Annotated in this window: 60 protein-coding genes and 3 tRNA genes (2 of these 63 cut by a window edge); 18 read left to right on the forward strand and 45 right to left on the reverse strand. The window is 70.0% G+C overall.

The features are described 5' to 3' along the window. Positions 1-394, reverse strand: partial view of a hypothetical protein gene (locus tag CJZ86_RS05785; protein WP_233133866.1) — the 5' end (the start) only. 449 nt of this gene lie to the left of the window's left edge; the window shows 394 of its 843 coding nt (coding positions 1-394); its start codon is at positions 392-394; its stop codon lies beyond the left edge, outside the window. A 180-nt stretch (positions 395-574) separates the two neighbouring features. On the opposite strand from CJZ86_RS05785, the gene CJZ86_RS05790 reads away from it, so the two are divergent. After that, positions 575-1,516, forward strand: a complete 942-nt coding sequence (locus tag CJZ86_RS05790) for a fructosamine kinase family protein (RefSeq protein ID WP_094585007.1) — start codon at positions 575-577, stop codon at positions 1,514-1,516. 52 nt (positions 1,517-1,568) lie between these two features. On the opposite strand, the gene CJZ86_RS05795 is transcribed toward CJZ86_RS05790, so the two are convergent. Then, a complete protein-coding gene (locus CJZ86_RS05795) occupies positions 1,569-1,943 on the reverse strand; it encodes a CAAD domain-containing protein (RefSeq protein WP_094585008.1) in 375 nt (124 codons plus the stop codon). 43 nt (positions 1,944-1,986) lie between these two features. On the opposite strand from CJZ86_RS05795, the gene CJZ86_RS05800 reads away from it, so the two are divergent. The 3 genes from CJZ86_RS05800 to CJZ86_RS05810 all read left to right on the forward strand — a co-directional run bounded on the left by CJZ86_RS05800 (position 1,987) and on the right by CJZ86_RS05810 (position 4,439). Further along, positions 1,987-2,454: a M67 family metallopeptidase gene (locus CJZ86_RS05800; RefSeq protein ID WP_233133867.1), complete on the forward strand. Its 468-nt coding sequence runs from the start codon at positions 1,987-1,989 to the stop codon at positions 2,452-2,454. Between the two features lie 22 nt (positions 2,455-2,476). Then, positions 2,477-3,646: a molybdopterin-synthase adenylyltransferase MoeB gene (gene moeB, locus CJZ86_RS05805; protein ID WP_094585009.1), complete on the forward strand. Its 1,170-nt coding sequence runs from the start codon at positions 2,477-2,479 to the stop codon at positions 3,644-3,646. A gap of 121 nt (positions 3,647-3,767) precedes the next feature. Then, a complete protein-coding gene (locus CJZ86_RS05810; RefSeq protein WP_094585010.1) occupies positions 3,768-4,439 on the forward strand; it encodes an ion channel in 672 nt (223 codons plus the stop codon). Between the two features lie 39 nt (positions 4,440-4,478). Here CJZ86_RS05810 and CJZ86_RS05815 read toward each other — a convergent pair whose 3' ends face one another. Next, positions 4,479-5,642: a cob(I)yrinic acid a,c-diamide adenosyltransferase gene (locus tag CJZ86_RS05815; protein WP_094585011.1), complete on the reverse strand. Its 1,164-nt coding sequence runs from the start codon at positions 5,640-5,642 to the stop codon at positions 4,479-4,481. 51 nt (positions 5,643-5,693) lie between these two features. Between CJZ86_RS05815 and larE the strand changes: the two genes are divergently transcribed. Then, complete coding sequence (larE, locus tag CJZ86_RS05820; RefSeq protein WP_094585012.1) at positions 5,694-6,566, forward strand: ATP-dependent sacrificial sulfur transferase LarE; 873 nt, start codon at positions 5,694-5,696, stop codon at positions 6,564-6,566. 60 nt (positions 6,567-6,626) lie between these two features. Here larE and speD read toward each other — a convergent pair whose 3' ends face one another. After that, entirely contained in the window at positions 6,627-7,121 is a 495-nt protein-coding gene (speD, locus tag CJZ86_RS05825) for an adenosylmethionine decarboxylase (protein WP_094585013.1), read from the reverse strand. A gap of 88 nt (positions 7,122-7,209) precedes the next feature. Beyond that, the gene (gene recF / locus CJZ86_RS05830; RefSeq protein WP_198960088.1) at positions 7,210-8,301 is read right to left on the reverse strand and encodes a DNA replication/repair protein RecF; all 1,092 of its coding nucleotides are present in this window, start codon (positions 8,299-8,301) and stop codon (positions 7,210-7,212) included. Between the two features lie 91 nt (positions 8,302-8,392). Here recF and CJZ86_RS05835 point away from each other — a divergent pair. Further along, positions 8,393-8,466, forward strand: a tRNA-Arg gene (locus tag CJZ86_RS05835). Here CJZ86_RS05835 and CJZ86_RS05840 read toward each other — a convergent pair. From CJZ86_RS05840 to CJZ86_RS05875, 8 genes are all read right to left on the reverse strand, one after another. Next, a complete protein-coding gene (locus CJZ86_RS05840) occupies positions 8,467-8,946 on the reverse strand; it encodes a GNAT family acetyltransferase (RefSeq protein WP_094585015.1) in 480 nt (159 codons plus the stop codon). A gap of 16 nt (positions 8,947-8,962) precedes the next feature. After that, positions 8,963-11,965 (reverse strand): phosphoenolpyruvate carboxylase, encoded by a 3,003-nt coding sequence (gene ppc / locus CJZ86_RS05845; protein ID WP_094585079.1) that lies wholly within the window; start codon positions 11,963-11,965, stop codon positions 8,963-8,965. A 26-nt stretch (positions 11,966-11,991) separates the two neighbouring features. Further along, positions 11,992-13,155 (reverse strand): glutamate--cysteine ligase, encoded by a 1,164-nt coding sequence (gene gshA, locus CJZ86_RS05850; protein ID WP_094585016.1) that lies wholly within the window; start codon positions 13,153-13,155, stop codon positions 11,992-11,994. Beyond that, a complete protein-coding gene (locus tag CJZ86_RS05855) occupies positions 13,152-14,717 on the reverse strand; it encodes an anthranilate synthase component I family protein (RefSeq protein WP_094585017.1) in 1,566 nt (521 codons plus the stop codon). Before CJZ86_RS05855 ends, gshA begins: the two co-directional genes overlap by 4 nt. 68 nt (positions 14,718-14,785) lie before the next feature. Then, the gene (locus tag CJZ86_RS05860) at positions 14,786-15,217 is read right to left on the reverse strand and encodes a photosystem I reaction center subunit II PsaD (protein ID WP_094585018.1); all 432 of its coding nucleotides are present in this window, start codon (positions 15,215-15,217) and stop codon (positions 14,786-14,788) included. A 103-nt stretch (positions 15,218-15,320) separates the two neighbouring features. Continuing rightward, a complete protein-coding gene (locus CJZ86_RS05865) occupies positions 15,321-16,724 on the reverse strand; it encodes a sensor histidine kinase (protein WP_094585019.1) in 1,404 nt (467 codons plus the stop codon). Next, on the reverse strand, positions 16,715-17,983 hold the full coding sequence (gene rodA, locus CJZ86_RS05870) for a rod shape-determining protein RodA (RefSeq protein ID WP_094585020.1): 1,269 nt from the start codon (positions 17,981-17,983) through the stop codon (positions 16,715-16,717). The genes CJZ86_RS05865 and rodA overlap by 10 nt, the downstream gene beginning before the upstream one ends. Positions 17,984-17,987: 4 nt before the next feature. Further along, entirely contained in the window at positions 17,988-19,094 is a 1,107-nt protein-coding gene (locus CJZ86_RS05875) for an Mrp/NBP35 family ATP-binding protein (RefSeq protein ID WP_094585021.1), read from the reverse strand. A 193-nt stretch (positions 19,095-19,287) separates the two neighbouring features. On the opposite strand from CJZ86_RS05875, the gene hemF reads away from it, so the two are divergent. Continuing rightward, entirely contained in the window at positions 19,288-20,313 is a 1,026-nt protein-coding gene (hemF, locus tag CJZ86_RS05880; RefSeq protein ID WP_094585022.1) for an oxygen-dependent coproporphyrinogen oxidase, read from the forward strand. Here hemF and CJZ86_RS05885 read toward each other — a convergent pair. Further along, entirely contained in the window at positions 20,240-21,115 is an 876-nt protein-coding gene (locus CJZ86_RS05885) for a dehydrogenase (RefSeq protein WP_094585023.1), read from the reverse strand. The two genes, hemF and CJZ86_RS05885, sit on opposite strands and share 74 nt — an antisense overlap. Positions 21,116-21,119: 4 nt before the next feature. Beyond that, on the reverse strand, positions 21,120-21,671 hold the full coding sequence (locus tag CJZ86_RS05890) for a cofactor assembly of complex C subunit B (protein WP_094585024.1): 552 nt from the start codon (positions 21,669-21,671) through the stop codon (positions 21,120-21,122). A gap of 92 nt (positions 21,672-21,763) precedes the next feature. On the opposite strand from CJZ86_RS05890, the gene CJZ86_RS05895 reads away from it, so the two are divergent. Further along, the gene (locus CJZ86_RS05895; RefSeq protein WP_094585025.1) at positions 21,764-22,429 is read left to right on the forward strand and encodes a ribonuclease D; all 666 of its coding nucleotides are present in this window, start codon (positions 21,764-21,766) and stop codon (positions 22,427-22,429) included. 36 nt (positions 22,430-22,465) lie between these two features. On the opposite strand, the gene CJZ86_RS05900 is transcribed toward CJZ86_RS05895, so the two are convergent. Continuing rightward, positions 22,466-22,723: a DUF8658 family protein gene (locus CJZ86_RS05900; protein WP_094585026.1), complete on the reverse strand. Its 258-nt coding sequence runs from the start codon at positions 22,721-22,723 to the stop codon at positions 22,466-22,468. Positions 22,724-22,763: 40 nt separating this feature from the next. Next, on the reverse strand, positions 22,764-24,014 hold the full coding sequence (locus CJZ86_RS05905) for a lipid-A-disaccharide synthase-related protein (protein WP_094585027.1): 1,251 nt from the start codon (positions 24,012-24,014) through the stop codon (positions 22,764-22,766). Positions 24,015-24,058: 44 nt separating this feature from the next. On the opposite strand from CJZ86_RS05905, the gene CJZ86_RS05910 reads away from it, so the two are divergent. Then, a tRNA-Cys gene (locus CJZ86_RS05910) sits at positions 24,059-24,129 on the forward strand. Between the two features lie 141 nt (positions 24,130-24,270). After that, positions 24,271-24,420, forward strand: coding sequence for a hypothetical protein (locus tag CJZ86_RS16530; RefSeq protein ID WP_233133868.1), 150 nt, complete (start codon positions 24,271-24,273; stop codon positions 24,418-24,420). Positions 24,421-24,516: 96 nt separating this feature from the next. On the opposite strand, the gene CJZ86_RS05915 is transcribed toward CJZ86_RS16530, so the two are convergent. The 3 genes from CJZ86_RS05915 to CJZ86_RS05925 form a co-directional block, all read right to left on the reverse strand. Beyond that, a complete protein-coding gene (locus tag CJZ86_RS05915) occupies positions 24,517-25,155 on the reverse strand; it encodes a class I SAM-dependent methyltransferase (RefSeq protein ID WP_094585028.1) in 639 nt (212 codons plus the stop codon). Between the two features lie 266 nt (positions 25,156-25,421). Continuing rightward, on the reverse strand, positions 25,422-25,943 hold the full coding sequence (locus CJZ86_RS05920; RefSeq protein WP_094585029.1) for a hypothetical protein: 522 nt from the start codon (positions 25,941-25,943) through the stop codon (positions 25,422-25,424). Beyond that, positions 25,940-26,134: a DUF8639 family protein gene (locus CJZ86_RS05925; protein WP_094585030.1), complete on the reverse strand. Its 195-nt coding sequence runs from the start codon at positions 26,132-26,134 to the stop codon at positions 25,940-25,942. The genes CJZ86_RS05920 and CJZ86_RS05925 overlap by 4 nt, the downstream gene beginning before the upstream one ends. A gap of 63 nt (positions 26,135-26,197) precedes the next feature. On the opposite strand from CJZ86_RS05925, the gene CJZ86_RS05930 reads away from it, so the two are divergent. Continuing rightward, a complete protein-coding gene (locus CJZ86_RS05930) occupies positions 26,198-27,199 on the forward strand; it encodes an aldo/keto reductase (protein ID WP_094585080.1) in 1,002 nt (333 codons plus the stop codon). Between the two features lie 5 nt (positions 27,200-27,204). Here the strand turns inward: CJZ86_RS05930 and CJZ86_RS05935 are convergent, their stop codons facing one another. Both CJZ86_RS05935 and purM read right to left on the reverse strand, forming a co-directional pair. Further along, positions 27,205-27,867 (reverse strand): DUF8655 family protein, encoded by a 663-nt coding sequence (locus CJZ86_RS05935; protein ID WP_094585031.1) that lies wholly within the window; start codon positions 27,865-27,867, stop codon positions 27,205-27,207. Positions 27,868-27,963: 96 nt separating this feature from the next. Then, positions 27,964-28,998: a phosphoribosylformylglycinamidine cyclo-ligase gene (purM, locus tag CJZ86_RS05940; protein ID WP_094585032.1), complete on the reverse strand. Its 1,035-nt coding sequence runs from the start codon at positions 28,996-28,998 to the stop codon at positions 27,964-27,966. 434 nt (positions 28,999-29,432) lie between these two features. Here purM and CJZ86_RS05945 point away from each other — a divergent pair, with 434 nt between their 5' ends. Both CJZ86_RS05945 and CJZ86_RS05950 read left to right on the forward strand, forming a co-directional pair. Further along, on the forward strand, positions 29,433-29,927 hold the full coding sequence (locus CJZ86_RS05945) for a septal ring lytic transglycosylase RlpA family protein (RefSeq protein ID WP_094585033.1): 495 nt from the start codon (positions 29,433-29,435) through the stop codon (positions 29,925-29,927). Positions 29,928-29,985: 58 nt separating this feature from the next. Continuing rightward, a complete protein-coding gene (locus CJZ86_RS05950) occupies positions 29,986-31,581 on the forward strand; it encodes a bifunctional pantoate--beta-alanine ligase/(d)CMP kinase (protein ID WP_094585034.1) in 1,596 nt (531 codons plus the stop codon). Here the strand turns inward: CJZ86_RS05950 and CJZ86_RS05955 are convergent. The 10 genes from CJZ86_RS05955 to CJZ86_RS06000 form a co-directional block, all read right to left on the reverse strand. Continuing rightward, a complete protein-coding gene (locus CJZ86_RS05955) occupies positions 31,578-32,120 on the reverse strand; it encodes a low molecular weight protein-tyrosine-phosphatase (protein WP_094585035.1) in 543 nt (180 codons plus the stop codon). The two genes, CJZ86_RS05950 and CJZ86_RS05955, sit on opposite strands and share 4 nt — an antisense overlap. Next, a complete protein-coding gene (gene cpcF, locus CJZ86_RS05960; protein WP_094585036.1) occupies positions 32,117-32,779 on the reverse strand; it encodes a C-phycocyanin alpha-cysteine-84 phycocyanobilin lyase subunit CpcF in 663 nt (220 codons plus the stop codon). The genes CJZ86_RS05955 and cpcF overlap by 4 nt, the downstream gene beginning before the upstream one ends. Continuing rightward, positions 32,779-33,600 (reverse strand): HEAT repeat domain-containing protein, encoded by an 822-nt coding sequence (locus CJZ86_RS05965; RefSeq protein WP_094585037.1) that lies wholly within the window; start codon positions 33,598-33,600, stop codon positions 32,779-32,781. Before CJZ86_RS05965 ends, cpcF begins: the two co-directional genes overlap by 1 nt. Before the next feature lie 117 nt (positions 33,601-33,717). After that, on the reverse strand, positions 33,718-34,206 hold the full coding sequence (gene cpcA, locus CJZ86_RS05970) for a C-phycocyanin subunit alpha (RefSeq protein ID WP_015109240.1): 489 nt from the start codon (positions 34,204-34,206) through the stop codon (positions 33,718-33,720). Positions 34,207-34,266: 60 nt separating this feature from the next. Continuing rightward, positions 34,267-34,785, reverse strand: coding sequence for a C-phycocyanin subunit beta (cpcB, locus tag CJZ86_RS05975; protein WP_015109239.1), 519 nt, complete (start codon positions 34,783-34,785; stop codon positions 34,267-34,269). A gap of 352 nt (positions 34,786-35,137) precedes the next feature. Next, on the reverse strand, positions 35,138-35,989 hold the full coding sequence (locus tag CJZ86_RS05980) for a phycobilisome rod-core linker polypeptide (RefSeq protein ID WP_094585038.1): 852 nt from the start codon (positions 35,987-35,989) through the stop codon (positions 35,138-35,140). Between the two features lie 197 nt (positions 35,990-36,186). Then, positions 36,187-36,675 (reverse strand): C-phycocyanin subunit alpha, encoded by a 489-nt coding sequence (gene cpcA / locus CJZ86_RS05985; protein ID WP_015109240.1) that lies wholly within the window; start codon positions 36,673-36,675, stop codon positions 36,187-36,189. A gap of 60 nt (positions 36,676-36,735) precedes the next feature. Next, entirely contained in the window at positions 36,736-37,254 is a 519-nt protein-coding gene (gene cpcB, locus CJZ86_RS05990; RefSeq protein ID WP_015109239.1) for a C-phycocyanin subunit beta, read from the reverse strand. A gap of 451 nt (positions 37,255-37,705) precedes the next feature. Next, positions 37,706-37,963, reverse strand: a complete 258-nt coding sequence (locus CJZ86_RS05995) for a rod-capping linker protein CpcD domain-containing protein (protein WP_094585039.1) — start codon at positions 37,961-37,963, stop codon at positions 37,706-37,708. 43 nt (positions 37,964-38,006) lie between these two features. Beyond that, on the reverse strand, positions 38,007-38,852 hold the full coding sequence (locus CJZ86_RS06000; RefSeq protein WP_094585040.1) for a phycobilisome rod-core linker polypeptide: 846 nt from the start codon (positions 38,850-38,852) through the stop codon (positions 38,007-38,009). 291 nt (positions 38,853-39,143) lie between these two features. On the opposite strand from CJZ86_RS06000, the gene CJZ86_RS06005 reads away from it, so the two are divergent. Beyond that, positions 39,144-39,572: a hypothetical protein gene (locus tag CJZ86_RS06005; protein WP_143594052.1), complete on the forward strand. Its 429-nt coding sequence runs from the start codon at positions 39,144-39,146 to the stop codon at positions 39,570-39,572. A 16-nt stretch (positions 39,573-39,588) separates the two neighbouring features. Here the strand turns inward: CJZ86_RS06005 and CJZ86_RS06010 are convergent, their stop codons facing one another. The 12 genes from CJZ86_RS06010 to psbB all read right to left on the reverse strand — a co-directional run bounded on the left by CJZ86_RS06010 (position 39,589) and on the right by psbB (position 48,648). Continuing rightward, positions 39,589-40,182, reverse strand: coding sequence for a chromophore lyase CpcT/CpeT (locus CJZ86_RS06010; protein WP_094585042.1), 594 nt, complete (start codon positions 40,180-40,182; stop codon positions 39,589-39,591). 9 nt (positions 40,183-40,191) lie between these two features. Then, positions 40,192-40,425, reverse strand: a complete 234-nt coding sequence (locus tag CJZ86_RS06015) for a hypothetical protein (RefSeq protein WP_094585043.1) — start codon at positions 40,423-40,425, stop codon at positions 40,192-40,194. A 31-nt stretch (positions 40,426-40,456) separates the two neighbouring features. Then, positions 40,457-40,529 (reverse strand) — tRNA-Phe (locus CJZ86_RS06020). Positions 40,530-40,559: 30 nt separating this feature from the next. Beyond that, positions 40,560-41,036, reverse strand: a complete 477-nt coding sequence (locus CJZ86_RS06025; RefSeq protein WP_094585044.1) for a ComF family protein — start codon at positions 41,034-41,036, stop codon at positions 40,560-40,562. 249 nt (positions 41,037-41,285) lie between these two features. Beyond that, complete coding sequence (locus tag CJZ86_RS06030; RefSeq protein ID WP_094585045.1) at positions 41,286-41,558, reverse strand: DUF2470 domain-containing protein; 273 nt, start codon at positions 41,556-41,558, stop codon at positions 41,286-41,288. A gap of 146 nt (positions 41,559-41,704) precedes the next feature. Next, positions 41,705-43,054, reverse strand: coding sequence for an FGGY-family carbohydrate kinase (locus CJZ86_RS06035; protein WP_094585046.1), 1,350 nt, complete (start codon positions 43,052-43,054; stop codon positions 41,705-41,707). Continuing rightward, entirely contained in the window at positions 43,029-44,288 is a 1,260-nt protein-coding gene (gene metK, locus CJZ86_RS06040; protein ID WP_094585047.1) for a methionine adenosyltransferase, read from the reverse strand. The genes CJZ86_RS06035 and metK overlap by 26 nt, the downstream gene beginning before the upstream one ends. 29 nt (positions 44,289-44,317) lie before the next feature. Continuing rightward, on the reverse strand, positions 44,318-45,124 hold the full coding sequence (locus CJZ86_RS06045; protein WP_094585048.1) for an HAD family hydrolase: 807 nt from the start codon (positions 45,122-45,124) through the stop codon (positions 44,318-44,320). Positions 45,125-45,146: 22 nt separating this feature from the next. Beyond that, positions 45,147-46,223, reverse strand: a complete 1,077-nt coding sequence (locus tag CJZ86_RS06050; protein WP_094585049.1) for a 30S ribosomal protein S1 — start codon at positions 46,221-46,223, stop codon at positions 45,147-45,149. A gap of 127 nt (positions 46,224-46,350) precedes the next feature. Next, the gene (nrdR, locus tag CJZ86_RS06055) at positions 46,351-46,836 is read right to left on the reverse strand and encodes a transcriptional regulator NrdR (RefSeq protein WP_094585050.1); all 486 of its coding nucleotides are present in this window, start codon (positions 46,834-46,836) and stop codon (positions 46,351-46,353) included. A gap of 132 nt (positions 46,837-46,968) precedes the next feature. Further along, positions 46,969-47,064, reverse strand: coding sequence for a photosystem II reaction center protein T (locus CJZ86_RS06060; RefSeq protein WP_010314684.1), 96 nt, complete (start codon positions 47,062-47,064; stop codon positions 46,969-46,971). A gap of 24 nt (positions 47,065-47,088) precedes the next feature. Further along, positions 47,089-48,648, reverse strand: a complete 1,560-nt coding sequence (gene psbB / locus CJZ86_RS06065; RefSeq protein ID WP_094585051.1) for a photosystem II chlorophyll-binding protein CP47 — start codon at positions 48,646-48,648, stop codon at positions 47,089-47,091. Between the two features lie 192 nt (positions 48,649-48,840). Between psbB and CJZ86_RS06070 the strand changes: the two genes are divergently transcribed. Continuing rightward, positions 48,841-49,311: a 2Fe-2S iron-sulfur cluster-binding protein gene (locus CJZ86_RS06070; protein ID WP_094585052.1), complete on the forward strand. Its 471-nt coding sequence runs from the start codon at positions 48,841-48,843 to the stop codon at positions 49,309-49,311. Between the two features lie 27 nt (positions 49,312-49,338). Further along, positions 49,339-49,446 (forward strand): photosystem II reaction center protein PsbM, encoded by a 108-nt coding sequence (gene psbM, locus CJZ86_RS06075; protein ID WP_015109223.1) that lies wholly within the window; start codon positions 49,339-49,341, stop codon positions 49,444-49,446. A 7-nt stretch (positions 49,447-49,453) separates the two neighbouring features. Here psbM and CJZ86_RS06080 read toward each other — a convergent pair whose 3' ends face one another. Further along, complete coding sequence (locus tag CJZ86_RS06080) at positions 49,454-50,305, reverse strand: universal stress protein (protein ID WP_094585053.1); 852 nt, start codon at positions 50,303-50,305, stop codon at positions 49,454-49,456. A gap of 71 nt (positions 50,306-50,376) precedes the next feature. Here CJZ86_RS06080 and CJZ86_RS06085 point away from each other — a divergent pair, with 71 nt between their 5' ends. Further along, entirely contained in the window at positions 50,377-50,841 is a 465-nt protein-coding gene (locus CJZ86_RS06085; protein WP_094585081.1) for an acyl-CoA thioesterase, read from the forward strand. 36 nt (positions 50,842-50,877) lie between these two features. Next, positions 50,878-51,028, forward strand: partial view of a DNA-processing protein DprA gene (locus tag CJZ86_RS06090; RefSeq protein WP_094585054.1) — the beginning only. The gene runs 1,016 nt beyond the window's last position; 151 of the gene's 1,167 nt are visible here — the first part of the coding sequence; the start codon lies at positions 50,878-50,880; its stop codon lies beyond the right edge, outside the window.

Consider the following 51,028-nt stretch of genomic DNA (forward strand, 5'->3'; position numbering starts at 1 on the left):
GTTGGGTTGATTCCTGGTTTCTTGTCTGCAGCAGTTTCGCACCAGAATAGATCTGAACGGGGATCAGTAGCAGATACCCCAACGCCACCCAGGTGGCCAGACGCCGCAGCAGTTCCGCACGGTTGGTCAGTGGTTTGGATTGGGGATTCAGTGCGGCAGCGGCTGCCACCAACAGCGCTCCGGTGAGTGGTGTGATGCCTCGGCTGACAAGAAATCCAATCATGACGTCCAGCCAGGCCGGCTTGAGGAGGGCTACGGGCCAGGCCTGAAAGGCCAGTTCGACCAGGAAGTAGGCCAGGATGGCGACACCCACCCAATGAAGAACAGTTGCAAATTCAACCTGCAGCTCGCGGGATGATTCGCGAGAGTTCCGGGCGCTTGTGGTCGGGGTCATCGTTGTCTTTCCTGTCTCTACTGTGATCTGAATATCGGATGGATTCTTCAGTCTGGTCAAGCGAGTTTCACATGACTTGCTGGACGGGGCCGGATCGATGTGTTGGGATTGAAGCTTCGGCCGTGTGGGACGCGTCAGCTCCCTTTGGGAACGGCAACAACCATTGATTTCCACATTTCCATGGCCCACCCCGCCACCCTTATCCCCTGGCTGGCCGAGCAGCTCGGTGTCGAGCCGGTCGGCTGGAGCGCGGTGGGTGGTGGCTGCATCCACAGCGCCTGGCGACTGGATCTGGCCGATGGCCGCCGGCTGTTCGCCAAGGCCAACGGGGCCTCCGCCCTGCCGATCCTGGAGGCCGAGGCCGAGGGTCTGCGGGGCCTGGCGGCGGCGGCGGGCGAGGAGGGCCCACGGGTCCCTGTCCCCCTGGCCTGCGGGGTGGCGGGATCGTCGGCCGTGCTGGTGCTCCCCTGGCTCGACCTGGCGCGCGGCCGTTCTGCGGCTCATGAGCCGCAGTGGCGCCGCCTGGGTGCAGCGCTGGCGGCTCTGCACCGCCAGAGCCTGACCCGCACCTGCGTCGTGGGGGATCGGGCCGGGGAGGCCTTCGGCTGGCCCCGGGACAATGTCATCGGCTCCTTCCCGCAGCGCAACGGCTGGGAGGCGGACTGGGGCCGGTTCTTCGTGGAACGGCGGCTGGCCCCCCAGCTGGAGCACCTGGCCAGCAGCGGCCACCCCCTGCGGCGGGCCGCCGCGCTGCTGGAGCGCGCCGGCCAGTGGCTGGGGGCACACCGTCCGGAGCCCTGCCTGGTGCACGGTGATCTCTGGAGCGGCAATGCCGCCGTCACCAGCGAGGGCCAGGGGGTGATCTTCGATCCGGCGGTCTACCGGGGCGACAGGGAGGTGGACCTCGCCATGGCGCGGCTGTTCGGGGGCTTCCCCGAGGCGTTCTTCGAGGGGTACCAGGAGACCTGGCCCCTGCCCTCAGGGCACCGCCCGCGACGCGAGCTCTACAACCTGTACCACCTGCTCAACCACGCCAACCTGTTCGGCGGCAGCTACGTGGGACAAAGCGAGGCCTGCCTGGACTCCTTACTGGAGCGGGGCGAGGGCCAGGGGTGGGGCTGAGAAAGGACACGGGGACGTCGCGACGCCCCCGGAGTTGCTGACGCTCAGGTGCTCAGCTGAGGTATTCCTTGCGCAGCGACTGGAGCTTCGCCATCACGGCGGAGCGCTTCTCACCGGTGGTGAGGTTCTTCCAGCTCCAGCTGCCGACCACCACCAGGCCAAGCAGTTCCAGCAGGCCGGGGACGATCGGCAGCAGGTTGATGGTGTCGAGCACGCCCTTGATCAGGATCTGGGCCACGATCACGGCCAGCAGCACGCCGGAGGCCTTGCCGATCCGGCCCACCTGGCTCCAGTCCACCTTGTCGAGGGTTTCGTTGACCTTGCCGATCACTTCGCTGTAGCGCTCGCTGAAATCCACCTCGGGGGCGCTGCTGGTGGTGCTGTCATCCTGCATGGTCTCCTTCACTTTGGTCGTGCTGTCGATCATGGAAGGAGAGGTCTCCTGACGGAATGATGCATAACGTACCGGTGTGACCCCAGAGACGCCAGAGCAGCTCGGCCTCGGTCGGCAGGCGCTGACGGTGCTGGAGGCCGTCCTGCTGGCGGCCGCCCCCGAGGAGGGCTGTGCCCTGCTGCTGGGTCGCCGCGACCCCTGGCGCGTCGAGCAGGCCTGGCCCTGCCTCAACGTCTGGGAGCCGCCGCCGGAGCGTCGCCGCCGCTTCGCCCTCGATCCCCGCGAGCAGCTGCAGGCGCAGAAATGGGCCCGGGCCCGGGGGCTGACGGTCCTGGGCTCGGCCCACAGCCACCCGCTCTCGGCGCCGGTGCCCTCGGCGCTGGATCGCTCCCTCGCCTTCGCCCCCACCCTGATGCTGATCCTGGGGCAGGCCGATGGCCCCGCCGCGTCGGCAGCCGCTGGGGACGGGCCGTGGTCCCTGGCCTGCTGGTGGTTGCCGGAGCAGGGCAGCCCCCGGCCGCTGGCGTGGAGAATGGACGGTTAGTGCGTCGTGGATCTCCACCGCCATGCTTCCTCCCGACACCAGCGCCGTCCAGCTCAGTCCCGATGAGGTGGTGCGCTTCTCCCGCCACCTGATCCTGCCGGAGATCGGCATGGAGGGGCAGAAGCGGCTCAAGGCGGCCTCGGTGCTGTGCGTCGGCACCGGCGGTCTCGGCTCTCCCCTGCTCCTCTATCTGGCCGCCGCCGGCGTCGGTCGCCTGGGCATCGTCGACTTCGACGTGGTGGACCACAGCAACCTGCAGCGCCAGGTGATCCACGGCACCAGCTGGGTGGGCAAGCCCAAGATCGAATCCGCCAAAGCCCGGATCCACGAGATCAACCCCCACTGCCAGGTGGATCTCTACGAAACGGCGCTCACCAGTGAGAACGCCCTCGAGATCATCGCCGGCTACGACATCGTCTGCGACGGCACCGACAACTTCCCCACCCGCTACCTGGTCAACGACGCCTGCGTCCTGCTCGACAAGCCGAACGTCTACGGCTCCATCTTCCGCTTCGAGGGCCAGGCCACGGTGTTCAACTACCAGGGCGGGCCCAACTACCGGGATCTGTTCCCCGAACCGCCGCCGCCGGGCATGGTGCCCTCCTGTGCCGAAGGCGGCGTGGTGGGGGTGCTGCCCGGAATCATCGGCGTGATCCAGGCCACCGAGGCCGTCAAGCTGATCACCGGCATCGGCACCAGCCTCAGCGGCCGCCTGCTGCTCTTCGATGCCCTCAAGATGAGCTTCCGGGAGCTGAAGCTGCGCCCCAACCCGGAGCGTCCCGTGATCGACAAGCTGATCGATTACCAGGAGTTCTGCGGCGTGGGTGGCTCGGCCCCCGGCCAGGAGGAGGCGGGCAGCGTGGCCACCATCAGCGTGAGCGAACTCAAGACGCTGCTCGATGGCCCCCAGGACGACCTGCTGCTGCTTGATGTCCGCAATCCCCCCGAGGCGGAGATCGCGGTGATCCCCGGCGCCGTGCTGGTGCCCCTCGATCGCATCGAGAGCGGCGAGGCGATCGAAGAGGTGCGGCGGCTGGCGAGCGGCAAGCGGCTCTACGTGCACTGCAAGCTGGGCGGCCGCTCCGCCAAGGCCCTGATCGCCCTCGGACGCCACGGCATCGACGGGGTGAACGTGCAGGGCGGCATCGACGCCTGGAGCCAGGAGGTGGATCCTGACGTTCCGCGCTACTGATCCCCTCTCCCCCGCCAGGCAGCGGTGGCTGGAGCGCCGCCGCCTGGAAGCCCGGCGTCTGATCGCCCTCGAGAAGCGCTTCCTGCCGCTTCTGGTCTCGGCCCTGCTTCCGATCCTGGTGATGCCCATCACGGCCACGCGGGGCTGGCCGGCCAACGTTCTTCTGGCGGTGGTCTTCAATCTGCTCATCCTGCAGTCGATCCTGACCCTGCCGGTGATCGCCGGGGTGACCTACTCCCGCCTGCGCCAGGAGATCTTCCGCTGGGTCGGGGTGGTGGCCGGCCTGGGGCTCTGGGTGCCGGTGGCCCTGGGCACCTGGCCCGGCGGTGCGTTCCGCGGCGTGGAGATGGTGCTGCTGAGCCTCTTCTTCCTGGCCACCTCGATCCGGCTAGTGCGCCTGCTGGCCCGGGTGCCGCGGGTCAATGTGCAGGTGATGGCCGGCGCCGCCGCGGGCTATCTGCATCTGGGCCTCACCGGTGGGGTGCTGGCCACGGCCACCCAGGTGCTCGTGCCCGGCAGCTTCAGCCTCGGGGCGGCCGCCAGCAACCAGCTGATGCTCGACCGGCTCACCTACTTCAGCTTCGTGACCATCGCCGGCGTCGGCTACGGCGATGTGCTGCCGGCCAATGCGGTGGGGGAGCGCTTCGTGATCCTGCTCAGCGTCGCCAGCACCCTTTACGTGGCCCTGCTGGTGGGCCTGCTGCTGGGACGCTTCATCGCCTCGGAGGAGGTGGAGATGCTGGAGGACGACGCCCTGGGCCTCGAGCAGGTCGATCAGTCCGGGCCACCCTGACCGGCAGCCTCCGGGTCGGCAGCCCTCAGGTCGGCAGCTTCAGTAGTCGACGCCGCGCTTGAGGTCGACGCCCCGCTCGGCGTAGTGCTTGTGGCACACCATCTCCGAGTGGACGCTGGCCAGGTCGAAGTAGGCCGGCCGGCTCTTGCAGCGGCCCGTGATGATCACCTCGGTCTCGGTGGGTTTGCGCAGCAGGGTCTGGACGATCGGCTCCACCGGCAGCAGCTCCAGATCCACGGTGGGGTTGAGCTCGTCGAGGATCACGGTCTTGTAGAGGCCGCTGGCGATGGCGGCCCGGGCGATCTCCCAGGCCCGTTCCGCCTCCACGTAGTCGATCGGCTGCTGCTGGCCGCGCCAGACGATGGCGTCGCGTCCCGAGCGCAGGTGATCCACCAGGTGGGGGTAGCTCTCCCGCAGGGCGGCGATGGCTGCATCCTCGGTGTAGCCCGCCCCGCCCTTGAGCCACTGCAGGATCAGCACCCGGTGGCTCTTGTCCTGGCTGATGCCCCGGCCGATGGCCTGCAGGCCCTTGCCCAGGGCGCTGGTGGATTTGCCCTTGCCTTCGCCGGTGTAGATCTCCAGGCCCTCCAGCCCCTGCTGGGGGCCGCTGTGGGCCCGCATCTCCGAGTGCAGATCGGCCAGCTGCACCAGCTGGCGCGGTGCCCCCCGGCCGGTGCAGATGATCTCCATCCCCGCCGGCTTGGTGGCCAGGGTGCGCACCACCTCCTCGGTGTCGAGCAGGCCTAGGTCGAGCACGGGGTTGAGCTCATCGAGCACCACCACCGAGTAGAGGTTGCTGGCGATCGCCCCCTTGGCGATGTCCCAGCCCCGCTGGGCCTCCTGATGGTCGAAGCGGGTGGCTTGCTCAGCGCTGAAGTGGTCGCCGCGGCCGGTGCGCACCTGGTCGATCAGGTGGGGGAAACCCTGCTGCAGGGCCTCGATGGCGCTGTCCTCGTCGTAGGCGCGGCCGGGGCCCTTGAGGAACCGCAGCAGCAGCACCCGGGTGCGCTTCTGCTCGCAGATGCCCAGCCCGATGGTGCGCAGCACCACCCCCAGGGCCGCCTGGCTCTTGCCCTTGCCTTCCCCGTCGTAGACGTGCAACTGCCCGTGGGCCCGCTCGTCGCTGCCGGCGGCGGTGCGGATGCCGATGCCCCGTCCGGTGCCGCGCTGCGGGGTCTGGGTGCTGCGGGCGGCGGGGGTCATCGGCGGGTGGTACCGGTCCGGATGCTACCGAGCCTTGCCAGGATCTACGCCATGCCCGCCACCCGCCGCCTCAGCCTGCTCGAAGCCCTGCCGGCCCCGCTGGAGCGGGGCCTGGAGGCCCTCTGCCGCCAGCTCGACGCCTTCCCGCAGGTGGTGGTGGCCTACTCCGGCGGTGTCGACAGCGCCCTGGTGGCCGCCCTGGCCGGCGACCGGCTCGGGGAGCGGGCCCTGGCGGTCACCGGCGTCTCGCCGGCCCTGGCCCCCCACCTGCGCCGGGAGGCCAGCGACCAGGCCCGCTGGCTGGGCCTGCGCCACCGGGAGGTGCCCACCACGGAACTGGCAGACCCCGCCTACACCAGCAACCCCCAGGATCGCTGCTACGCCTGCAAGCGGGAGCTGCACCGGCTGCTGGCCCCGATCGCCGCCGCTGCCCGGGGGGCCCAGGTGCTGGACGGGGTCAACCGCGACGACCTCGGCGACCACCGGCCCGGGATCCGGGCCGCCCGGGAGTTCGGTGTGCGTTCACCCCTGGCGGAGGCCGGCATCGACAAAGCCGGTGTGCGCCAGCTCTCCCGTGCCCTCGGGTTGCCCTGGTGGGACAAGCCGGCCCAGCCCTGCCTTGCCTCCCGTTTCCCCTACGGCGAACCGATCAGCGCCACGCGGCTGGCCCGGGTGGCCGCCGCCGAGGACTGGTTGCGCCAGCACGGTTTTCCAGAGCTGCGGGTACGCAGCCAGGGGGAGACGGCCCGCATCGAGATCCCTGCGGCCGGATTGCCTGCGGCGCTGGAGAGTCTGGCCCAGGGTGAGCTGCGCCCCGAGCTGGTGGGGGCGTTCAGGGGGATGGGGTTCACCGCCGTCGCCCTCGACCTGGAGGGGCTGGTGAGCGGCAAGCTGAACCGTGCCCTGGCACAGGAGCTGCCGTGAGTGCACGCAGGAAAGCCGCCGGAGAAAGGTCCCCGGCGGCTGGATGTGGTTCACCGGCGCTCAGGCGCTGGCGAGGTGGGGCTCCCTCTGACTGTCGATCAGGGCCTCGGGCGTCTCGCGCCGGAAGCTGGTGAGCTTGTGGCGGCCGGCGCCCAGCTCCTCCCACAGGACCTGGCAGGCCTTCTCCGGCATGGTGTGGTCACCGCAGGTGAACACGTCCACCGCCGCATAGCCCGACTCGGGCCAGGTGTGGATGGAGATGTGGGACTCCGCCAGCAACGCCAGGCCCGTGACGCCCTGGGGTTCGAAGCGGTGGGTGATCAGGTTGAGCAGGGTGGCACCAGCGCGTCTGGCTGCTGTCGTGATGGTGTCCCTGAGGAAAGCTTCGTCGTCGAGCCTTGCGCAATCGCAGTCGTAGAGCTCGAGGATGCAGTGTTTCCCTACCGCGTCGGTGGTGTCGCCAGGGGCGGAGACGGGGCTTGCAATGGCGTGGGTGGGGGAGGCGGCGGGCTTCCATCCCGGGTTGGGATGCAGGCTGGAAAGGGTCTGGTTCATCGAATCCGGTCAAACAGGTCTCACCATACGCGCCGGAGCGCGGAACTGAGGTTCGCCAGGCTGCCTGCGGCAGCAGGGAGTTCGGGCCTCAGGGCACCAGCGCTCCGCTGCGCAGTTCCACCACCTGGCTGCGGGCCCGCCAGCCCGTGCTGAAGGCCTCCAGGTGGGTGGCGCTGACCAGACACTGGTGGCCGTCCCCCACCGCCTCCAGCAGCAGCTGCTGGCGCCCCGGGTCAAGTTCGGCCAGCACGTCGTCGAGGAGCAGCAGCGGCGGCTGACCCACCACCTGGCCCACCAGCTCCAGCTCCCCCAGCTTCAGGGCCAGCACCAGGGTGCGCTGCTGGCCGGCGGAGCCGTAGCGCCGGGCGGCCTGGCCGCCGATCAGCAGGGCCACCTCGTCCCGGTGGGGACCCACCTGGCACTGGCCCAGCCGCTCCTCCTGGGGCCGCTGCTGGCGCAGCTGCTCCTCCAGGGCCTGGCGCCAGGGGCCCTCCTCGTCGCTGGCCTCGGCCAGCACGGTGCCGCTGATGTAGTCGAGCTGGAGCGGTTCGGCGGCCCCGCCGATGCGCTGCTGCCAGGCCGCCGCCAGCGGCTCAAGGCGCCGCAGGGCCCGCTGGCGGCGGCGGTGCAGGCGGGCCCCGACCAGGGCCATCTGGGCATCGAAGGCCTCCAGCAGCTCCGGCTGTTGGCCGGCGCCCAGGCCGCGGCGCAGCAGCTGGCTGCGCTGCCGCAGCAGCCGCCCGTAGCGGCTCAGCAGGGAGCCGTAGACCGGCTCCAGCTGCAGCACCACCCGGTCCAGCCACTGGCGCCGCAGGGCCGGCTCGCCCCGCACCAGGTCCAGGTCGAGGGCGCTGAAGCCGACGCAGCGCAGGGGGCCGATCAGGTCCAGCTGCCGCTCCAGCCGCTTGCCGTTGCGGAACGCCTGGCGTCCGCCGCTGCGCCGCAGCTCCAGCTGCAGGCTGTCGGCTTCATCGGTGAGGGCCCCCAGCCGGCTGAAGGGGTGACCGTGGCCGATCAGATCCCGGTCGACGCTGCAGCGGTGCGAGCGCAGGCTGGTGAGCAGTTCCACCCCCTCCAGCAGATTCGACTTGCCCTGGCCGTTGCTGCCGATGACGAGCAGACGGGGCGCCTCCAGTGTCAGCTGCAGGCCGTCGATGTTGCGGAAGTGCCGGAGGTCCAGGCGGTGCAGCCGGATGGTTCTGGGGCGGTCAGCCGCTAAGGTACCGCCATCGGAGGCCAAGGTTCCCCAGGGGGCCGGAAGCGCCGTGGCAGGGCATGTAGCTCAGTTGGATAGAGCGTCAGATTCCGGTTCTGAATGTCGGGGGTTCGAGTCCCTCCATGCTCGTCAGCCCAGCCCCTCCTCTCGTCCGCTCCGCAGGTCGAGACCCATGGCCCGGATCCCTCCGGGGTCGACCACGAACCCGGCCCGGGTGAGGGCCGTCACCGCTTCGGGCGGGGCGGACAGGGAGATGCTGCAACCGCTCAGTTCCCGCCGCAGGCGGGCCAGGGCGGCCTGAACCAGGGCGCCGATCACCTCATCCCGGCAGGGGTCGCCCGGATCGGCCACCAGGTCCCAGAGGTTGGCATTGAGGGCCTGGTCACTGGTGGCGCGCACGAAGCCCACCAGCTGGCCGCCGGGGTTGAGCACCACCAGATGCCAGGTGCTGCGGGCCAGTACCCGTTCCCATCGGTCCGGGCTGCGGGGGGCATCCCCGCAGGCCACCAGCAGGCGGTTGAGGCAGGCCGGATCGGGGTCGTGCTGCTGCAGCAGGGCGTAGCCCTCCCGCAGGCGGGGAGTCGGGGGCTGGCTGCGGAAAGGGATCAACAGAGAGTCCAGGGAATCAGCCCGTGTTGCGCATGCCGGCGGCGATGCCGTTGATGGTGAGCAGGGCGCCGCGCAGCAGCTCGCTGCGGCTGTAGGTGCGGCCGTCGCCGCCTGCCGGCCCGTCGCCGGGCCCCTCGCTCATCGGCGGCTGCCGTTTCTGCTCCCGCAGCCGGCGCAGCAGCGCCACCTGCAGGTAGCCCAGGGGGATGATCGTGCGGTTGCGCAGGTCGACCGAGAGCTGCAGGGCCGGGTCGCCGTCGAGGAGCCGGCTGTGGTTGCTGATGCGCAGCACCAGGGAGTGGGTGAGGGCGAACTCACTGGCGATCGCCTCGAAGATCTGGGCGAACACCTCCTTGTTCTGGGGACGCCCCAGGGAGGTGACGTAATGGCCCGCCAGCTCCAGGTCGACCTTGGAGAGGGTCATCTCCACCTTGGAGATCAGCATGCGGAAGAACGGCCAGCGCTGGTAGAGCAGCTGCAGCAGCTCCATCTGCTCGCCGTCGGCATCGAGCTCGGCCTGCAGGGCCGTGCCCACCCCGTACCAGCTGGGCAGCAGGAAGCGGCTCTGGGTCCAGCCGAACACCCACGGGATGGCCCGCAGGCTGGAGAGATCCTTGGCGCCGCTCTTGCGCCGGGCCGGCCGGCTGGAGATCTGCAGCTTGCTGATCTCCTCGATCGGTGTGACCTGCTGGAAGAAGGCCACCAGGTCGGGGTTGTCGTGCACCAGGGCCCGGTAGTGGTCGCGGGAGCGGGCCGCGAGCCGCTCCATCAGCACGTTCCAGGTGGGGGTGTCGTCCACCGGGGTGCTGACCATGCTGTTCTGGAGCACGGCGGTGGTGACCGTTTCCAGGTTGTAGAGGGCCAGTTCCGGCAGGGAGTACTTGGAGGCCAGCACTTCCCCCTGCTCGGTGATCTTGATGCGTCCCTTCAGGGTGCCGCTGGGCTGGGCCAGGATCGCCTGGTAGGCGGGGCCGCCGCCCCGGCCCACCGAACCGCCGCGGCCATGGAAGATGCGCAGGGCGACGTCGTGGGCATCGGCCAGCGACTGCAGGGCGATCTGGGCCCGGTGGATCTCCCAGTTGCTGGAGAGGAAGCCGGAATCCTTGTTGCTGTCGGAGTAGCCCAGCATCACCTCCTGGAGGGGCTGCTCGCCGTCGCTGTTGCTGATCAGCAGCTGGCGATAGAAGGGGTCGGCGAACAGCCGCCCCATCACCGCCGGGGCCCCCTGCAGGTCTTCGACCGTCTCGAACAGGGGGATCACCAGCAGGGCTGATTTCTGGGCCATCGGATCCACCAGCCCGGCCTCCTTGGCCAGGAGCACCACCTCCAGCAGATCCGACACCGTGTGACTCATGGAGATCACGTAGGTGCGGCAGATGCGCCGGCCGAACTCCTGCTGCAGCCGCTGCAGCATCCGGAACACGGCGAAGGTCTCGGCGGTGGGGGCGCTCCAGCGGGCCGCCGGCGGCAGCAGGGGCCGGCGGGTCTTGAGTTCGCTCAGCAGCCATTCCACCCGCTGCTCCTCGTCCATCTCCCCGTAGGGCACCGGCAGCAGCAGGTAGCGGCTGAGCTCGTCGATGGCGTCGCTGTGGCGGGTGCTCTCCTGGCGGATGTCGAGGCTGGCCAGGGAGAAGGCGAAGATGTGCACCTGGCTGAGCAGGTCCTGCAGCGCTTCGCAGCTCAGGCCGGTGGCATCGAGGCTCTCCTTGATCAGCTCCAGGTCGGTGCGGAATTCCTCCACCGAGGCGTAATGCAGTTCCTGGGGGGGGGCCGGCTCCATCAGGCTGCTCAGTCCGGCCTCGTAGCCGGAAGAGCCGTCGCAGGGGGATTCCCAGCCCGCCTCGGCCAGCTGCTGGTTGCGCTGCTGGGTGAGCCGCAGGCGCTCGAGGGTGTAGCTCAGCTTGAGCCGGTAGGGCTCGAGCCGGTAGCGGGCGGCGCGCTCCTCGTAGATCTCCGGGAAGCGCAGCCGGTCCATCTCCAGGGATTCCAGCAGGGCGGGGCTCACCTGGCTCCACTGCATCGAGATGCTGAGCTGGTCGCGCAGGACCGACACCGCCTGGATGTAGCGGGCCAGCATCAGCTGCCGCTGGAAGCAGGCCGTGCGCCAGGTGACATCGGGGGTGACCGAGGGGTTGCCGTCCCGGTCGGAGCCCACCCAGGAGCCGAAGGTGCAGAAGGCGTCCTTGGGGGGCTGCACGTCGGGGTAGCTGGCGGCCAGGGCGGCGCGGATGCGCTGGCGCAGCTGGGGCAGGGCGTCGAAGAGCACCTGCTGGAAGTAGTGGAGGGCGTAGTCGACCTCGTCGATCACCGACGGCTTGAACTGGTGCAGCTCATCGGTGCGCCACCACAGCCGGATCTCCTCCTCCAGCTGCTGGCGCAGCCGGTCGTTGTCGTCCGGGTTGCCCTGGCCGTTCACCTGCAGCTTCTGGATCAGGGCCGCCACCCGCCGCTGCTTGTGGCGCACGGTGTGGCGCACGATCTCGGTGGGGTGGGCCGTGAACACCAGCCGGATGTCCAGTTCCCGCAGCAGGCCTTCAAGTTGGCCCGGGGGCACGTTCAGGGCCCGCAGACGCTCGAACAGCTGGCGGAAGGTGGCCGGATCGCTCTGGCTGGCCAGGGGCGGCAGGAAGGGATCGTTGCTGGCGGGGGCGGGGGCCCGCTTGATGCTTTCGAGGTAGCTGTCCTCCTCGATGTGCTGCTCGAGGATGTTGACCAGCTGGAAGTAGAGGGAGAAGGCCCGGGCCGCGGCGATCCCCTCCGCCAGGTCCATGGCCTTGATCAGCGCCACGATGCCGTCGGTGTCGACGGCGGAGCTGGCCTCCGGGTCGAGGCCCGGCGCCACCGGACCACTCAGTTCCTTGAGCCGCAGCAGGCGTTCCACCTGCTCGGGGGGGCATTCGCTGCGCAGCACCGTCTGCCAGAGATCCTCCACCAGTTCCAGCCGCTCGGTGAGCAGTCGGATCACCCCGGGTGAGGCCTCGGCGGGAACGACCGAAGGCTCGGTCAGGTGGAGCCGCATGGGGGCGGTGGGCGCGGGGGTGCTGTTCATGATCCTCCAGGAACCTCGGCTGCTTCTGTCGCCAGCCATGCGTCCAGCGCCTTCTCCCGGGACGCAAGCGCCACGGCCTCGCTGCCGATGATCGCACCGATGCTTTCGCCGCGCCCATGGCGCGCCAGCCATCGCATCGCCTGGTTGCCGCCGGCGAGGAGGTCGTGGAGGGGCGCCAGCCAGCGCGTCAGCCCCAGCTCCGCCGCCAGCGGCGCCATCGCCTCCAGCTCGGTGGCGATCCAGTCGCGGGCCTCCAGCGTTTCCCCGGTGCGCCAGTGCACCAGGCGGGCCTGGAGGCTGGTGCGGGCCGCCGCCCGGTCGTTGGCATCGGCGATCGCCTCCAGTTCAGCGGCCCCGAACCGGCTGGCGGCCAGGGGATCCTGGCCCAAGGGATCCTGCAGCAGCTGCTGCAGGCGCAGTTCGGTGAAGGCGGTGACCGCCAGCAGCAGCAGCGGATCGTCGATCAGGTCGCAGATGCGGATCTCCAGGCGGTTGAGGCCATGGGGCCGGTCGTCGCCATTGGGCCGCACCGACGTCCAGAGGTGACGCACGTTGCGCATCGCCCCGGCGGCCAGCTGCTCCTCCATCCAGTCGATGTAGTGGCCGTGGTCCCGGAACAGGGGCACCAGGGGGGGCGTGATCGGAAACTGCAGCCAGCGCTGGGAGTGGGCCCCTGTGACCTCTCCGTCGAGGAAGGGGGAGCTGGCGCTGAGGGCGAGCAGCAGGGAGGCTTCGCAGCGCAGCAGGCGCAGGCCCGCGAACAGGGCGTCCATGTCCGTCAGGCCCAGGTTGATGTGGACGCTGGCGGTCACCACCCGGGTGCCGTAGGTGGCCTCGATGTAGGCGTGGTAAGGGTTCTCGGGGTCGGAGCGCTCGAAGCTGCGGCTGTCCCCCAGGCTCAGGGTGCTGCCCGGCAGCAGGGTGAGCCCACGGGGCTCCAGCCAGCGGCGCAGGCGACGGCGCGGTTCCAGCAGCAGCTCCAGCTGGGCGGTGTAGGAGGCCTCCGGCGGGGTGACGTACTCGAGGTTGCGGTGGTCCGGCTCGGTCATGAACCCCGCCAGTGCGGCGGCCGCTTCGGCGGAGCAGCCCACCACCGTGCCGTCGGCCCGACCGGTGTACATCTCGACTTCGAAGCCCTTCAGCAGCAGGGGAGCGCTCATGGCGTCGCGTCGGCCCCGTCGGCCACGGCCGGCTCCAGGCAGGCCAGGGCCTTGAGCATGCCGCGCGCCTTGTTGCGGGTTTCCTGGTACTCCGCTTCCGGGCGGGAGTCGGCCACGATCCCGGCACCGGCCTGCACCTGCACCCGCCAGCCGCCCTCGGGGTGGGGCAGCACCACCATGGTGCGGATCGTGATGGCCGTGTTGAGGGCTCCGGCCAGATCCACCGCTCCGTAGACGCCCGAGTAGGGCCCGCGGGCATCCGGCTCGAGGGCATGGATGAGCTGCATGGCGCGGATCTTGGGGGCTCCGCTCACGGTGCCCGCCGGGAAAGACGCCATCAGCAGGTCCCAGATGTCGTGATCCTCGGTCAGCAGCCCCTCCACCTCGCTGACGATGTGCATCACGTGGGAGTACTTCTCGATCACCATCAGTTCGGTGACCTGCACCGTGCCGGCCCGGCAGACCCGGCCCAGGTCGTTGCGGCCCAGGTCGACCAGCATCACGTGCTCCGCCCGCTCCTTCGGATCGGCCAGCAGCTCCTCGGCCAGGGCCGCATCCTGGGCGTCATCGGCGCCACGGGGCCGGGTGCCGGCGATGGGGCGCAGGGAGGCCTTCACCCCTTCAGCGCAGGGCTCCGCCTTCACCATCACCTCGGGACTGGAGCCGATCAGGTGCCAGTCGCCGAAGTTGAAGAACGCCATGTAAGGCGAGGGGTTGACCATCCGCAGGCTGCGGTAGAGATCGAAGGGGTCGTGGGTCACCCGGGCCTCGAACCGCTGGCTCAGCACCAGCTGGAACACGTCGCCGGCGGCGATGTGCTCGGCCGCGGCCGCCACAGCGCCCTCAAACTCCTCCTGGCCCCGGTTGCTGCGGGTGGCCAGCTCGGCACCGCTCGCCTCGTGCCAGGCCAGCGGCTTGACGTGGGCCGGCAACGGGGCGTGCATGCGGGCCTCAAGGGCCTCGATGCGGGCCGCCGCCCGGTCGTAGGCCTCACCGGGATCGGCCCCTGCGGAGAGGTCCACGTAGGCCACCGCCGTGATCTGGCGCTTCACCTGGTCAAACACCAGCAGGCTGTCGGCCAGCATCCAGCAGCCGTCCGGCGGGGCCCCGTCCGGGGCGTCGTGGACCGGCACGCTGGGCTCGATCCAGCGGATCAGCTCGTAGCCCCAGAAGCCGAACAGCTGGGCCACCGCCGGCAGGCCCTCCACCGGGCCGGGGCGCAGGGGGGCCAGAGCCTCCCGCAGCAGGCTGAAGGGGCTGCCCTGGAGCTGTTCGCTGCGGCCATCGCGCCAGCGCCTCTCGCCCCGGTCACCGCGGCAGGTGAGGGTCCAGAGCGGGTCGGTGACGACGAAGCTCCAGCGGCCCAGCTGCTCGCCCCCCTCCACCGATTCCAGCAGCACCCCATGGCTGCCGCCCGCCCCCACCTTCAGCCAGGTGGTCAGGGGGGTCTCCAGGTCGGCGGGCCAGCGCTTCCAGAGGGGCAGGAGATTGACGGCCAAGTCAGCGCCTGCCTCCCCACCGGCGATCCGGGCGAGGAAGGCGCTGCGATCAGAACCGGGCATCACGGCGACAGGCAGGCAAAAAAAACGGGGCTCTCGGCCCCGCCGTTATAGGTGCTGGCCGGCCAGGCTCAGGCCTCGTGGGTGGCCTTGCCGCTGAACTTGAGGCTGGCGGGGTTGGGGTTGGCGCCGATGCTGCGGGGGGTGTGGCCCACCATGGCGCGGCCTTCGTTGACCTTCTCGGGGAAGACGCCGTCCTTGGGGTGCAGGAATTCGGTGTCGCCGCCCGGGTAGATCCGGTAGATCTTGTAGTCCTCGATCCGGGGCTTGAACTTGGTGCGCAGCTGGGTGCCGAGGGCCAGGCACTGCTCCTTGCGGGCGAAGTACATGAGGTTCTCGCCTGCGTTCATTTCAGCGGCGCCACCGGTGGGCAGCTCAAACACCTGGGCCTTGCTGCTGCTCCAGGTGATGGCGTACTTCTCCTCGGTTTCGGCGGAGTTCAGCAAGCCACCAGTGCTGCCGATGTACTTCGGGAGTTGACCGTTGAGGGCCGTTTCAGGCATGGCTTGAAGACCGTTTCAGGAGGAAGCTAGCACCGTGGTTTTGGGCTTCTGAGTACCCCCGGCGGACTCTTCACACCCGTCAACAAACCTGGCTGTCGCCGCCTCAGCCGCCGCGCTCGGCGGCCGGGAAGAACACGGTCAGGTTGCTGCCGCCCCGCTCGGTGAGCCGGCCCCCCAGCCGGTGGAAGAGCCGCTGGGTGGCCTGGCGGCTGAGCTGCAGGCTGCCGGTCTCCGGGTTCCAGCTCAGCACCGGGCCCACCGGCATCGGCACGGCCGCCGCCAGCCCATCGGCCTCACGGCTCTCGGGATCGTCGCTGCTGAGCTGGAGCTTCAGCCGCGAGCCCGCCGGCAGCAGCCGCAGCCGCACTTCACTGCCGCTGGGCAGGCTTCGGCTGAACCGGTCCATCAGGCCGCCGAGCATGGTCTCCAGCCGGCTGGGATCGCTCATCACCGGCGGCAGGTCGGGGGCGATCTCGAGCACCAGCCGCAGGTCGCGGCGCCCCAGCTGGCGTTGCCAGAGCTCCTCCAGCTGGACCAGCAGCCGGCTGAGGTCCGTGCGGGCCAGTTCGCTGTCGCTCAGGGGCTGGCCGCTGCCGGGCTGGCGCTGCAGTTCCGCCGCCAGGAAGATGAGGCCGAAGCGGTCGATCTGTTCGCTGCACTCGCCGTCGATCTGCTCCAGCCGCTGCCGCACCACCGTCGGCAGGTCGGTGCGACGCAGCAGGGAGCGGATCAGGGTGCGGATCGTGGCCAGCGGGGTGCGCACCTCGTGGGTGAGGGCTTCGAGCAGGGCCAGTTCGCTGCTGACGGCGTCGCCGCCCTCGCTGCGTTTCTCGCCGTGCACGAGCGGCTGCAGGGTGACACTGGGGGCCATGGCGGCCAGGCGCTGGGCCAGCAGGGGCCAGAAGCGGGTGCCCAGATCGGGATCGTTGCCGAGCGGGCCCAGCAGCTGCAGGCGGCGGCGCAGCCCTAGGCCCGCGGCCGGATCGTCCTGGGCCAGGCGGCGATCGAGCAGTTCCAGGGCGGCCGAGAGGACCGGGGCGTCGAAGCGCACCACCAGCCGGCGCTCCTGCGGGGGGCCATCGAGGGCCAGGGCCACCTGCAGCACCGGGGTGATCAGCACCAGCAGCGGATCGGTGCCGTCGTCCTCCCGCAGGCTGAGGCGCTGGAAGCCCCCCGGCCGGCCCGCCGTTCCCCTGGGAGGCGTGCCGTGGGTGGCCGGCAGGGGCGCCATCCCCGGCAGCAGCGGCAACCCCGGGGGCATCAGGTTGCCCACCTCGGCGGGCGTCCAGACCCAGCCGTCCAGCCACTCCAGCAGGGCAGGTTCGTAGAGGGCCGGCAGGGGGGCCGCCAGCCACACCCCCGGCTGGGGAGGGAAGGCCCCGAGCAGGTCCGCCTGCACCGTGGCCAGGGCGGCCCACCACTGGCGCCGCACGCTGTCCTCATCCCCCCGCCCGGCCGGGACCCCGGCCGCCAGCAGGCGGCGCAGGTCCCCCAGGCTCACCACCATCGCCGCAGGCTGCGGCTGCGCCGGGCCACGGAGGCGCAGAGCCCGAGGCTGATGCAGTTGACGAGCATGGCCGAACGGCCGTAGCTGAGGAAGGGCAGCGGAATGCCGGTGATGGGTCCGAGGCCGATGGTCATGTTGATGTTCACCACCACCTGGAACATCAGCATGGCGCCGATTCCCACCACCACGAGGGATTCGTAGTCGCTGGAAGCCCGCCCTGCGATCTGCAGCAGGCGCCAGATCAGCACCACGAAGCCCACCACCACCAGCATCGAGCCGATGAAGCCGGTTTCCTCCCCCAGGGCGCTGAAGATGAAATCGGTGTGCTGCTCGGGAATGAAGCGCAGCTTGGTGAGGGAGCCGTTCATCAGGCCGGTGCCCCACAGCTGGCCGGAGCCGATCCCGACCTTGCTCTGCAGCAGGTGGTAACCGCCGCCGAGGGGATCCTGGGCCGGATCGAGGAACAGGGTGAGCCGGGCCCGCTGGTGGGGCCGCAGTCCGTGCTCCCACAGCCAGGGGGTCCCCACGGCGAACAGTCCCTGGACAGCCAGCACCAGGGCCACCCCGATCCTTTTCCAGGGCAGGGAGCGCCAGGCCACCCAGCCCATCAGGGGGATCCAGCCCAGCAGCAGCCAGGGCAGGGTGCCGGCCATGATCGCGGTGAACAGGGGCGAGAGCAGCAGCAGCAGCCAGGTGGCGGGCATGCCCGACCAGAACAGCATCACCAGCAGCACCGCACCGAAGACCAGCGACGTGCCCAGATCCGGCTGCACGAACACCAGCAGCCACGGCACGCTGATCATCCCCACAGGTCGGAGCAGATCGATCGGCCGCTCCACCGGGTACTTGGAGAGCACCCCCGCCAGCAGCAGGATCGCCGCCACCTTGGCGAACTCCGAGGGCTGGACGTAGAAGCCGCCGATGTTGATCCAGCTCTGGGCCCCGAGGGCACTGACCCCGATCACCCGCACCGCGATCAGGCTCACCACCATCAGGATGTAGATCGGCCACTGGAACCGGGCGATGCGGTCCAGGGGCACCCGGGCCAGCAGCAGGGCGATGACCAGGCCCACCGCCGCGGTGATCCAGTGCTGGTACCAGTCGGTGGTGGCCTGCTGGCGCTGGGTGCTGGCGATCAGGGCCCCCGCCAGCAGGGTGAGGGCGATGGGGATGCCCCAGAGGAGGGGGTCGAAGCCGGGGCCCCGCCGTTTCGGCCCCTTGGCGGCGAACCCACCGCGCCGGGGGCTGAGGACCGCCATGGCTTCAGGCGAGGGCCGGGCTGAGGGCGCAGCCGGCACTCAGCCGTTCGGCCAGTTCGGTGAAGGCGCGGCCGCTGGCCGAGCCCGGTGCCGACAGCACCACCGGCAGGCCCCGCTCCCCGCCCTCGAGCACGGGCATCTCCATGGGCAGCTGGGCCAGCAGGGGCACGCCCGCCTCGTCGGCCAGCCGCTGGCCGCCGCCGCTGCCGAACAGGGCGTAGCGGCGATCGGGCAGATCGGGGGGGATGAAGGCGGTCATGTTCTCCACCACCCCGAGCACCGGCACGCCCATCTGCAGGAACATCGCCAGGCCGCGGCGGGCATCCTGGAGCGACACCAGCTGGGGGGTGGTGACGATCACCGCGCCGGCCATGGGCACGGCCTGGGCGAGGGTGAGCTGGGCGTCGCCGGTGCCGGGGGGAAGATCCACCACCAGCACGTCCCGTTCGCCCCAGTTCACCTGATAAAGGAACTGGCGGATGATTCCGTTCAACATCGGCCCGCGCCAGACCACCGGCTGGTTCTCCTGGATCAGCAGGCCCATCGACACCATGACGATGCCGCAGGTCTCGATCGGCTCCAGCACCTGGTCGTTGCCGCTGCCCGACACCTGGGGGCTGCGGTCGGCCACGCCCAGCATGGTGGGGGCATTGGGCCCGTAGATGTCGGCATCGAGCAGGCCCACCCGCAGGCCGGAGGCGGCCAGGGCGCAGGCCAGGTTCACCGCCACCGTGCTCTTGCCCACGCCCCCCTTGCCGCTGCTGACGGCGATCACCTGGCGCACGCCGGGGATGCCCTGCCGTTCCGGCAGCTGGGCCCCGCCGGGGCCGTGGCCGGCGGCACCGATCGGGCCCGAGGAGGGGGCGGCGGCGGGCTGGGCCAGTTCGATCTGCACGTCGTTGATGCCCTCCACGGCCAGCAGGGCGCTGCGGGCCTCGGCGGCGATGCGCTCCCGCTGGCTGTTGGCGAAACCGGGCAGGGCGAGGCGGAACACGGCCCGGCTGCCCTGATGCCGCAGGTCGCTGATCCAGCCCAGCTCCAGCAGGCTGCGGCCACTGCCGGCGTCGCGGAGTGGCTGCAGGGCCTCGAGGAGGGTGTCGGCGCTGGCCATTCGGCGGCGTCAGGGTCGGGTTGGACGGCGATCCTAGGGGCGGCCCCCCGGGCCGGTCGGGCCGGCCGCGGGCTCCTGCGGTGGCCCTGCGGCCCCTTCCCGAGCCCGTGACAGACGCTCTCGAACCCTTGTGGGACCCCCCGACGGGCTGAAAAGGTGTGCGGATGTTCCGCGTCCGCCGCGCTGCCGTTCCATGGAGATGCCACCTGCCGATTCCCGCAGCCGCGCCAAGGCCCTGCTGATGGGCCTGCAGGACTCGATCTGTGCGGGTCTCGCCAGCCTCGATGGCGGGGCCGATTTCGAGGAGCAGAGCTGGGAGCGACCCGAGGGCGGCGGCGGCCGCTCCCGGGTGATGAAGGACGGCCGCGTCTTCGAGCAGGGCGGCGTCAACTTCTCCGAGGTGGAGGGCGAGCGCCTGCCCCCCTCGATCCTGTCCCAGCGTCCTGAGGCGGAGGGTCACCGCTGGTTCGCCACCGGCACCTCGATGGTGCTGCACCCCCGCAACCCCTACGTGCCCACGGTGCACCTCAACTACCGCTACTTCGAGGCGGGGCCGGTGTGGTGGTTCGGCGGCGGCGCCGACCTCACCCCCTACTACCCCTTCCTGGAGGACGCCCGCCACTTCCACCGCACCCTCAAGGGGGCCTGCGACAGGGTGGATCCGGCTTACTACAAGGTGTTCAAGCCCTGGTGCGACGAGTACTTCTTCCTCAAGCACCGGGGCGAGACCCGCGGCGTGGGCGGCATTTTCTACGACTATCAGGACCCCGGCGGGGTGCTTTACAAGGGCGGTGACCCCGAGGGGCCGGCGGCGGCGGCCAGCGCGGCCGTCGGGCCACTCCACCAGAACTGGGAGCAGCTGTTCGCCCTGGCCTCGGCCTGCGGCAACGCCTTCCTGCCGAGCTACGTGCCGATCGTGGAGCGCCGCCATGGGCTGGATTGGGGCGAGGTGGAGCGCCAGTTCCAGCTGTACCGCCGCGGCCGCTACGTGGAGTTCAACCTGGTCTTCGACCGGGGCACGATCTTCGGCCTCCAGACCAACGGCCGCACCGAGTCGATCCTGATGTCGCTGCCGCCCCTGGTGCGCTGGGAGTACGGCTACACCGCTGCCGAAGGCAGCCGCGAGGCCCTGCTGACCGAACTGTTCACTCGTCCGCAGAACTGGCTTGAAGACCCTTCCCTGGAGGAGCGCTGCCGACCCCACCAGGCGGTGGGCTGAGGGGCATGGCGGTGGCCGGGCTGCGGCCCAGGCCCACCTCGAGGGCGGTCACGATCCGCTCGGCGATGGCCATCACCGTGGCGGAACGGGTGGCGGGGTTGCGCAGCGAGCGCTCCAGCTGGCCCTCCAGCTTGCCCACCTCCAGCAGGGCGATGCCGCGCCTCGGTCCCCCGAGGCCGCCGCGGAAGGCCATGGGGAAACCGCCGAAGGCCACGGCCAGGCTTTCGTCGAGCGAGCCGAAGGGGCGATGCAACGGCGGGATCAGCCCCGACCCGATGCCGTCGGGGCCCCAGGCATCGAAGTGGATCTCCAGGGCATAGCCGCCGCTGGCGGCGTGCTGGCGGCCCACGCTCCAGTTGGTGCTGGGGTGGTTGCCGTCCGGGATCGTGCGGAAAGGCGGGCGGTAGGAGCTGATGCGCAGCCCCCGCTGCTGGCCCAGGGTCACCACGGCCTCCGCGACGACCATGTTCCAGTAGAGCTCGTCACTGATGCCTGGGTACATCGGCGGCGCCCCGGCGGCCACCGCGGCGCCGCTGGTGCCGGCGCCGTTCATCCCCTGGGAATCGGCATGGCCGGCCAGCACCAGGATCGGGGTGTCCGGATCGACGGGGCGGGTGCCGATCCAGTCCCGGCCCAGGCGGCTGCGGGGACCGGTGATCGGATCGAGGCTGGCCAGCGCCGGTGCCTGGATCGGGCTGGCCGGCACGGCCGCTTCGGCGCCATGGGCCAGCGGTGTGAGGGGGCCGAGGCTGCCGATCAGCAGGGCAGGCCCCAGCAGCCAGGTCGGACGACGGGAACCCATGGGCTCAGATCGGCGAGGAGAGCAGGGAGCCGTCGCTGGCCAGCTGGAGCCCGGGGCCCAGTTCCCGCTCGATGGCGATCAGTTCGTCCCGGTGGGCGCGCAGGCGCAGGGTGCTGCCGCCGTCGCTGTCGCCGCTGATCAGGCGCATCTCCAGGCTTTCGGGCCGGGCGGCCCGGCGCCGGTAGACCAACCCGGCCAGGGGCCCCACCAGGGCCAGCAGCAGGGGCCACCAGCCGAGGGAGGGCAGCACCTGGCGCAGCACCAGGCCCAGGCAGGCGGCCCCGACGCTGCCCAGCAGCGAGAGCAGCAGGGCGAGGGGCAGGCTGGAGCGCACCTGGCCGCGGAACCGCAGCAGCTGGCGCTCGGGATCGCCGGCCTCGGTCTGCCAGCCCCGGGCGGTGAGCCAGTCGGAGAGGCCCTCGAGCACCTGCACCGGCGGCTGGGGGGAGTGCACGTCCACCACCGTGGTGCGGTCCTTGCTGGCGGCCCTCAGAAAGAAGACCAGGCCGATGGCCATCAGCAGGGTGAGCAGGAGGGTGGAACCCAGGGTGGGCATGGCGGCGCAGCCTTTCGGGCCCGCATTCTGGCCCGGCCGGCCCGGTCGGCGGCCGCCGTGGGCGACGATGGCCGCCTCCCCCCTGTTCCCCCATGGCCCAGACCCCTTCCAGCGGCAGTGCCAGCCCCGGTCCGCCGGCCCGTTTCGCCGTCTTCGACCACGACCTCGACGCCGCCTGGGCGGAGCTGTTCGGCAAGGCCCGGGCCCTGGCGATCGACACCGAGGCCATGGGGCTGATCCATGGGCGGGACCGCCTCTGTCTGGTCCAGATCTGCGACGACGACGACAACGTCTGCTGCATCCGCGTGGCCCGGGGACAGACCGAGGCGCCGCGGCTGAAGGCCCTGTGCGAGAACCCGGCCATCGAGAAGGTGTTCCACTTCGCCCGCTTCGATGTGGCGGCGCTGGCGGAGAACCTCGGCATCGCCGTGGACCCCGTCTTCTGCACCAAGGTGGCCAGCCGCCTGGCCCGCACCTACGCCCCGCGCCATGGCCTCAAGGACGTGGTCAACGAGCTGGTGGGGGTGGAGCTCGACAAGCAGGCCCAGAGTTCCGACTGGGGCCGGGTGGAGGAGCTCAGCGACACCCAGCTGGCCTATGCCGCCGGTGACGTGCGCTGGCTGCTGGCCGCCCGGGACCGGCTGGAGGTGATGCTGCGCCGCGAGGAGCGCTGGGAGCTGGCTCGCCGCTGCTTCGCCTGCGTGCCCGTCTTCTCCGCCCTCGACCGGCAGCGGTTCAACCAGGTGTTCGAGCACTGAGCCCGGACGCGCTGGGCGGCCCGTCTGTGGTGGCGCTCAGTCCTCGATCATGAACAGGTCGTCTTCCCCGACCGAGCGCAGCTGGCCGTCGAACAGCTGACCCCGGTCGAGGCCGCTGGCCCTGGTTTCCTCCAGCAGGCGTTCTGCCAGGGCCAGCTTGCCGGCCGTGTCCCGGAGCCCTTCCTTGGCCGCCAGGATCTCCACCCGCCGGCGGGCCGCCGCCAGGCTGATGCCCAGCTGGGTGGCCAGATGACCGCAGGCGGCGTTGAAGCTGCGGTCGGGGATGCCGGGCATCGGTGCGGAGGACAAGGGGGCGGTCGGCCCCATCATCCCCCTACCCCGGCAGCAGCCGCTCCCGGATCAGGGCCGCCAGCCGGGCACTGCCGCCGGCCGGTCCCATGCGGCGCCGGCCGATGCGGCCCAGCCGGGCCCGCTCCCCATCGTCGGCCAGCAGGGCGAGCAGCCTGTGGCGCAGCTCGGCTGGGCCATGGCAGGGCTGCACCGCTCCCCCCAGCAGCCGGCTCTGGCGGCGGGCGAAGCCGGCCTTGAACTGGGGCCCTGGCCCCGGCAGCGACAGGGCCGGCACCCCCAGCCCCACCAGCTGTTCGGTGGCGGTGCCGGCGGTGGCCAGCCCCAGCTCCGCCAGCGGCGCCCAGGCCGCGAACCGGCCCGGACCCACCAGCAGCTCGAGGGGGCCGCGCCGCCAGAGGGCCGTGGCCCCGGAGCCCTCCGGCGGTGTGCCGGGGACGAAGCCCGCCGCCGTCAGGGGGGCGGCCAGTTCGGCGGCGTCGGGACGGGAGCCGGTGGCCAGCAGCACGCTCATCGGAGGGGACCCCTCGGCCGGCGGCAGGGCCGCCAGCAGGCCACGCAGGTTTCCGAGGGCTTCGGGCAGACGGCTGCCGGGCAGCAGCAGCAGGCGGCGCCGTCCCTGCAGCCAGGGGGGCAGCGGCGGGGCGGGGGCGAAGCCATCCATCATCGAATTGCCCGGGGCGACGGCCCGCACCCCGTGGCGCCGCAGCCCCCGGGCGGTGAGGCGATCCCGCACCGCCACCAGCCGGCAGCGGCGCCGGCCCATCAGGGCCCATTCCCAGGGATCCCATTCGCTGCCCTTGGCCCGGTGGTAGCCATCGGCCAGGGGGGAGCGGCCCCAACCGGAAGGAGGCGGTGAGGCCCAGGTGTGGTCGCTCTTCGGGGTGCCGAGGAAGCCGTAGGGGCCGCCCCCGGCCCAGGCCAGCAGCAGGGGCAGCAGGTCGCCCACCGCCAGGATCGGCAGACCCTGCCGGCCCCAGCGCCGCACGATCCGCCATTGGTGCCAGCTGAGCAGCGGCAGCCCGGCCGCCAGGTCCTGGAGCAGCCCCGTCAGGCTCTGGTTGCTGAAGCCGCCGCTGGGCAGCGGCTGCCGCGGGCCCACCCGCCGCAGCTCCCCGGCCGCCTCGGCGCCGGCGTAGGCCTGGCCGACCCCCACCAGCGGCAGCACGTCGACCTCCAGCCCGGGGGCCTGCTGCCTGAGGGCCTCGATCAGCCGCAGGGCGATCAGATCCTCCCCATGGCCGTTGCTCAGAACCAGCAGACGGGGGGAGGACATGCCATGGCTGATACGATCCGCTGCGGGGAGTTTGCTCCCCGGCAGGCGGCATGGCCAAGTGGTAAGGCAGAGGATTGCAAATCCTTTATCCCCAGTTCGAATCTGGGTGCCGCCTCTGCAACAACCGGGAGTCTCCTGGCCGCTCCCCAGTGCGTGGGCGGCCGGCACGGTGACCGCCCATGGGTGGCAGACTGCACCGGACACGCCGATGAGGACTGCGGTGGCAGCGAATTCCCCGGAAGAGCCGGATCCGTTCGTGGCTCTGCTCAGCGAGGAATGTCTGGAGATGCTTGAAAAGATCCAGGCCTATCGCGAAAGAATTCAGCTTCCCTCCACACCCAGAGCGATTCTGGAGGATGCCATCATCGAGTATTACACCGCACTCAAAAGAGTCGGTAACTGGTGAACGGTTGTTGGTGATCGGCCCGCCGTCATCCAGGTCCCACCGCCGTCATCAACCTGACTGATTCTCAGCCCGGCTGATCCCCAATCCATCAGCGCCTCAAGGGGTCTGATCGTCCCGCCGGCCGGGCGGCCGGCGTGGTCCCTCCCCGAGGATCAGATCCGCCCGCTTCCTGTGCAGACTCATGGAGGCTTCCGTCAGCACGACCCACTGGGCCAAGGTGGAGCAGTGCTCGCTGAAGGGCGGGAGATCCAGACGCAGGGGACGCCAGGCGCCCGCATCGATCTCCTGATTGAGTCTGGACTGGGGCAGATCATCATTGGTGACGATCAGCCAGCGGTACTTGCTCTTGAAGTGGTCGAGATATTCCCGCACCAGCGTGTTGGGAAGGTGCTGCAGCACATCCTTGACAAGGATCAGATCGGCAGGGGGGAGGCTGGTCAGGTCCTCGAACAGCTGGAAGTGAACCGTGTCGCTGGCATGGCGTTCGCGGTTGGCCGCCACCACCGAATCGACGATGTCGACGCCTGTGTAGGTGATGTCCCCCCAGTGGATCAGGCGGGAGAACTGCCAGTCGCCGCACCCGAAATCAACGACGCTGCCGATGTCGTTGAGGCGCAGGAAGCGCTGCAGGGTGGCGATGTATTCGCCGTTGAACTCCGGCCGGGATCCCTGTCCCGAGCCTCCCCCCCAGGTGTCACGTTGATAGATGCGGGTGAAGGCGTCCTTGGTCGACATGCCGTCCGGCGGGTCGTCGGCACCCTAGCGGCGACGTTCGATCGACTCGCCGTTGCCTCTCAGGGGAGAACGCCCATGAGCAGCGAGATGATGGCGAAACCCACAACGCCCACCAGGGCCAGCAGGGACGTGGATGGGGGCATGGCCATCTCCCGGACGGGTCAATCATAAAGAGAATCTGAAGAGCGGCGTTCCTGTCTGTGGCCTTCGTTGCCGATCGTCATTTCCGTCTCCCTCGCCCTCTCGCCCACCCGCTCCCGGTCGGCTCAGGGGGCGGCCTCCACCCGCCACTGCCGCCCTTCCGGGCCGGTGGCCTCGCAGCGAAAGGAGCGATCGTCGAGCAGGCACTGTCCGCTGGCCAGCTCGGCCCTGGTCAGCCCGAGCGCCGCCTCCCCGTCACCGAATCCCGCCTGACCCACGGCGCTGACCCGCAGCCGCACCGGCCAGCGCGGCTCACAGCGGCTCCGGTGGCAGGCCATGGCGGCGGAGCCTTCCGCCAGCACCCCGGCGAAGACGAGCTGGCGGTCGAGAAAGGAGTGGTCGCCACCGGGCTGCAGGAACCGGACACTGAGCAGACCCTCCATCTGCTGGTCCAGCCGCAGCAGGCGGCAGCTGGCCGGGGGCGGCACCGGGCCCGTGCTGGAGGGGGTGATGACGCGGCAGCGGCGCAGGGGCCTTTCCCAGCGACCGAAATCGTCCCCGGACAGTTCCCGGGCCCCCAGGGGCGCCCACAGGACACCCAGGACCACCAGCAAGGCCAGTCCCGCCAGGCCCGGCCGGAGCTTCAATAGCCCGAATCGGCGACGCAGATGCCCTGGCAGCTGATCCCGTTGCTGGCGGTCCGGCCGCAGTGGTGGCAGAGCACCGGATCGGCGGCGGGGCCAGGGGGCGTGGCCGCGGCGGACTTGTCGGCGGCGGCAAGCACGGCGGCGGGCCTGGCCGGGGAGGGCGCCGACCCGAGGGCCGCTGGATTGGTCATCGCGTGTCCCCGGGGGGAGGATCGGATCGATCATGGCTACGGACCGGGACCTGCGTGATCGCCATGGCCGACCCTGCCGCCATCCTGCCCGCTCCGGAGTCGTCCGTCCCCGGGGTCGGGGTCGGCACCTGGGCCTGGGGCAACCAGTTCCTCTGGGGGTACGACCCCGCCCAGGACGAGACCCTGGCCGCCTGCTTCCGCTGCGCGGTGGAGCTGGGGCTGACGTTCTTCGATACGGCCGATTCCTATGGCACCGGCCGCTACGGGGGACGCAGCGAGTCGCTCCTGGGCGACTTCGTCGAGGCCCTGCCGCCGGCCCGGCGCCAGAGGCTGACCGTGGCCACCAAGCTGGCCCCGTTCCCCTGGCGCCTGGGCCGCCGGGGGTTCGAGGCGGCCTTCGAGGCGTCCCGGCGGCGGCTGAGGGGCCACCTGGACAGGGTGCAGCTGCACTGGAGCACGGCCCGCTACGCCCCCTGGCAGGAGGGGGCCCTGCTGGAGGGACTGGCGGATCTGGTGGCAGAGGGCCGGGTGGGCAGCCTGGGGGTCTCCAACCTGGGGCCCCGCCGCCTGCGCCGGGTGCACGAACAGCTGGCCCAGCGCGGCCTGCGTCTGGCCAGCCTGCAGGTGCAGCTCTCCCTGCTGGCCCCTGAGGCGCTCGCAGACCAGGGGGTGGCTCCGGTCTGCCGGGAGCTGGGCATCGAGCTGCTCGCCTACAGCCCCCTGGCCCTGGGGCTGCTGGCCCAGTCCCCGGGGGAGGCCCGGGCGGCGCTGCCTCCGGGACCGCGGGGCCTGCTGTTCCGGCGCCTGCGGCCCCGCATCCAGCCGCTGCTGCAGACCATGGAGCGGATCGCCCGCGTCCACGACGCCCCGATGGCGGCCGTGGCGATCAACTGGTGCCGGGCCCACGGCGCCCTGCCCCTGGTGGGCATGCGCCGGCCCGATCAGGCCGAAGCGGCGGCGGCCGCCGCCACCTGGTGCCTTGAAGAGGAGGAACGGCGGGATCTGGACCGGGTGGCGCTGCGCTGCGAGGCGCGCATGCCCGCCAACCCGTTCCAGAGCGGCTGACGACCTCAGGCGCTGAGGGCGTCGGCCGGGTCGGGACTCAGCACCACCGGCAGGGCCGCCGGCCGCGGCTGGGGGGCTTCGGCCCGCTGCAGCAGCCGGACCACCTGGGGATCGGCCGTTTCGCCGCTGAGGGCGCCGTCCTCACCGGGGCCGCAGGCGCTGAGGGCCTCCTGCAGCAGGGAGTCGAAGGTGGAGCCGGGCAGCCGATGGCGGGCCAGTTCGAGGAAGGCGCGGGCCAGGGATTCGCCCGCGGCCGCCCGCAGCGCCGGGTTGGAACGCCGCAGTTCCTGCTCCTGGGCGATCGAGTTGAGAAACCGCTGGGTGATGTCGCGCTTGGTGGTCGCCCGGATCCGGGTGTCCTGGTCGGCCTCGCTCAGGTGGGTCTGGGCCTCCAGCTCCTGCAGACGGCGGTTGAGGCTGTCGAGAACGTCCTGGGCCTCCTTATTGATATGGGTGAGCTGGCCGTCGGAGAGCCGCGGCAGGTCGGCCACATAGACCTTGCCGTGGTCCCGCAGGGTCAGGAAGGTGGGGCGCTGGCCGCCCGTGCCTTCGCGCTGCAGCGGGGCACCGGCGTCCCGCAGGCGGGGACGGGGCTGCTGGGGGCGCTGGGGCGGGATCGGGCCGGCGGAACTGCGGCGGCGCGTGATGCGTCTGGACGTATCGAACATCGGGCAACGAACTCTTCGGAGCGGGAGGGAGCCTGGTCGTGTCGGCAAAGACGCTGACGACCTTAGGAAAAGCGATGCATCAGGACCTGAGCCGCCTCAGTGCGGCAATCCGGCCAGGGGAATCTCGCCGGGGTCGCCCGCCGCGACGCCGCCCAGCTCCCAGGCCGTATGGCCCGAAGAGCGACAGAGCTCGAGGGTGGCGCTCAGGGCCTCGGGCGGCACCACCAGACAGAAGCCGACCCCGAGATTGAAGGTGTTCCAGAGGTCGGCCTCCGGCACCTGTCCCTTCTCCTGCAGCCAGCGGAACAGGGGCGGGCGCTCCCAGCTGCCCGGGTCGACCACGGCGTGGACCCCCGGCGGCAGGCAGCGGGGCAGGTTCTCCGGCAGGCCACCGCCGGTGATGTGGGCCATGGCGTGGAGGGGCAGGCCGGAGCGGCGCAGGTCCTTCACCAGGGCGGCATAGAGAAAGGTGGGGGTGAGCAGGGCGTCGATCAGCCCCTGGCCGGTGGCGGGCAGCGGCGTGGCGGTGTCGACGGCCTCGGCCTCGAGGATGCGCCGCACCAGGCTGAAGCCATTGCTGTGGACACCGCTGCTGGCCACCGCCACGATCCGGTCGCCGGCGGTCACCCGCGTGCCGTCGATCCGCTCGTCCTCCTCCACCACCGCCACGCAGAACCCGGCCAGGTCGTAACGTCCGGTGCCGTAGAAGCCCGGCATCTCTGCGGTCTCGCCCCCCAGCAGGGCACAGCCGCTCTGGCGGCAGCCGTCGGCGATGCCCTCCACCACCTCGGCCATGGCCTCGGGGCCGAGCTTGCCGGTGGCGATGTAATCAAGGAAAAAGAGGGGTTCGGCGCCGCTGGTGATCACGTCGTTGACGCACATGGCCACCAGATCGATGCCCACCCCGTGGTGGGCGCCGTGGGCCTGGGCCAGTTCGAGCTTGGTGCCCACCCCGTCGGTCCCGGCCACCAGCAGGGGACGCTTCATCCCGGCCGGCAGCCGGCAGAGCCCGCCGAAGCCCCCCAGTCCGCCCAGCACCTCCGGCCGTCGGGTCGTCTCGACGCTGTCCCGGATGCGTTCCACGAAGGCGCGGCCGGCGGCCACGTCCACGCCGGCAGAGCGGTAGTCCATGGGCAAGGGTCAGCGCTGCACCGATCCTGCATCGGCACGGGGCCGCGACGGGCCGGAAGGGCGCTGGATGGCCCCTTCGCGTGGACGATCCCGGGATTGGCCCACACTTCCATCGCCGCGGCTTATGGAACCAATCAAATCCACTGATGTTTCGATAGCGCCGATGGGCCAGTCAGGCCAGTGGACGCCTGGAAGGGTGGCAAAGATGAAGAAAACTGATCGATCCGGGGGGTCGCCAGAGCTCCTCCATGGCCCTGCGGACTTCGGATAGTTTTCCGGGGTCGTCATTTTCTGTAAGGAATTCGCCAGGCCCATTCGGTCCCGTTCACCTCAGCCAACACCGCTTCAGGTTCCGGTTGTCGTCAACGTCCGAATGCAGTCACCGAGGAAGTCCCTTCCCCGCCTGTCTGCTCCGCCGGTGCATTCCGCCTGTCATGCGAGTCACTCAACTCCTGGGCACCGCCGCCCTCCTCTTCACCAGCAGCATCGCCCCGGCCCAGGCCGGCTCCCTTACTGCCCCGCAGGCGCCAGGGAGTTCCGTTGCCATTCGCCCCGCCGACTTTCCCTCCAACTGGGATCGCTTCGTTGAAGAGATCCGCACCGTCCCCACGGCCAGCAACCTGGTCGCTTCCGCCGGTCGGGTCACCACCGGTGAGGCCAGCTGGTACGGCCCCGGTTTCTTCGGCAACCGCACCGCCAGTGGCGAGGTGCTCCGCCCCGGCACCCTCACCGCCGCCCACCGCACCCTGCCCTTCGGCACCATGGTGCGCGTCACCAACCTCTGGAACGGCCGTTCCGCCGTAGTGCGCATCAACGACCGCGGTCCCTTCCATGGTCGGCGGGTGATCGATCTGGCCCACGGTGCCGCCAAGGAGCTTGGCCTCACCGCCAGTGGCATTGCCGACGTGAAGCTGGAAGTCCTGCCCTGACCCCTCGCTCCGGCCGCGGTCGGAACGTTGTCCATCAGCCCATCCGCCAATCTGGCGGATGGGCTTTTCCTTTGTGCCGGTGCGACTGCTTCAGACCCTGGCCGACCTGAGCGACTGGCGCCGCGGCCAGGCCGGGCGGCCGCTCCATTTCGTGCCCACCATGGGCAGCCTTCACGAGGGCCATCAGCAGCTGTTGCGGCGGGCCTCGGCGGCCGTCTCCGCTGGCCGGCCCGCCGTGCTGCTGAGCGTGTTCGTCAATCCACTCCAGTTCGGGCCGTCCGAGGATTTCGCCCGCTATCCCCGCGATCTGGCCGCCGATGCGGCCCTGGGGGCGGCGGCCGGCGCCGAGGCCCTCTTCGCCCCCTCCGTGGCGGAACTGTTCCCCGACGGCGAGGAGGAGCTCACCGGGGTGGTCCCTCCGGCCGGCCTGCGCCGGTCCCTGTGCGGCCCCGGTCGCCCCGGCCATTTCGAGGGGGTCGCCACCGTCGTCTGTCGCCTGCTGGCCCTGGTGCGGCCCGATCGCCTCCTGCTGGGGGAGAAGGACTGGCAGCAGCTCACGATCCTGCGCCGCGTCGTCGCCGATCTGGCCCTGCCGGTGACGGTCCAGGGCTGCGCCACCGTGCGGGAGGCGGATGGGCTCGCCTGCAGTTCCCGCCATCGCTACCTCAGTGCCGCCGAGCGTGAACAGGCGACGGCGCTGCCGGCCGCCCTGGGGGCGGCCCTGGCGCTCTGGCGGGGCGGCACCGCCAGTGCCCCGGCACTCACGGCGGCGGTGACCGGGGAGCTGGAGGCGTCGGGACTCGGCGTGGAGTATGTGCAGCTCGTCCATCCCTTTACCCTGGCTGCGGTGTCCGGCGCCGCCGGGATGTCCCTGCTGGCCGCCGCCGCCCGCTGCGGCAGCACCCGCCTGATCGATCACATCTTTCTGATGAACCGCCCGCCGATCGTCGCCATCGATGGCCCCGCCGGGGCGGGCAAGAGCACGGTCACCAGGGCCTTCGCCCGCCGCCTGGGCCTCCTCTACCTCGACACGGGCGCCATGTACCGGGCCCTGACCTGGTGGGTGCTGCACCGGGGCGTGGACCCGGCCGACCCCGACGCCATCGCCCCCCTGCTCGCCGACCTCGACCTGCGGCTGGAGAGCGACGCCGCCGGGGAGCAGCGGGTGAGGGTCAACGGCCATGAGGTGAGCGAGGCGATCCGTGGCCCGGAGGTCACCGCGCAGGTCTCCACCGTGGCCGCCCACGCCTGCGTGCGGGCGGCCCTCACCCGCCAGCAGCAGGCCATGGGCCGGCGGGGCGGCCTGGTGGCGGAGGGCCGCGACATCGGCACCGCCGTCTTCCCGGAAGCCGAGTGCAAGGTGTTCCTCACCGCCACGGTGGCGGAGCGGGCCCGTCGCCGGGCGGCGGATCTGGCCCAGCGTGGCTTCGAGGTGCCGGCCCTGGCGGAACTGGAGGCCCAGATCGCCGAGCGGGATCACCGTGATTCCAGCCGCGCCGAGGCCCCCCTGCGCCAGGCGGACGACGCGGTGGAGCTGGTCACCGACGGCCTGGCCATCGACGCCGTGATCCAGCGGCTGGTCGACCTGTTCCGCGAGCGGGTGCCGGAGGACGCCTGGCCGGGCCCGTCCCCCCTGGAGGGGACTGCGCCCTAGCGGGTGCCCTGGCCGGGGCCCTGATCGGCCTTCAGGGCCTCCAGCAGGCCGCCACAGGCGTCCTCCAGCAGGTCGAGCACCCGATCGAAGCCCTCTTCGCCGCCGTAGTAGGGATCGGGCACCTCCTCGACGCTGTAGCGGCGGCAGTAGCGGGTGAGCGGGCCGATGCGGGCGGCGGGCTCCCCCCGCCCGGCCAGGCCCTGCACCGCCTCCAGGTTCTGCCGGTCCATCGTCAGCACGTGGTCGAAGCGGCTCAGGTCGTCCGTCGTGATCTGGCGGGCCCGGCTGGGCAGGACGATGCCCCGGCGGGCGGCGGCGCTGCGCATGCGGGCGTCGGCGGGGCGGCCCACGTGCCAGTCTCCGGTGCCGGCCGAGTCCACCGTGAAGGCCTGCTCCAGTCCCTGGCGGGCGATCAGGTGCAGGAAGACCCCTTCGGCGGCCGGGGAGCGGCAGATGTTGCCGAGGCAGACGAACAGGATGCCGGTGGGGCGGCCGGCTTCGGAGCGGCTCGTCCCGGCGGTCGGATCAGGGGAGGTCATCGGTTGTCCAGTCGCTTCAGGGCCACACCGGCCCGCAGGCGCACCACCAGAGTCTCCTCCTGCTCCGGCTGCAGGAGCTGGCTGAGGCCCGCCACGGCCCGTTGGCGGTGGGGATGGGGCGGGGAGAGGGGCAGGGCCAGGCCCTCGAACCCCACGGCCACGGCATAGCGCACGACCCATTCGCCGTCGCTGCGGCCCGCTTCGAGGGCCTCCAGGCAGCGCAGGCGGATCCCTTCCCGCTCCTGCTCGGCCAGGCTCTCCAGCCGCAGGGCCCCCAGGCCACTGGCGGCGGCCCGGCGCACGCTGGGCCCGACGTCGGTGGCCAGGGCGTCCTCGAGCACGTCCAGCCCGCGCGGGTCGCCGATGCCCGCCAGCGCCCGGACGGCCCAGGCCCTGGCGCCGTAGTTGTGGGCATCCAGATTGGCCAGCAGGGGCCCGACGGCCGCCGGGCCGATTGCGATCAGGCCGTCCACGGCGGCGACGGCGGCCCCGGGATTGTTGAACCCCAGCACCTGCACCAGCTGGGGCACGGTGGCCAGGGGGTCGTCGCAGTCGGTCAGCCGGCGGGTGGCCGCCACCAGCTCCTCGGCGCTGCCGGCCCGCTCGAAGGCCCGGATCCGGTCGGCCGCGCGCTGGGAATCTCCGCTTCCGGCCGTCATCACAGCAGGGCGTCCATCGCCATCAGGAGGGCCTCATCATCGCTGTCCGCCTCACTGCCGCTGCCGGAGCCGCGGCCATGCTCGACCAGCCCCCGCAGGGCGATCAGCTTGAGGCTGTTCTCGGCGAAGGTGCGCCGGATCGGCTCCAGGGCGGGCCGCCATCCCACCGCCCCCAGATCCATCAGGGCCGCACGGCGCACCTGCAGCTGGGGATGCTGCAGCAGCTGGAGCAGTTCGTCCGCCCAGACCGTCTCCCCGGTGAGCTGCAGCAGGGCGCGACAGGCGGCGCTGCGGACCAGGGGCCTCTCGTGGGCGGTGAAGGGGCGGATCACGTCCAGCACCTCCGCCTGCGCCTCACCGATCGCCCCCAGGGCCTCCAGCATCGCTTCGCAGGGTTCCTGCAGCCGGGGGCTGTCGCTGCGGCCGGCGCCGGCGACGGCGGGGCCGCTGGCCAGCCGGCGGATCAGCAGGGGGACCGCTGCCGTCGCCCGAAGTTCGCCGAGGGAGCGGGCCGCGGCCTCCCGCAGGCCGTCGTCGGCGTCGTCGAGCACCGCCAGCAGCTCGGGCACGGCCCGCGCGTCGGCGATCTTGCCCAGGGCCCGGGCCGCGTTGCGGGCCACGGCGTTGTGCTCGACACCGGCACCCGGATCCCGGGGCTGGCGCTGGGTGAGGGCGGCGAGCAGCAGGGGAACGGCCTCCGGGTGCCGGCTGCGCATGCGCCCCAGCCACCAGGCCGCGTAGTACTGACGGGATTGGTCGTCGGTCTGGCGAAGCTGCTCCAGGGCCTCGGCTTCGCTGATCGGTTCGCCGTCACCGGCCATGGTTCTGCGCACGTGCGAGGGGGCTCGGGGAATGCTGCCATCCCCGGGGCCGGCGGGATCCGGCCAGAAAAAAGGGCCCCCCGAAGGGGACCCCGAGACAACGATGGCCGCGAGAGCTCAGACGAGAGCGCTGATGGCGTAGTCGATGTAGTTGTTGGCGATGACGCCGGCATCGCCGGAGACGCCGTGGTTGGCCTTGATGTAGGTCAGGGCCTCGACGTACCAGGAGGGGGAGAGTTCGAAGGTGCGGTTGATCTCGTCGAGACCAGCGACCAGGTACTCATCCATGGGGCCGGTGCCACCGGCGACCAGGCAGTAGGTGACCATGCGGAGGTAGTAGCCGATGTCACGGGCACACTTGGCCTTGCCGCGGGCGTCGGAGGCGTAGTTGCTCCCCTGCATCTGGGTGGTGTAGGGGAACTTGTTGTAGACGGCCTGGGCGGCGCCGTTCACCAGGGAGTCGGCGTTGGCGGTGAGGGCCTTGGCAGCTTCCAGGGCGTTCTTGGCGCGCTCGAAGCGGCCGAAGGCGGCGTTGAGCTCGGTGTTGGACAGGAAGCGGCCCTGGGAATCAGCGGCTGCGACGGCCTCGGTGAGGGGAGTCTTCATGGGGAGGGTGTTAAGGAGAAGGTGAACCGAAAGATGAGGCGACGATCAGTCGACGACTGATCAGGCGACAGCAGCGGCTGCGCGATCGAAGTAGGTGCCGATTTCGGACATCAGGGAGGAGCAGTCGCCCTGGGTGATGCCGTTGCGATCGTTGGCGATGGCGATGGCTGCGTCCTTCATCTTGCGGATGCCTTCGGCGACGGAAGCGCCGGGCACGCCGAGGGCCAGGTAGGTCTCGCGGAGGCCGTTGAGGCAGCGATCTTCCAGGACGGAAGCGTCACCGGTGAAGACGGCGTAGGTGACGTAGCGGAGAACGATCTCCATGTCGCGCAGGCAGGCAGCCATGCGGCGATGGGTGTAGGCGTTGCCGCCGGGGGCGATCAGGGCGGGCTGCTGATCGAACAGATCGCGGGCCGCGTTGGTGACGATCTTGGAAGCGTTGGAGGTGATGCGGTTCACGGCATCCATGCGCTTGAAGCTGTCAGCGACGACGCCGGAAAGGGCATCGATCTGACCAGCGTTGAGGAATTCGCCGCGGGCATCAGCCTGAGCAACGACCTTGGTGAAGGCGTCGAACATTGAGTTAGCTCCTGTTCTCGACGTCGAACGTCGTGGTGGGGTGGGTAAGGGGGGTGGGAACGCCAAGGACGTTCACCTGTGCTGGGCACGGACTTATTGTCTGAAAGAATCGCGCCAGGATCCGTGAAGTTTACAAAGGGTCATCGGTAGTCGTTGGTCTTCTCTGGCCGGGGTCAGTCGTGGGCCTGTTGGGCACGCCATCTAGGGCCTGATCTGTGCCTTCATGAACACTCAGGAGCTGCGATCCTGCAGCGATCCCGGTGCAGCCAGGCCATGAAAAAGCCCCTTTCGGCATCACGCCGAAAGGGGCCGGGAGGCAGAAGGCCGTGGACCTGAGCGGTGGAACTGACCGTCAGTTCACAGGGGTCACGCTGGCGACCCGTCCGCCCTGGCGATGGATCATCTGCTGGGCTTCCAGCAGTTTGTTGAAGGGCACGAAGCGAACGGTGTTGCTGCGCTTGTGCAGGCGGTACTCGTTGAGTCCGGTCACTTCGATGCGGTACACCTTGGCCTTCTGGCCGATGCCCTTGGCCATCTTGGTGATCGATTCATTGGCCACCTGGCTGGGCTGGAAGGCCGAACCCTTGGCGTTGGGGCTCACCACGGGAACGGCGCGGTTCTGGTGCAGGGCCTTGCCGAGTCGGAAGTTGGTGCCGGCGGTGTCTCCTTTGACCGAAGCTGCGGCGCCCCGGGCCAGCTGCATCAGCCAGGAGAACTGACGACCCTGCTGGCCGGCGGAGTAGTCCCAGCCGGTCAGGTAGGGGACCACTTCCTCCCCGAAGCGCTCCTGGTATTCGGCGCTGTCGATGTAGGAATCGATCTCGGCATCAACACCCTGCTCTTGCAGGATGGTGAAGTGATGCAGCATCTCCGCCTTGTTCTGGGGGGCACGGCCCAGCAGATGCTTGAAGTTGAGCTCAATGAAGTGATACGGGTTGCAGTTCTCGAAGAACTTGGCACGGTAGAGGCCACTCTTCGCCACGGCACGCACGAATTCGCGCACGCTCAGATAGCCGTTGCGGAAGAGGGATTCAGCACCCTCGAGACGCTCGCTCTCCATGATGTACTGGCGTCCGAGCACCTGCTGATAGACGGTGCGGATGATTGTGCTCTTATCCTGATCGGACGCATTTGACCAGTTTTCCTTGTTGCGGTCGTTCGCGAAGCGTTCGATGCCCAGATAGGGCGCATTGACGAGGGTCATGGATGGCGGGCCAGAAGGGGGAGGACTGCACGCGTACGGTGCGCCGTTCTGATCCTATGAGGAAGTCCGCACAGGATTTCAAGATGATGTTCGATCGTTACAGCAGATGAGAACCCGCAAACGCCACAACAGGTGAATCCGGCCAGAAAAAAAAGGCCCCCCGAAGGGGACCCCGAGACAACGATGGCCTTGAGAGCTCAGACGAGAGCGCTGATGGCGTAGTCGATGTAGTTGTTGGCGATGACGCCGGCATCGCCGGAGACGCCGTGGTTGGCCTTGATGTAGGTCAGGGCTTCGACGTACCAGGAGGGGGAGAGCTCGAAGGTGCGGTTGATCTCGTCGAGACCAGCGACCAGGTACTCATCCATGGGGCCGGTGCCACCGGCGACCAGGCAGTAGGTGACCATGCGGAGGTAGTAGCCGATGTCACGGGCACACTTGGCCTTGCCGCGGGCGTCGGAGGCGTAGTTGCTCCCCTGCATCTGGGTGGTGTAGGGGAACTTGTTGTAGACGGCCTGGGCGGCGCCGTTCACCAGGGAGTCGGCGTTGGCGGTGAGGGCCTTGGCAGCTTCCAGGGCGTTCTTGGCGCGCTCGAAGCGGCCGAAGGCGGCGTTGAGTTCGGTGTTGGACAGGAAGCGGCCCTGGGAATCAGCGGCTGCGACGGCCTCGGTGAGGGGAGTCTTCATGGGGAGGGTGTTAAGGAGAAGGTGAACCGAAAGATGAGGCGACGATCAGTCGACGACTGATCAGGCGACAGCAGCGGCTGCGCGATCGAAGTAGGTGCCGATTTCGGACATCAGGGAGGAGCAGTCGCCCTGGGTGATGCCGTTGCGATCGTTGGCGATGGCGATGGCTGCGTCCTTCATCTTGCGGATGCCTTCGGCGACGGAAGCGCCGGGCACGCCGAGGGCCAGGTAGGTCTCGCGGAGGCCGTTGAGGCAGCGATCTTCCAGGACGGAAGCGTCACCGGTGAAGACGGCGTAGGTGACGTAGCGGAGAACGATCTCCATGTCGCGCAGGCAGGCAGCCATGCGGCGATGGGTGTAGGCGTTGCCGCCGGGGGCGATCAGGGCGGGCTGCTGATCGAACAGATCGCGGGCCGCGTTGGTGACGATCTTGGAAGCGTTGGAGGTGATGCGGTTCACGGCATCCATGCGCTTGAAGCTGTCAGCGACGACGCCGGAAAGGGCATCGATCTGACCAGCGTTGAGGAATTCGCCGCGGGCATCAGCCTGAGCAACGACCTTGGTGAAGGCGTCGAACATTGAGTTAGCTCCTGTTCTCGACGTCGAACGTCGGGATTGGGTGGGTAAGGGGGTCGAGTCTGGAGCGTCAGTCCGGGGGGAGGGCTGACGTCGACTGCGTCGTTGCTTTCGATGATCGCCTGGCCAGGGCCGGGCATCGCTCCGAAAGACCTACCTATTGTTGGGGAAGGCGTCCGGTGGATGGGGGTGCCTTAATAAATGGTCACCACCGCCTGGATCCAAACGGCCGCAATGGTTCTGGCCATCTGGCCGGCCGCTGGGGTTCAGCCTGGACGGTTCATCCAGCGGATGGGTGTAAGGCCCGGTGTCCCGAGCCTCGAATCCGGCCCATGCACCCGGCCCATGCACCCGGCCCATGAACAGGGGCCCATGAAAAAGGGCCCATGAAAAAGGGCCCCCTCGGAGGGGGCCCCATCGAAAGGCCGAACTGTGGTCTGGTCCTGGGCTGGCCTCAGCCTTCGGCCTTCGCCTTGCCCTTGCGGGGGGCCGGCGCCTCGGCGCCCGTACCGCCGCCGGTCACGGAGACACTGACGATCTTGCCGCCCATGGCGTGGACGAGACGCATGGTCTCGTTCATGCGGGTGAACGGCACGTTCATGACCATGTCCGCGGTGCGGGAGTAGTCGTTGTTGTTGACGCCGGTGACGGTGAACGCCACCTGGCGGGAACTGTTGAGGCCGGTGCCTCGGGTACCTGCGGAAACCTTCATGGATTCGGAGGGGTAGGGGGTTAAGGCTGAACGGGAGTCCGGTTCAGTTGACCGGGGTGATGCTGGCGATGCGGCCGCCTTCGCGGAGGATCTGCTGCTGGGTCTGGAGCAGCTTGTTGAAGGGGATGAAGCGCACCCGGTTGCTGCGCTTGTGCAGGCGGTAGTTGTTGAAGCCGGAGATCTCGACCCGGAAGGTGCGTCCCTCTTCACCGGCGCCCACGCCCTGGCGGGTGACGCCATCGGTGGAGACCTTGCGGAAGACGCTGCCGCGAGCGTTGGGGCTCACCACCGGCATGGGGGCTTCCGCATGCACCGAGGGGTTGAGGCGCGACTGGTTCTTGAGCAGATCGCCCCGAACCGAGGCGCCCACACCCCGGGTCAGCTGGAGCATGTAGGAGAACTGCAGGCCCTGCTGGCCGGAGGAGTAGTCCCAGCCGTGCAGGTAGGGAACCACCTCTTCGCCGAAGCGGTTCTGGTACTCGGCGCTGTCGAGGTAGGAGTCGATCTCGGCGTCGTAGCCCTGCTCCTGCAGGATCGTGAAGTGATGCAGCATCTCGGCCTTGTTCTGGGGTGCCCGGCCCAGAAGATGCTTGAAGTTCAGCTCGATGAAGCGGTAGGGGTTGCAGTTCTCGAAGAACTTGGCCTTGTAGAGCCCGCTCTTGGCCACCTGGCGCACGAACTCCCGCACGCTGAGGTAGCCGCGTTTGAAGAGGGACTCCGGACCCGAGAGCCGCTCGCTGGTCATGACGTACTGATTGCCGAGCACCTGCTTGTAGACGGCGCGGATCAGGGCGGCCTTGTCGTTTTCGGTGGCGTTCGTCCAGTTTTCCTTGTTGCGGTCGCTGGAGAAACGCTCGATGCCCAGATAGGCAGCGTTGGCAAGTGTCATGAGCGTGGGTGCCGGGGGAGAGGCGTTGGAGAGAAGGTCGGTGGGCAGGGCGCTTGGTCTCTGCGGATTGCAGCTGCGGATCTGCGACTGCGAATCTGCAGTGGCGGATCTGCAGAGGCCTTCGGGGACGGCTGCAGGAAACGTCCCGATCATGGGCTGCAAGGCGGATCCTATGGGCCTGTACGCTCGCCACGACAGGGTTTTCAGAATCGTTACAAATCCCCCGGCCGGGGCCACCCCTGGCGGGTCGGCCCCACGCCGATACCATCCGGCCATCATCCCGGTGCCGTCATGGCTTCTGTTGTGTCCCCATCCGAGGACTCCTCCCTCCGGTTGGCCGATCAGCTGCAGGTGTTGTCCCAGGTGGCCGAAGCGCTCACCTACCGCCTGCTGGAGCTCGAGGAACGGCTCGGGGGCCACGAGGATCGCATCGGTGCGCGGTTGGAGGAGGTCGCCGACCTCGAGGCCACCCATGGGGCCGCCATGGACGAGCGCCTGGGGGACACCGAAGAGCGCCTGGCCAGGATCGAGGCGGCCCTGCGGGGTCTGGATCGCGCCGGCACCTCCCGCCATCTGCAGGCGGTGCAGCCGCCGGCGCTGCAGCAGGAGCCGCCGGCCTCCCTGCCGGTGGCGGAATCCTTCGATCTGGGCCAGGAGGAGATCGATCCCTTTCTGGACGAGGGGGAGCAGCCCTTCATGGACGAGCTGATCGCCGGCTGAACGGGCCCCTGCCCGATCAGATCTCCAGCCAGGCGGCGGGCAGTTCGCCGCGGTAGTCGTCGGTGCGTTCGAATTCGAAGGGGCCGGCCAGGGATCCCCAGAGCTGCTCATGGGTGGCCGGGTCGTGGCCCCGGTCGATGGTGCGCATGCCCCGGGAATCGATCTCGAAGCTGCTGACCAGGTAGGCGAGGCTTCCCTTGCGCTCCACGAGGCAGCGGCACCCGGGTTCCACCTCGCCGGCGAACCCCTCGCCCACCTCCCGCACCACGTAGGTGCAGCCCTCGAGGGGCAGGAGGTCGCTCTCCGCGATGCTGCGGCGTCGCTCTTCATCCTCGATGGCGCCCCAGAAACGCTGCTCGTCCTGGAGGGCCTGGTTGTGGATGATCAGGTCGCCGTCGCGGCGCTCGGCCCGCAGCACCCGGATCCTGTAGGGCGTGCCGGGTGAGATGGCGTAGGACTGCTCCAGCAGCAGCGAGCCCGGGGCCAGGTGGGGCAAGGGCCGGAACTTGACCAGGATGTGGGCGTAGATGGGCGGATTGTCGAAGGCCTGGCTCTGGTTGCTGAAGCCACCGCTCAGGAGCTGGAGAAGGCGGGCGAGGGAGCTGCTCATGGGCGCCACCTAAAGGTCGAGGAGGCGGATCCTGAAGGCCCCCACCTGGCGGGCCATGGCCGGATCAGCTTCGGCGAACGGGTGGCCAGCCACCCGGCCGAGGATCGCCTCGAGCTTTTCGGCGGTCGAGAGCCCGTGGGAGGGATCCTGTCGACTGTGCTCCTGCCAGGCCTCATCGAACGCCTGGGCGAAGCTGTCGGCGTTGTTGAAGATCTGGCTGGAGGTCGAGGGCTGATGGGGCATGGTGATGGGCTGCAGAGCAGTCCGCACGCAATGCCAGGACCCAGATTTGAACTGGGGACACGGCGATTTTCAATCGCCTGCTCTACCAACTGAGCTATCCCGGCCCGTCGCCGAAGCGACGATGGGATCTTAGATCACGGCCCGCTGGGGGGGCGGCCCGTCCGGGTGCGCCCCCGGGGCGTACGGGCCAGGCAGAGGAGTCCCACCACCTGCCAGCCGAGGGTCTCCAGGGCTGTGGCGGCGCTGCAGCCGGTGGCCCCGCTGGTGAGGATGTCGTCGACGATCAGGACCGGCCGGCCCAGGGCTTCGCCGAGGCGGGGGCCCCGGCGACAGCGGAAGGCCCCCTCCTGGTTGGCCAGGCGCAGGGTCCTGCCGAGGTGGTGCTGGCCCAGCACGGGCCGTGACCGCTCCAGCAGATCGGCGCGGCGATAGCCCAGCTGGCGGACGAGCTCCTGGCAGACCAGCGCCGGCAGGGGATTGCCCTGCCGTTTCCAGCTCGGCACGGGCACCATCAGCGGCCGCTGCCGCCACTGGGGCAATCCCTCCGCCAGCACCTTCACGAGGGCGCCGACCCCGGCGGGCTCAGGCCGCTGCCGCAGCCCGAGCAGCAACCGCCGCAGCTCGCCGTCGTAGGCCCCGGCCGCCCACCAGAGCAGGGGCTCGTTGCCCCACAGGGCCCCGGCCGGCAGGGGCAGGCGGCGGCGGCAGTCCGGGCAGGCCGCTCCGGCCCCGTGCTGCGGCGGTTGCAGGCCACGGCACAGGGGGCAGGGGGTGGCGGCGAACCAGTCGAGCGGAAGCCGGCTCAGGCGTGCGAGAAGGGTCAGGGGTCCGGCGCCGCCGGCGGCGGCGCAGTCGCTGCTTCAAGCCTTCCCGGGGAGCGACCGCAGCATGGCCACCAGGGTGCGGTGGGCGTCCTCGCTGTCAGTGAGGGCGTGGTCGAAGGGCACCTCCACCCGGGTGCCGTCCACTTCCAGGCGCATCGCCTCGGGCTCCACGGCCACCATCCGGGCCTCACTGGCCTCGGTGCAGCCGCCGTAGTGGCGGGCGTAGGCCAGGACGGCCTCGGCGTGGTCGTCGTTCATGTGCTTGCAGATGCGGTCGCTCACTGCAGCAGTGAGGGGATCGGCGGCCATGGGTTCAGGTCGGTTGGGGGAATTCTGGGATCAGGCGCCGGCGAACCGCTGCCAAAGCAGCAGACCCAGCCGCACGCCGCTGAAGCCCACATAGCCGGCCAGCACGACGAACAGGGCCATGGCGAGGATCGATTTGAGACGTTCGTTCATGGCCGGGGCGAGACGGATTCGGCCCCCATCCTGGAGCTGGCCCGCGCCAGCAGGGCCATGCCCAGGGCCGCCGTGCGTTTCGGTCGGTTCAGCACCGGGATCCCCAGGGCGCGCGTCCGCAGGGCCCGCCACTGGCTGTTGCGGGCGCCGCCGCCGACGCTGATCACCCGCCGCAGGGCCGGGGCCCCCAGCTCCCGCAGCCGCCGCCAGCCCGTCACCTCGATGGCGGTGAGACCCTCCAGCAGGGCCTGGAGATAGCGGGCATCACTGGCGGGCCTCGGCTCCAGGATCGGCTCCAGCGCCGGGTCGTCCACCGGGAAGCGCTCGCCCCGGCGGCTCAGGGGCTGAAGGGCCAGCCCCGTGGGACGATCCGGCGTGATCTGGCGGCTCAGTTCGGCGATCTGGGCGTCGTCGAAGAAGCGGCGCAGGATGCCGGCGCCTGCGTTGGAGGCTCCCCCCGCCAGCCAGCGGCCGCCCACCCGGTGGTTGCTGAGCCCGGCCCCGGCCAGGGGGGCGTCCACGAACTGCTTCAGCACCAGGGTGGTGCCCAGCACGGTGATGCCATCGCCCTCCTGGGGATCGGCGGCCAGCACCGCGGCGTTGGCATCGGTGCTGCCGGCCACCACCTGGCAGTCAGCCGGCAGGCCCAGGCAGGCCGCCGCCGGCGGAGCCAGCCGCCCCAGGCGGCTGCCGCTGCTGCGGATCCCCGGCAGGGCACCGGCACCCAGGCCTTCGGCCACCCCCGCGAGCCAGCGGCCCTGCTGCAGGTCCCAGCCCAGCCGCACGTTGTTGCCCTCCTCGCCCCAGCGCCAGTCGTCCAGCAGCCAGCCCATCAGCCAGTCGGCCTGGTGGCGCAGCAGCAGGCCTTGGGCGAGGCCCGTCTCCCGGGCCAGGGACTGCAGACGCAGGGCCCGGGCCAGGCTGCCGCTGCTGCTGGCGGCGGGATGGTCGGCCCACGCCCCGCTCTCCGCGTCCCACGCCCCTTTCCCCGCGGCCAGCAGGGTGGCGATGGCCCCGGCCTGCTCCGGACAGGCCTGGTGGTAGGGGAGGGCGTCCGCCAGGGGCGGCGGCAGTAGGCGGCCTCCTGGACCGCAGGCCAGGAGCGTGCCGGAGGTGCCATCGATGGCGACGGCCGCCACCCGCCGGCGGACCTCCTCGGGCACGGCCGCCAGCAGATCGATCAGGCCCTGCCGCCAGGCCTCGGGATCCTCGAAGCGGCCCGGGTAGGGGGACTGCCGCTCCAGAACGGGGCTGGCGGGGTCCCCGTCGGGAGCGCCGGCCTCGGCCAGAACGGCCAGGCGCAGGCCGCTGCTGCCGAGGTCAACCCCCAGATACAGCGCTGACACGGCTCGCCGTGGCCTGCTTCAGGGTGGCGGCGATGGCGGTCACGTCCTCCCAGGGGAGGTCGAGGTCCTTGCGGCCGAAGTGGCCGTAGGCGGCGACGTCCTGGTAGAAGCGTCCGCCCCGCTGCTGGGGCAGTTCCCGCAGGCCGAAGGCTTCGATGATGGCGCCGGGGCGCAGGTCGAAGTGCTCCTGCACCAGGGCGGTGAGGTCGGCGTTGCTGAGGGCGCCGGTGCCGAAGCTCTCCACCAGGATGCTCACGGGCCGGGCCACGCCGATGGCGTAGCTGAGCTGCACCTCGGCCTTGTGGGCCAGGCCGGAAGCCACCAGGGCCTTGGCCACGTAGCGGGCGGCGTAGGCGGCGGAGCGGTCCACCTTGGTGGGGTCCTTGCCCGAGAAGGCGCCGCCACCGTGGCGGGCATAGCCGCCGTAGGTGTCGACGATGATCTTGCGGCCCGTCAGCCCCGCGTCGCCCTGGGGGCCGCCCACCACGAACTTGCCGGTGGGGTTGACGTAGAAGCGCGTGCCCTCCGTGGTGGGCTTGAGGGGCAGATCGGCCGTGGCGGGCAGCACCACGTGGGACCAGAGGTCCTCCCTGATGCGTTGCTGCACCGCCTTCTCGTCGCTGATGCCCTCCACTTCGGCGGTGTGCTGGGTGGAGATCAGGATCGTGTCGATCGCCACGGGGCGGTCGTTCTCGTACACCACGCTCACCTGGGTCTTGCCGTCCGGGAGCAGGTAGCCGAGGCTGCCGTCATGGCGCACCTGGGCCAGCCGCAGTGCCAGCCGGTGGGCCAGGCTGATCGGCAGCGGCATCAGCTCCGGCGTCTCGTCGCAGGCGTAGCCGAACATGATGCCCTGGTCGCCGGCCCCCACCTTGTCGAGGGGGTCGCCGTCGTGGTCGTCAGCCTCATCCACACCCTGGGCGATGTCGGGCGACTGCTGATCGAGGGCGATGAGCACGGCGCAGCTGCGGGCATCGAAGCCGCCGGCACGGGCGCCGCTGTAGCCGATCTTCTCGATCACGCCCCGCACCAGGGTGTTGAAGTCGACGCGGGCGTTGGTGGTGACTTCCCCCGTGATCAGGCAGAGGCCGGTGTTCACCACGGTCTCGCAGGCCACCCGGCTGGAGGGATCCTGGGCCAGCAGCGCGTCGAGCACGGCGTCGCTCACCTGGTCGCAGATCTTGTCGGGGTGGCCTTCCGTCACCGATTCCGAGGTGAAGACGAAACGGCTCATAGGGGAGTGGGGTCAGTCGATGGCTGAGCTTATTCCCCCCGGTTCGCCGGTCCTGGCACCACGGCGAGCTCCTGCCAGTGGTCCAGCTGCAGGAAGGAGCCATCCAGCGCCACCGGCCTTCGCCAGCCCGCCCGATAGCCGAGCACCACCGGCACCCCGGCGGCCCGCGCCATGCGCAGGTCGCTGTTGGCGTCGCCCACCAGGGCGCAGCACTCTGCCGCCACACCCAGTTCCTCGCACAGGCCGTGGATGGCGGCGGGGTCGGGCTTGCGGGGCTGGTGCTCGGCGCTCCAGATGGCGTGCACGTAGGCGGCCAGATCGTGGGCGGCCAGGAAGGCCTCGATGCCTTCCACATGGTCGTTGCTGATCACGGCGCAACGCACTCCCGCCTGGCGCAGGGCCTCCAGCAGGGGCCGCAGGCCGGGGGTGGGGGCCGGCCGCTGTTCACTCCCCTGGCCGTGGAGGCCATCGGTGCTGGCGAACACCGCCTCGGCCATGGCCAGGGCTTCGGGCCAGCCGAAGCCCACCTGGGCCAGGGCGGTGCCGGTGGCCACCAGGTTCTGGTCGCGGCTGCCGACCGCCATCGTGCCGGCCGGGTGGATCCCTTCGGCGGAAAGGCCGTAGGCACGATGCAGAAGGGCGCCAAGGTCGCGGAGGCGCTCCGGGTCGCCCTCGGCCTGGCCGGCCAGGGCCAGACAGTGAAAGACCCTGGCCTGAGCCAGGGCCTCGAGCATCGGTTCGCTGTGGCTCATGGTGCCGTCCTTGTCGAACAGCACCACCTTCAGTGGCCCGTCCCCGCAGGGCAGCGGGGTGCCCCGCAGGGAAAGGTGAACCATCGTCAGCGGATCCGAGCCGTGCTCATTCGAGGGAGACACCCATGGGCTCGCTGTCCTCGGCCTGCTCGAGCAGCATCTGCTTGTAGCGGGCGGCCATCTCCTCGGCCTTGTCGAACACCTTCTGGGGATCGCTGAGCATGTCGCCCGGTTCCGGCTCGAGGGCCTTGGTGGACAGGGAGATCCGGCCCCGCTCGGCGTCGAGATCGATGATCATCACCTTCATCTGATCGTTGACGTTGAGCACCGTGTGGGGAGTCTCGATGTGCTCGTGGCTGATCTCGGAGATGTGCAGCAGACCGCTGACGCCGCCGATGTCGATGAAGGCGCCGTAGGGCTTGATGCCCCGGACGGTACCCAGCACCACTTCGCCCACTTCCAGGCGATTCATCTTGCGCTCCACCAGGGCGCGGCGATGGCTGAGCACCAGCCGGTTGCGCTCTTCGTCCACCTCGAGGAACTTGAGGGGCAGGAAGTCGGCCACGAGTTCCTCCTTGGCCTTGCGGGTGCTGATGTGGCTGCCGGGGATGAAGCCCCGCAGACCCTCCACCCGCACCAGGGCGCCGCCGCGGTTGGTGGCGAACACCTCGCTGTAGATCGTGGCGTCCTCCTTCTGCAGCTGGCGCACCCGTTCCCAGGCGCGCTGGTACTCGATGCGACGGACCGACAGCGTCAGCTGGCCGTCCTCGTTCTCCTCGCTGAGGATGAAGAACTCGCGCACCTCGCCGGGTTCGAGCACGTCGGAGAGGTGCTCGACGCGGTTGATCGACACCTCCTGGAGGGGCATGAAGGCGGCGGTCTTGGCGCCGATGTCGATCATGGCGCCCTTGGATTCCAAGGCGAAGACGGTGCCGTTGACGACGTCGCCGGGCTTGAAGTTGTAGTCGTACTTGCTGAGCAGGGCCGCGAACTCGTCCAGCGTGAAGCCCACACCGTCGCCGTCCCGTGCGCTGACCCGGCTGCTGGAGTCGTCGGCGCTGGGCACCTCTTCCGGGATCGCCAGATCGAGATCGGCTGTGGTCTCGATGTCGGCGGCCTCCTCGCTGCTGATCGGCGTGAGGGCCTCGAGGGTGTCGGCTTCGGAAGAAGGAGTGAGGGTCATGGAGCTGGGGCGGTCTGCCGGTGGCAGTGCGAAGGAACGGGATGGCTGCCCGCCTGCAGCGCACACCCGATCGATCACTCTATCAATGGACCGGCGCCCCGATCAGCTCGCGGGCCTGGGGCCGGGTTCAGCCCACCACCGCCAGCCGGCTCTTGGCCTTGCCGCGGCTGCCCAGCCCTTCGAGGGTGGCCACGAAATCGCTGACGCTCTGGAACTGGCGATACACGGAGGCGAAGCGCACGTAGGCCACCTCGCTCATCTCCCGCAGGCGCTGGAGCACCAGCTCGCCGATCTCGTTGCTGCTCACCTCGCGGCCGACCCGCTGCTGCAGGGCCAGTTCGATGTCGTCAACGACGGCCTCGAGCCGGGCCGGTTCCAGGCCCGTCTTTTCGCAGGCCCTCAGCAGACCGTGCAGCAGTTTGCTGCGGTTGAAGGTTTCGCGGCTGCCGTTGCGCTTGACCACGGTGATCGGAACGGTCTCGACCCGTTCGTAGGTGGTGAAGCGGAAATCGCAGTTGAGGCACTCCCTTCGCCGCCGCACGCTGCGCCCGGAATCGGCGGCCCTTGATTCCAGAACGCGGCTATCGGTGTGTTGGCAGGAGGGACATTGCATCCCCGGGCACGCGTCCAAGTGTTCGGAGTGTAAACAGCTACGCGCGCAAAGAGAAGGGGGGTCTCCCGGTTGGGGCCCTAAGCATGAAAAAGCCCCCGGTTTCCCGGGGGCTGCATCAATCAGGAAGGCTGGTCACTTGCCGATTTTCGGGGGATCGCGGAAGGCGATCGCGAAAAACAGCGTGGAAATGGCCAGGGCCAGGATCAGGATGTAGGCGAAGCTCTCCATGGGAATCCTCGGGGGGACTGGCGGTCAGCTGAGGGTGGAACCGGCCGGGGGCACGTAGCCCTCGGGCAGGCGCCGGGTGGAACGGTCGCCCAGTTTGGCGAACAGACCGAACTCCACCTGCTCACCGAGATCGGGGTCGATACCGGCGAAGACATCACGGTAGAGGGTGCGGGCACCGTGCCAGATGTGGCCGAAGAAGAAGAGCAGGGCGAAGCAGGCGTGGCCGAAGGTGAACCAGCCGCGGGGGGAACTGCGGAAGGTGCCGTCGGAGTGGTAGGTCTCACGGTCGAACTCGAAGGCCTCGCCGAGCTGGGCCTTGCGGGCCAGCCGCTTGACATCCGCCGGGTCGGTGAAGGTCTGACCGTTGAGGGCACCGCCGTAGACGGTGGCCGTCACACCCTGCTGCTCGAAGGAGTACTTCGCTTCGGCCCGACGGAACGGGATGTCGGCGCGGACGATGCCCTGCTCGTCCTGGAGCACCACCGGGAAGTTCTCGAAGAAGTTGGGCAGACGACGAACCTCGAGGTCATGGCCTTCCTTGTCGGTGAAGGCGATGTGACCGATCCAGGAGGTGGGCAGGCCGTCACCGTTGATCATCGGGCCCACGCGGAACAGACCACCCTTGGCGGGGCTGTTGCCGACGTAGTCGTAGAAGGCCAGCTTCTCGGGAATGGCCGCGAAGGCCTCCTGCTTGGTGGCGCCGTTGTCGATGGCCGTCTGGACGCGGCGGTTGATCTCGGTCTTGAAGTAGCCCTGATCCCACTGGTAGCGGGTGGGGCCGAACAGCTCAACCGGGGTGGCTGCCGAGCCGTACCACATGGTTCCGGCCACGATGAAGGCCGCGAAGAACACCGCGGCGATGGCGCTGGCCAGCACCGTCTCGATGTTGCCCATGCGAAGGGCCTTGTAGAGGCGCTCCGGGGGTCGGGTGGTGATGTGGAAGATGCCGGCGATGATCCCGACGATGCCGGCGGCGATGTGGTGCGCCACGATCCCGCCCGGGTTGAAGGGGTTGAAGCCCTCGGGTCCCCAGGCGGGCTGCACCGGTTCGAGGTGGCCCGTCAGGCTGTAGGGATCGGAGATCCACATCCCCGGACCGAACACGCCGGTGAGGTGGAAGGCGCCGAAGCCGAAGCAGCCGAGACCCGCCAGGAGCAGGTGGATGCCGAAGATCTTGGGAAGGTCGAGAGCGGGCTCCCCTGAGCGGGGGTCCTGCCAGATCTCGAGATCCCAGTAGGTCCAGTGCCAGATGGCGGCCAGGAAGAGCAGGCCGCTGAAGATGATGTGGGCGGCGGCCACGCCCTCGAAGCTCCAGAAGCCGGGGTCGACGCCGGTTTCACCGGTGACGCTCCAGCCTCCCCAGCTGCCCGTCACGCCCAGGCGGGCCATGAAGGGCATGACGAACATGCCCTGGCGCCACATGGGGTTGAGGACCGGGTCGGAGGGGTCGAAGATCGCGAGCTCGTAGAGCGCCATGGAGCCGGCCCAGCCGGCTACCAGGGCGGTGTGCATGAGGTGCACGGCCAGCAGTCGGCCCGGGTCGTTGATGACGACCGTGTGCACCCGGTACCAGGGCAATCCCATTGGGGGGTCAGGTCTGGGTTGACAGTTGCCGAAGCCGGTCGCCGGGGCGATGGCGGCTAAGGAGACGCTCGGTGGATACCGATCCGTGCTGGCGATGGTAAGGGTTGCGGGCAACGGCACGGGGCCCAGGTAACGGACCGCAACGGCGCACCTCACAATGGGAGCCGTCCAGTTCCCCCAGAGGCTTCCGCCATGCCCGTGATCCGGTTCGTGCGTGAGCAGCGTGACGTGGAGTGCTATCCGGGGGAGAACCTCCGCGAGGTCGCCCTGCGCGAAGGCATCGAGCTGTACGGCCTCAAGGGACGGCTGGGCAACTGCGGCGGCTGCGGCCAGTGCATCACCTGCTTCGTGGAGGTGGTGGAGGGCGGAGCGGCCAACGCCCTCACGGAGCAGACGGCGGTGGAGCAGCTCAAGCTGAGACGGCGTCCCCAGGGCTGGCGGCTGGCCTGTCAGGCCCTGGTGCAGAAATCGGTGATGGTGCTCACCAGGCCCCAGGTGGGACTCGCGGACCGGGAGGGCGACCTGGCCCGGGCCCGCACCCAGCCCCTGCCGGAGGGTCCCACCGCCTGGCCCCTCCCCCCCGAGGAGGAGGAGCCGGAGGGGGAGGCCGGCCCATCCGCAACGAGCGATGAAGGGGGCGTCCTTCCCGCCGATGGGCGGTGATACCTTCTCAGAACCTCTCCAGCAGTCATGGAAACCAACGACCTCGGCTTCGTTGCCAGCCTCCTGTTCGTTCTGGTTCCCGCCGTTTTTCTGATCATTCTCTACATCCAGACCAACAGCCGCCAGGGCGGCTGAGTCGGCCTCAGCGCGCCCGTCCCTCCGGTTCCCGCACCAGCAGGACCGGAGCCGGAGCGTGGACCCGGATGTAATCGCTGACCGAGCTGCCCAGCAGCTTGTCGAGATCCACCAGGGCCCGGGCCACGAGCGGCCTGCGGTCTTGGGAGGCAATCACCACCAGATCCGCCTTCGCCTCTTCGGCGGCGGCACACACACCGCGGGCGATGTCGCCCGTGAGATGCACGCCCTTCATCTCCACGCCGAAGCTGCGGGCCCTTTGGATCGCCTTCTGCAGCACGTCGTCGCCGGGGGTGCGTCCCCCCCGCGAAGGTGTGATGTCCTGGCGGGACACATGCACGCCGGTGAGGCTGCCGCCGGGGATGCCCTGGACCAGCTCGCAGGCCAGCCGCAGGGCATCGTCGCCGACCCCGGTGCCGTCGATGGCCACCAGCACCCGGTTGATGGCCTTCACGTAGAGGTCGTCCCGGACCAGCAGCATGGGCCGGGTGGAGAGCTGGAAGACGTACTGGCTGGCGCTGTTGCCGAGGATCGACTGCAGCCGGCCCAGGCCCCGCGACCCCATCACGATCAGGTCGGCCTCCAGCTCATCGGCCACGTTCAGCACGGTCAGCTTGGCGTCGCCCTCCCGCACCAGGGTGTTGACCTCGCCGGGGCTGAGACCGAGACGTTCGATGGCCTCCTTGATCAGCACCTCGGCCTGCTGGCGGTGGCTCTCCAGATCCAGACCCCCCTGCTCGGGAATCACGTGCAGCAGGTTGATCCGGGCCTGACGGCAGGGGGGGATGTCGCGCAGGATGCGGACCATCTCCTCCACATGACCCTTGCCGGAATCGGCGATCAGCAGGTTGCGGAACACGGACGTCAAAGAGGCTCTGGATCAGCCTATGGCTGATCCTCTGTCCGCAGTCCCCCGTGGTGAAGACCGTGATGCAGCGCTCCGAAGCGGGTTGGTGGTGCCTGAACCGGCGGGTGCTGCCGCAGCACACCGACCACGCCGGCGTGATGTGGCACGGGGCCTATCTGGCCTGGCTGGAGGAGGCCCGCGTCGAGGCCCTGGCCCGGGCCGGCCTCCACTACAGCGACCTGTCGGCCCGTGGGCTGGAGCTGCCGGTGGTGGGCCTGCGCATCGATTACCGCCAGGCCCTGCTCCACGGTGACGCGGTCGCGATCCACAGCCGGGTGCTGCCGCGGGAGGGCGTGAAGCTTCCCTGGCAGAGCCGCTTCCTGCGCCCGGATGGGGCGCTGGCGGCCGAGGCCTGCGTCGACCTCGTTCTGGTGGATCTCTCCGGGGGTGCGGCGCGGCGCCGGCTGCAGCGGCGGCTGCCGCAGGACCTGGAGCAGGCCCTGGCCATCCTGCGGGAGGGACCACCCGACACCGGGATCCAGCCATAGTACGTTTGTACTGCTGATCGGACGCCGGCGCGGGCCATGGGAGATCTGGTGCAGGGGGCGTTCCCCCGCAGGCTGTCTGCGGTCTGGGACCGGCAGCAGCGGCTGTGGTGGCTGCTCTGGAGCCGCTGCCCCGGCCTCGGTTGGCAGCGGCTGCGGGCCCTTGAGGCCAGCTGTGGTGGGCTGGCCG

The organism is Synechococcus sp. BO 8801 (assembly GCF_002252675.1).
GTDB lineage: Bacteria > Cyanobacteriota > Cyanobacteriia > PCC-6307 > Cyanobiaceae > Cyanobium.

Excerpts from the sequence above, each read along its gene's own strand:
- CJZ86_RS05790 (WP_094585007.1), top strand. The coding sequence starts at position 575 with ATGGCCCACCCCGCCACCCTTATCCCCTGGCTGGCCGAGCAGCTCGGT.
- CJZ86_RS05795 (WP_094585008.1), bottom strand. The coding sequence starts at position 1,943 with ATGATCGACAGCACGACCAAAGTGAAGGAGACCATGCAGGATGACAGC.
- moeB (WP_094585009.1), top strand. The coding sequence starts at position 2,477 with ATGCTTCCTCCCGACACCAGCGCCGTCCAGCTCAGTCCCGATGAGGTG.
- CJZ86_RS05810 (WP_094585010.1), top strand. The coding sequence starts at position 3,768 with ATGCCCATCACGGCCACGCGGGGCTGGCCGGCCAACGTTCTTCTGGCG.
- CJZ86_RS05815 (WP_094585011.1), bottom strand. The coding sequence starts at position 5,642 with ATGACCCCCGCCGCCCGCAGCACCCAGACCCCGCAGCGCGGCACCGGA.
- larE (WP_094585012.1), top strand. The coding sequence starts at position 5,694 with ATGCCCGCCACCCGCCGCCTCAGCCTGCTCGAAGCCCTGCCGGCCCCG.
- speD (WP_094585013.1), bottom strand. The coding sequence starts at position 7,121 with ATGAACCAGACCCTTTCCAGCCTGCATCCCAACCCGGGATGGAAGCCC.
- ppc (WP_094585079.1), bottom strand. The coding sequence starts at position 11,965 with ATGCGGCTCCACCTGACCGAGCCTTCGGTCGTTCCCGCCGAGGCCTCA.
- gshA (WP_094585016.1), bottom strand. The coding sequence starts at position 13,155 with ATGAGCGCTCCCCTGCTGCTGAAGGGCTTCGAAGTCGAGATGTACACC.
- CJZ86_RS05855 (WP_094585017.1), bottom strand. The coding sequence starts at position 14,717 with ATGCCCGGTTCTGATCGCAGCGCCTTCCTCGCCCGGATCGCCGGTGGG.
- CJZ86_RS05860 (WP_094585018.1), bottom strand. The coding sequence starts at position 15,217 with ATGCCTGAAACGGCCCTCAACGGTCAACTCCCGAAGTACATCGGCAGC.
- CJZ86_RS05865 (WP_094585019.1), bottom strand. The coding sequence starts at position 16,724 with ATGGTGGTGAGCCTGGGGGACCTGCGCCGCCTGCTGGCGGCCGGGGTC.
- rodA (WP_094585020.1), bottom strand. The coding sequence starts at position 17,983 with ATGGCGGTCCTCAGCCCCCGGCGCGGTGGGTTCGCCGCCAAGGGGCCG.
- CJZ86_RS05875 (WP_094585021.1), bottom strand. The coding sequence starts at position 19,094 with ATGGCCAGCGCCGACACCCTCCTCGAGGCCCTGCAGCCACTCCGCGAC.
- hemF (WP_094585022.1), top strand. The coding sequence starts at position 19,288 with ATGGAGATGCCACCTGCCGATTCCCGCAGCCGCGCCAAGGCCCTGCTG.
- CJZ86_RS05885 (WP_094585023.1), bottom strand. The coding sequence starts at position 21,115 with ATGGGTTCCCGTCGTCCGACCTGGCTGCTGGGGCCTGCCCTGCTGATC.
- CJZ86_RS05890 (WP_094585024.1), bottom strand. The coding sequence starts at position 21,671 with ATGCCCACCCTGGGTTCCACCCTCCTGCTCACCCTGCTGATGGCCATC.
- CJZ86_RS05895 (WP_094585025.1), top strand. The coding sequence starts at position 21,764 with ATGGCCCAGACCCCTTCCAGCGGCAGTGCCAGCCCCGGTCCGCCGGCC.
- CJZ86_RS05900 (WP_094585026.1), bottom strand. The coding sequence starts at position 22,723 with ATGCCCGGCATCCCCGACCGCAGCTTCAACGCCGCCTGCGGTCATCTG.
- CJZ86_RS05905 (WP_094585027.1), bottom strand. The coding sequence starts at position 24,014 with ATGTCCTCCCCCCGTCTGCTGGTTCTGAGCAACGGCCATGGGGAGGAT.
- CJZ86_RS05915 (WP_094585028.1), bottom strand. The coding sequence starts at position 25,155 with ATGTCGACCAAGGACGCCTTCACCCGCATCTATCAACGTGACACCTGG.
- CJZ86_RS05925 (WP_094585030.1), bottom strand. The coding sequence starts at position 26,134 with ATGACCAATCCAGCGGCCCTCGGGTCGGCGCCCTCCCCGGCCAGGCCC.
- CJZ86_RS05930 (WP_094585080.1), top strand. The coding sequence starts at position 26,198 with ATGGCCGACCCTGCCGCCATCCTGCCCGCTCCGGAGTCGTCCGTCCCC.
- CJZ86_RS05935 (WP_094585031.1), bottom strand. The coding sequence starts at position 27,867 with ATGTTCGATACGTCCAGACGCATCACGCGCCGCCGCAGTTCCGCCGGC.
- purM (WP_094585032.1), bottom strand. The coding sequence starts at position 28,998 with ATGGACTACCGCTCTGCCGGCGTGGACGTGGCCGCCGGCCGCGCCTTC.
- CJZ86_RS05945 (WP_094585033.1), top strand. The coding sequence starts at position 29,433 with ATGCGAGTCACTCAACTCCTGGGCACCGCCGCCCTCCTCTTCACCAGC.
- CJZ86_RS05950 (WP_094585034.1), top strand. The coding sequence starts at position 29,986 with ATGGGCTTTTCCTTTGTGCCGGTGCGACTGCTTCAGACCCTGGCCGAC.
- CJZ86_RS05955 (WP_094585035.1), bottom strand. The coding sequence starts at position 32,120 with ATGACCTCCCCTGATCCGACCGCCGGGACGAGCCGCTCCGAAGCCGGC.
- cpcF (WP_094585036.1), bottom strand. The coding sequence starts at position 32,779 with ATGACGGCCGGAAGCGGAGATTCCCAGCGCGCGGCCGACCGGATCCGG.
- CJZ86_RS05965 (WP_094585037.1), bottom strand. The coding sequence starts at position 33,600 with ATGGCCGGTGACGGCGAACCGATCAGCGAAGCCGAGGCCCTGGAGCAG.
- cpcA (WP_015109240.1), bottom strand. The coding sequence starts at position 34,206 with ATGAAGACTCCCCTCACCGAGGCCGTCGCAGCCGCTGATTCCCAGGGC.
- cpcB (WP_015109239.1), bottom strand. The coding sequence starts at position 34,785 with ATGTTCGACGCCTTCACCAAGGTCGTTGCTCAGGCTGATGCCCGCGGC.
- CJZ86_RS05980 (WP_094585038.1), bottom strand. The coding sequence starts at position 35,989 with ATGACCCTCGTCAATGCGCCCTATCTGGGCATCGAACGCTTCGCGAAC.
- cpcA (WP_015109240.1), bottom strand. The coding sequence starts at position 36,675 with ATGAAGACTCCCCTCACCGAGGCCGTCGCAGCCGCTGATTCCCAGGGC.
- cpcB (WP_015109239.1), bottom strand. The coding sequence starts at position 37,254 with ATGTTCGACGCCTTCACCAAGGTCGTTGCTCAGGCTGATGCCCGCGGC.
- CJZ86_RS05995 (WP_094585039.1), bottom strand. The coding sequence starts at position 37,963 with ATGAAGGTTTCCGCAGGTACCCGAGGCACCGGCCTCAACAGTTCCCGC.
- CJZ86_RS06000 (WP_094585040.1), bottom strand. The coding sequence starts at position 38,852 with ATGACACTTGCCAACGCTGCCTATCTGGGCATCGAGCGTTTCTCCAGC.
- CJZ86_RS06005 (WP_143594052.1), top strand. The coding sequence starts at position 39,144 with ATGGCTTCTGTTGTGTCCCCATCCGAGGACTCCTCCCTCCGGTTGGCC.
- CJZ86_RS06010 (WP_094585042.1), bottom strand. The coding sequence starts at position 40,182 with ATGAGCAGCTCCCTCGCCCGCCTTCTCCAGCTCCTGAGCGGTGGCTTC.
- CJZ86_RS06015 (WP_094585043.1), bottom strand. The coding sequence starts at position 40,425 with ATGCCCCATCAGCCCTCGACCTCCAGCCAGATCTTCAACAACGCCGAC.
- CJZ86_RS06030 (WP_094585045.1), bottom strand. The coding sequence starts at position 41,558 with ATGGCCGCCGATCCCCTCACTGCTGCAGTGAGCGACCGCATCTGCAAG.
- metK (WP_094585047.1), bottom strand. The coding sequence starts at position 44,288 with ATGAGCCGTTTCGTCTTCACCTCGGAATCGGTGACGGAAGGCCACCCC.
- CJZ86_RS06045 (WP_094585048.1), bottom strand. The coding sequence starts at position 45,124 with ATGGTTCACCTTTCCCTGCGGGGCACCCCGCTGCCCTGCGGGGACGGG.
- CJZ86_RS06050 (WP_094585049.1), bottom strand. The coding sequence starts at position 46,223 with ATGACCCTCACTCCTTCTTCCGAAGCCGACACCCTCGAGGCCCTCACG.
- nrdR (WP_094585050.1), bottom strand. The coding sequence starts at position 46,836 with ATGCAATGTCCCTCCTGCCAACACACCGATAGCCGCGTTCTGGAATCA.
- CJZ86_RS06060 (WP_010314684.1), bottom strand. The coding sequence starts at position 47,064 with ATGGAGAGCTTCGCCTACATCCTGATCCTGGCCCTGGCCATTTCCACG.
- psbB (WP_094585051.1), bottom strand. The coding sequence starts at position 48,648 with ATGGGATTGCCCTGGTACCGGGTGCACACGGTCGTCATCAACGACCCG.
- CJZ86_RS06070 (WP_094585052.1), top strand. The coding sequence starts at position 48,841 with ATGCCCGTGATCCGGTTCGTGCGTGAGCAGCGTGACGTGGAGTGCTAT.
- psbM (WP_015109223.1), top strand. The coding sequence starts at position 49,339 with ATGGAAACCAACGACCTCGGCTTCGTTGCCAGCCTCCTGTTCGTTCTG.
- CJZ86_RS06085 (WP_094585081.1), top strand. The coding sequence starts at position 50,377 with ATGCAGCGCTCCGAAGCGGGTTGGTGGTGCCTGAACCGGCGGGTGCTG.